Origin of the sequence: Hymenobacter sp. 102 (assembly GCF_049949205.1) — a bacterium.
GTDB lineage: Bacteria > Bacteroidota > Bacteroidia > Cytophagales > Hymenobacteraceae > Hymenobacter.
Genome location: NZ_CP188173.1, coordinates 1 through 57,671, shown reverse-complemented (window position 1 = coordinate 57,671; position 57,671 = coordinate 1). Strand labels below are relative to the sequence as shown.

Here is a 57,671-nt window from a genome sequence, read left to right as displayed (position 1 = left end):
CTGTTCCAAACACTGCCAGTGCTTATTGATGAAATACTCACCGCACACTTTGACGATGGCATCACGCAGCAAGTCAATTCGGAAGTAGAGCAACAAGTACGTTCATTTGACTTAGATACAGTAATTGGTAGTATTACTGGATGTATCTACACATCCCGACGGAAGAAGCCTGGTGACGATGATAGTTTTAGCGCTTCGGTAGGAGTAGGAGCAGCAAAGACAGAGGACGCTTACATCGACAATATTATGCCTCGTTATAGTGAAGTGTCTTACAGCGACCACGGTTTTTATTCGTGTTATTCGATGGAGGATGACTATAATCGGGATTATCGTGCTGCTGATGAAGCGCGCCTACCAACTCTGGTCGAGGAGGTGAAGCAGAAGTTTAGGTTAGCGTACAATCATGAGGATCACCACAAGTATCTAGTCGTTGCTAAGTTGGAAGCAATCAAACAGCAGGCTAGACGAGACTTATTCGTTCACGGTACTACCAAGCCAACCTTTTCATGAGATTAGTTCAAAGCTTTTTCCTTAACACCGTATACAGATAATTGATAACCTTCTACTTATAAAGCTCTTCTACAGTTCGTCGTACTTAGTAGCCCTTCCCTTGGCTTTATGGGATGGATACTTCTCTGCATTGCGGGCCAGCTTCTCGCGCATCAGCTCGGCGATGTCCCAACCGTATTTATCGGCCAGTTGAAAAGCGTAGAGCAGCACGTCGGCAAGCTCTTCCCGGACTTTGTCGGGGCTGGCCTGCTCGGCCGTCTTCCAGAGGAACTGTTCGTTGAGCTCGGCGGCCTCGATGCTCAGGGCCAGTGCCAGGTCCTTGGCGTTGTGAAACTGCGCCCAGTCCCGCTCATCACGAAACTCGCGCAATTGCTCCAGCAACTCGTCGATCGGGTTACTCATCCTTGCCCTTGTGCATGGCCCGGGCCATTTCGAGTTCCTTACCAAAGTCTAATCCCGTGTCCAGGCTCGGATCCAGCTGCTGGAAGCCAGTATACATGCCCGTGAGCAAGTGTAGAGCTGAATACTTTTTGCCAGGTACCGAGGCCAGGTTATACTTCTGGGTGGAGTCCTTGGGGTCCAGGCCGGAACGGCCCAGCATGGCAATCTCGAAGGTGATATCCTGCACCTGCTGGCGTGACTTACCGTCGAAGTGCTGGAGCCAGTCCAGGCAGTAGAACATGACGGCCATGCCGCCGGCGGGGCTGTCGGCGAAGGACATACGGCCCTGGTGGGCGTCAGCGGGCTCAGGCTCATCGAGCCCCAGCGGGTCGCGCTCGATGCGGGCCAGCAGGTCTTCGGGCGACGCCTGGCCGGCGGGCTCTTCGGTGGGCACCGAAACGGGAGCCGCCTCGGGGCGGGCGCTGGACTGGCCAGCGGCCTGCTGCTGACGCAGGGTTTGCTCGTCCTGCAGCTCGAAGTAGGCGCCCATACCGAGGTCTTCGCCCCAGTGCTGAAGCAGCTCATACTCCTCGCCGGGCTGGCGGTCGGTGCGGTACTCCAGATACTCGGCCCAGAGGCGCTCGGCCTCTTTTACCTGCAGCGCGGGGGCCTTAAAGTCGGGCACGGCGTTGTAGCCGAACAAGTCGCGAAACTGCAGGGCCATGACCAGGTTGAGGACGGTGCTGGCCTTGTGCACGGCCGGGGGCGAGTACTCGGCGGCCTGTTTGTTGCGGATGGCCTCGATCGATTCCTGCAGCAGCTTCAGCAGGGACAGGAACTGGAGGGGCCGGGCTTCGGGGTATTCTTGGTAGAGAAAATCCTCGATGAACAGGTCGATGGGCTGGTTGTAGATTTGGCGCATCATGCCCTCGAACAGCCCGTCGATGAAGCCGGTAATGTTCTGCTCCTTGAAGCCGGCCTTTTGCAGCTTCTTGAGCTGGGGCTCGGCAGCCCGGATGAACTTCTCTTTGCCCCGGCTTGAGGTCGTGAACAGTAGGTTGCCGCCGCTCTCGCGGGCCTGGAGCACGAAGTCGAGGTGGACGATTTCGTGCATGATCAGGTGCTCGACGGCTGGGTAGTTGGGCTTGAAGAGCACTTGGTGGTAGCGGCGGCCGTAGTTTTCGGCAATTTCGAGCTTGGCGGCCGTGGGAATGAGCGGGTCCTCGTCGACGCGGATCTCCAGTCCCGCCCGGTTCTGAACGACTTCCTGGTATTCGTTGGCGATGGCGAAGGTGTTGGTGCTGTGCAGGTACTTGGTGGCCGTCTCGGTGGCCAGGGCCAAGCTAGCCCGCAGGATGGGGTCGCCGGGGCGGGCGTTGCGCAGGGCGCGGGTGGCAAAGTCGAACGCTCCCTCGTAATCACGGCGCTGCTGGCGCACCATGGCCAGGGCGTAGAGCGTGTTGGGGTAGTCGGGCTCGATCTCGTGGGCAATTTCAAAGTAGCGCTCCGCTTCCTGGGCCCGGCCCATCTGCATGAGATTACCGCCAATATTGTTGATGGCAATGAAATCACGGGGGTTAAGAGCCAAAGCCTGGTCGTAGAAGGTCTTGGCCGACTTGAGGTCCTGCTTTTGGCGGGCGTAGATGTTGCCGGCCATGATCAGGGCGTAGCCGTTGCGCGGATCCCAGCGCAAGGCGTCAATCAACGCGTTCAGCGCCTCGTCGGGCTGGCCCAGCTCGGAGAGTACCTGGCCCAGCACGCGGTGGTACTCGGAGACGGTCGGGTTCTGACTGATGAGCTGCCGTAGGCGCGGCAATGCCTGACGGAACTGGCCAGCCTCGCAGAGGCGGAGAACCTTGTCGTATTCCGCTTTCTGGCTAGTAATGGCTTTGGTGTCAATCTTTACTTCCACCATGGCCCCCTTGATGGTAACGGTGGGGCGGTAGGGACCAAAGGTGTAGAAGTCGGTGAGGTGCTCAACGAGCAGCTCCGGGTTTTGGCCGAAAACCTGGGCGTCCGGAAAAAGGCTGTAAAGAAAGTCGTTGAGTGGATGTTGAATAATCATGTAAAGGGCCCCGGCTAATTGCGGCAGAAGACAAAGGTACTGTAATCAGCGAAGCAGAATTTACCACTTACCGTCTGGATCATGGATTGACAGGTCCAGGAAAGCTTCGTTCGCGTTGCTTAGATCGCCCTGCAGGGTGGTAACCCCATTGACTAGCTCCTGTATGGGCTGGCGGGCCTGGCTAAACACCTCTAGCCCCCCCAACAGGTCAATAACTAAGGGTTCGTAGAAGGCCAACACAATTCGGTAGAGGTGCATGCGCTGGGCTAGCGGCAGCGGGCTGTTGACTAGCAGGTACAAGAGCATACTCAGCGTGGCGCGGAGTACTTTGGTTTCGCTGTCAACTCGTTGGAAATAATCATAGACCAGCCGTTGAAACGCGTAGCCCTCGGTGGTTACGATATCCTCTAATGAGTACCGAGCTTGTATGAGCGTAGGCTCAGGTAAGTAATTGGGTTTTATAAACTCCGGTAAATCAAGATGCTGAGTCAGGTCCGCCGGCCCTTCACCCTGCAGCGGCAATCGATCTTTGATGCGTTGGGCTTCCGTTCTTAGGTCGTCGATAATCTTGAAAGCCGTACTAATCGTGTTTTCATTGGCGCTGCGCTGTTGCTCCTCCGCAAAATGCTGGATTTGAATCTGATTGGACAGAAACTGTTCCCGCAGGGAAAAATACACTACCAGCAGGCCGGTGAAGTTGAGCACGGGCCCAGTAATGCCACCGATGGTATCCCCGATTGGGCCGGTTTCAGCGAAGCTGATGCCGGAGTGGAAGTGGGTCAACGCCCAAGGAAGCACCAAGGATAGAAGAGCTCCCAGCACTATGGTCCACACGGCCCAGCGGGTAGTATTGGATAATGGAGTCTGCGCTAATGACATGTAGCGGAATGTAAAAGGATAGCACTGCACGGATTACAGCGGGCCAGAGGGCTTAGGTAGTCAGATGTTTTCCGCCGGAAGAGACTCGTTTACGGAGACGTACCTGGCCAGCGCCCCTTGATGCACTTCGATCATTTGCTTGCGAAGCGCAGCTGGGGCGAGCACCGTTACATCGCTGCCAAAACTGAGTAATAGCGAAACCAGCTCACGGTTGGGAATCAACTGCAGCCTAACTTCCACGGATCCGTCGGCTAAGGGAGTGGATCGCTGGCTGCCGTGCAAGGGCTTGGTGAGGACGTACGGCGCCCGAACCTTAGTAAAACAAAGTCGAATCTCTTCCACTGGCTTGTTGGCCGCCACGGAAGGGCCGATAACGTGCTGGAAGTAAGTAGGTGCATCCGGACAATGGTCAGGCCAGTAAGTGCCGGCGGTACCTTCAACCTGAGTAATTCGATCCAACGCATAGTTAGACAGGCACTGCTGATCCTGATTGTAGGCCAGCAAAAACCACCGATGGTTGAATTCCTTGAGCAGGTAGGGGTGGACTGTTACCGGGGAGGCGCCCGCGGCTCCGAACGGCTGGTAGGCTATTTGCAGGACGCGGCGCGTGCGAATGGCCTCGTAGAGGGGCCGCAGCTTGTCAGCGCCGGTGTAGTCCGCTACCTGTTCGAAGTGCAACGCAACGGGACCGGCCGGCCGGCCGTGCAGGTTGACTTGTTTTTCCACGCGGCTCACGAGCGCATCCAGCTCCTGACTCAGACCTAGGCCCTGGAACTGCTGCAGCACGGAAAGTGCCTGGCGCAATACGTCGGCGTCGTCTACCAGCAGCGGACTCTGGTGGATGGAGTATCCCGGTTCCGTGTAGCGATATACTCCCGCTTTGCGATCAAACTCAATGGGCGCATCCAGGCCGGAGGAGCCCCCCAGCTTCATGGCTTGCAGATCCATGTCCAGCTGCCGCTGGCTCAGGGGCTGGCCCGTGATCTCTAAAAACTTTTCCGTCACCTCCTCTAGCAGTCGGGCCCGGGTCCAACGCACCTTATCCCGGCACAGGCATTCGTCGATTAGGCGATAGCGCAGGGGGGCATTTTTGGAGACCGGCATAAAAAAGATAAAGTTTTTTGCTCACTGCAGATAGGCTGCAATAGGGGAGGGGAAGTTTGTCGCAACGATACGCAAAAAGGGCTTCTGCCGCACGCTATCGCGCCAAATAGCTGCCTGGTCGCCGTCCTGAAAAAATATTTTTCAGCGGCGCGGCCACCGCAAATAGGCTGCAATCAGCGCGCTCACCTTTGCCTCGCTCTTCCACTAGAAACTGTCTGCTATGCACCTGTACCACTCCACCGCGACCGCTCCCTCAACGCTGCATATCTGTTCCAGCCGCGACTTCAGTGCCAGCGTGCAGCAGCGCATCCACTGCGCGCTTACGCAGGGCATCAGCGCGCTAGAGCAAACCGTGGGCGAACTTCTCCAGCACCAGCGTGCAGGGCAAGGCGACTGCCAGACGCTGGGTAGCATCATCGCCGAGTTAAGCCGCCCGGATTCGCTGCGGCTGCTGCTCTCGCAGCTGTTGTGCGATGGTCCGGCCCTGACCCGGGTGCAGGAGCACTCTTACTACCACCACAATGGCTTTCGTAAGCTGGTGCTGTTGCAAAACGCGGCCTTCAAATTGCGCCTGCACTTGTGGGAGGCGCGCAGCGAGCGCCACCACGAGAACATTCACGATCACCGCTGGAACTTTGCTTCGGCCTTGCTGGCGGGCCGCTTTCAGACCGTGATCTGGGAGGAAGACGCCCAAGGACCAGAAGTGCGACTGGATTGCACCTACACGCCGGCCAGGGAAGGTAGCGTCTACGGCGTGCGCGAAAACGGCCGAGTGCGGCTGCGCCCGCAACGGACGCACACGCTGCAGGAGGGCGATATCTACTACATGCCGGCGAGCACCTTGCACCAGGTGACGGATCCGGGTGAAGGCGCCACCCGCACGCTCATGCTGACGGCTACGCCAGTACTGGAGGAATGCAAGCTCTACGCCGAGCATTCCATTCCGGAGGCCGACAAGATCAACATGCCCTTCAGCTTGTCGGCCATCCGGCAGGAGCTAATTGGATTGTTGGGGCAGACTTGCTACCAGCCCGCCCTTGCCGCCTAACAAGTACAGCCATGTATATCTGTTTAGAAGGGTTAAAGGGCAGCGGTAAATCCAGCCTGCTCACCGCAACGCAGCAGCTACTGACTACGCGCCAAATTGAGTTCGCGCTGGTGGAGCCCACGCGGCCCGTACCGGCGGAGAGCAGCTGGCCGGAGCGCTTAAGCGCGCAGCTACCGTGTCTACGCCGCCTAGATGCCTGGAACGAATGGCTGTACGCGCACCGGGCCCGTTACGCGGCGGCAACCGCTTGCTGGCAGCAGCCGCTGGTGCTGGGTGACCGCAGCGTGGTAACTAGCTACGCCACGCGGTGGCGCAAATGGGGCAGCCCGCACGAGTGCATTCGTCGGGTAGACCGGCTGGAGGCCCGGGTGCCGGCGCCGGACCACGTCGTGTTGCTGGACGTCGAACCGGAACTGGCCTGGGAAAGGGCCCGGGCACGGGGGCGTTGCTACGGACTGCATGACGAAACCTTGCCGCGCTTACGGGCGACACGGGCCGCATACGAGGAAATCGCGGCCTTTCCCGTGCCCCGCCTGCAGCATACCCAGTGGCACGTGCTGGATGGTAATCAGCCGCCGGCGGCCCTGCTGCAGCAATGGTGGGCCTTGATGCGCCGGCTGACTCCTGACGCTCTTTTCCATACCGAACTCAACCTGAATTCCACACCATGAAGTACTACATCACCGAGGCCGGCAAGCAGGCGCTCGAATCCAAAATCACGGCCCAAGGCCTGAAAATCCGCAATATCCAAGCTGAAAAGAACATCGCCTACAGCGCCAGCGGCGACGGCTGGCACGATAATCCGGGCTACAACCAGCTCATTCAGCTGGAGGAGCGGGCTATCACGGAGCTGAAAAACCTCGAGAAACTGCTGGCTACCTCAACCCTGTGGCTGCGAACGGACCGCAACACCGAACAGATTCAGATTGGCTCCATCGTGCGCTTAGCCATGCAAGGGGCTCGGGACCGGGTGCCGCGGGAAGTGATTTACGAGATTGGGGGCCACGGCGAATCTGATTTGGGGCGCAACCTGATCAGCTACACTTCCCCCATCGGAGCAGCGCTGTACGAGCTGCTGCCCGGCGCGGAAGTCGAGGTGCAGATTCCAGCGGGCAAAACTCGGCTGCGCATCCTGCAGCTGTACCAAAATTGGGAAAGCACCCGCTTGCTAGCTCTGTAGTGTTCTTAAAACCGATTCGATAACGGTCATCTTTTTTGCGATGTGTTTCCCTTTCCTGCATCAGCTAGTGCAATCAGGTCATTTATTGCCCGGCCCCACGAGGCACTCGCAAGAGCGGGAGCAAAGCAGCAAGGAGCGGCTCGAGCGCCTGCCGAACCGAACCTACCTGCAGAACTACGATTTATTGTTTCGCTATGTGAATCTATGGCTCGGGAAGCGGGGATATGAGCTGAGCAACAGGCAGCCACACCAAGTTCTGGCTCGGGTTTGTGCATTTTTGGACTCGACTGCTGCAGTACAGGAAATGATCCGGTGCCGGCATGCGATGAAATACACGGGTGAGCCCCCTACTTTGGAAGGTAGTGCCGCTTTAGCTTCCTTGCTAGCGCGATTGCAAAAAAGCGTAACTGATCCCGTACACCCGTCCGAACACAGCTTTTAAGTATAATCAGTTAGCTGCCAGTTTTTTTAATCTTTTCAACTCACTTTGCATCAAAACATGGTAAATCCCCCCGGTAACTGCCCCCGGTGTAATGGCAAAGGCACCATTTCCAAATACTCTTATGTGCAAAAAGGCGTGTGCTTTCGCTGCAAAGGCACGGGAACAGTCGAATTATCCTTACGCGAAGAGATGAAATTAGCTATCCGGCAAGCAAGGCAGGAGCAAAATGCCGCCTTCTTGCACGATGAGCTGCGGGCAGAGCTAATAGCCGAGGCCAGAGCTGCAAACAAGCTAGAGCTGATCCGGGAGCTTTATCCTGATCTGGAGAGCGAAAGGAATGAGGTAAGTAGAAATGAATTCTAATTGATTTTAACAGGGCATGTAAGATGACCTGTTAAACATGATAAGAAAACCGTTTCCGCTGCATTACTTGCGGTGATAAACTAGAGAATATATGTCGAGCTTCGGCATGTAGTAGCGTTTTGAAAGTGCCTGCGGAAAGACTTTTGACCTCGTGCGGCGTTGCGCCGTGCTCGTAGTTGACTGGTTCGGTAACGAGCCAGTTAAGCCAACGGCAGCGATGATCAACCTACTCACCCCCCATCTAACGGCGTCTAACTGGCTGCTTAGATCAAGGAAATGAGAAAATCATGGCTGTAAGTCTGCTCATCTGCTGAACACAGTGAGATCATGTCTTGACTTGAAACAGCAAGATATAAGACTGGAAAACATCCAGCAGGCACTTTCTTAACGCTTTATCTATTTACATAATGGCATCCACACCTGCTGATGATAGTTCTGTACCTGGCTCTAAGCGAGAAGTATCCGGGCTGCAGAAGAGTGAGACAAGCAAAGAAGCACTACCAAACAGTGAACCCGCTAATGCGGAGCAGTCAACAGATGAGAGGCCGCAGGCTGAAGCACTGGAAGATTATTTAGCGGCGTTTGATGAAGCCGACATTGCGTTAGAGCCGGATTATTCTATGATAGATGATCTCTTCCCCGAGCTAGATGATTTCTTCCTGCAGGATGTAAGCCAGCTGATCACTTCTCCGGATGAACTCCCGCAAGCTACCTGGCAGATAAACGCACTCGCTGATCTTGTCGAACCCTTCCGGCAAGTTCGGGACGCGAAGACGCTCGCGTGGGTTTTGAACGCCGCTATGCCCTGGCATAGCAAGCAACATCCCTCCGCGATCACGAAACCGATTAGTGCCAAAGCGCTTAATTATTACGCCTACAAGCAGGAAGGGAGGCGCTACCGCACCTTTCAGATTGCGAAGCGGGCAAAGGGGGAGAAGCGCGAAATCAAAGCCCCCAAAGACGGTTTGCTACGGGTGCAACGCCTGCTGCTGCTGTGCCTGACGACCGTTTTTGGCTGGGTAGATGACGCGGCCCATGGTTTCGTTGCGGGCCGCAGCGTCCTAACCAATGCCACGCCCCATACCGGCCGTCGCTTCGTATTAAACCTGGACTTGCAGGACTTCTTTGCCAGTACTCACTTCGGACGGGTAGTTGCCGTGTTGCAGCTGCCCCCTTTTGGACTGAGCAAGGATGGCGCTCATCTAGTAGCTAACTTATGTTGTGACCAAGGAGCTTTACCGCAGGGAGCGCCTACTTCCCCCCTCTTGACAAATGTTGTGTGTCAACGACTGGATCGCCGGCTGGGCCAACTGGCTAAGCAGTTTCGCTGTCACTATACCCGGTACGCGGATGATCTGACCTTCTCCAGCGATCGTCACGTCTTTAGTAAGAAGTTTCACACCACCCTGAACGCTATCCTGGCCAGGGAGGGGTACAAGCAAAACCAGAAAAAGCAGCGGCTGCAGACGCCAGCGATGCGGCAGGAAGTGACGGGGGTGATTGTGAATGACAAGCCAAATGCGCCGCGCGAGTACGTCCGTCAGCTCAGGGCCATGCTCCATAACTGGGCTACTTATGGCTACGAAGCAGCTACGACAAAGCTTCGCGAAGGCTACGGGGAAAGTAAAGCCTACGGCCGCCACCAGGGGCGCATACCCAAGTTAGAGCACGTGGTGGCCGGGAAAATCGCTTACTTGGGAATGGTGAGAGGAAAAGAGGACCCGATGTATCTTCAATTTGCTCACCGCATGGCATTATTAGTCAACGAAGAGTATAAGCAAACATCGGTGCTGCTGGAGCTTCTGCGCAGAACAGAAGAGTTTTTATGAGTGATGACGAGATCAAATCAATTCAAGACCACATCAATCAATTTAAGCTGCCCGTAGGAACATCGCAGCTGGTAACGGAGCTGCAAAATCGGCTGACGGCAATTAAAGTAAAACGCCAACCGATGGTTACCGCGCCCGATCAACAGAAAGAGATGCTGGCTGCAACAAGTGACCCATCCACCACGGATCTGCAGGCGCTAGGAACCCAAATTAAAGAGTATTTTGAGCAACTGAGCGGGCGGATGGGAGAGCAGCTAGCTCAGCTTGCGGGGGTGGAAGAACAGCCGGCATCCCTGCTGTACGAGAAAATAGAAGACCCGCGCGTTCGGCGCCAGCTGCTGGCCGATAACATGCGCATGGAGGGCGCCTTACGACGAGTAGAATTTCTGCCTGACTTCCACGAGGAGCAGGCTTTTCGGCGTTTTTGCACCTTTGCGGCCTTCCAAGTCGAGGAAATGCTAAACTACTATTACTTTCTCCGGTATGGCCATGATATACCAACGCTAATAGCCGATTTTAAGCAGCTAAGGGTGGACGTCAAAGGGTTTGGTGATGATGTAAAGAGTATTAAGTCGATCGATCAGATCCGCACGTACGTCAAAATAAAGGCCTATAATCAGGAGATATATGGGATGCACTATTCCATTTACAATACGCTGGCTAACATCAGAAATATGGAAGAGCATCGGTGTACGGTGCTATTAAACTCAACGGAGGCACTGCCCAGTCATGAGAACTTTGCAATGCAAATGATTCGTGAGCGCAACCATACCAGCGTGCGGGATTATCTGGCCCGTATGTATAATAACATAACTAGGTAGCAGCATTTGAAAACGTACCTGTTTGCCTGGAACCAGAAGCTATTTCCTTGGTCAACGTACCAAGAGGCGGCGACGCAGCTGGCCGAAGAAGGAAAAGCAACTATTAGGTGGAGTTGCGGCAACACTAAAGTCATTGCCCCTGGGGATCGGATGTTTCTGGTTAAGCTCGGTAGCTACCCCAAAGGGCTGGTCGCTTCGGGCTTCATTACGAAAGCGCCATTTTACGCGGCTCACTGGAAAGACCCCCAGCAGCAGACGTTGTTTGTTGAAGCGGAACTGGATTGCTTATTTGATCCGGCGACCGAAGCGATTCTGGGGCTGGATATTCTTTCCACGGGCAACTTAGCGGCGCAACGGTGGACACCGCAGTCGTCGGGAGTAGCCATCAAGCCGAACGTAGTTGATGAACTGGAAGCCGTCTGGTATGATTTCCTTTCTACAACCAAACGCAGTCCGGCGGGATTCTTTGCCCAAGGTCCTCAGCCGGCTAACTCCTTCATGGAGGGTTCCCCTAGCCAGATTACTTTGACCAGATACGAGCGTAACCCTTACGCGCGAAAAGTATGCTTACAGCAGTACGGCTATGCTTGCGCCGTGTGCCAATTCAATTTTGAAAAGGCGTATGGCTCGCTGGGAAAGGAGTTTATTCACGTTCACCACCTCAATCAATTAGCCCATATCGGGCAGGCGTATAGCATTGATCCCATCACAGACTTACGACCCGTCTGCCCAAACTGCCACGCTATGCTCCACCGCACGAAAGCCGGCCTGTCGATTGAAGAATTGCGCGCTCGATTGCGGGTTACCGTTACTTACAACAAGTTGTCGGAGCACGGTGGAGAATAAGGGCCAGTGACGGGCGGATCACCAGCTGGCCTGCACTGCATATCATAGGCGGACATTTTCACTTTTCTCGCCCTTGGTTAAATAGATTCCGACTGGTCGTTTAAGAGCGTAAGTAGCTCGGCTTCTACCGCGGGCCACGACTGGTTTAGATTGACGGTAACAACGTGGACGCGGCTTTGCGTACCGGGCTGACGGTAGCTGACACGTAAGCTTTGATCTACCACGGGATAAAGCAGCATGCTCTCAACGGGCTTGTCGACCTGCTCGTGTTGCAAATGATGCTGGTAGGCAAAGAGTTGATAAAGGTGGGCCGAGATCAGCCGTTGCTGGTTATGGTGCTGCACTAACGCCTCCTGGTAATACTTACAATCAATGAGAATGGTGCGGTTCGCACCCTCCAAAACAAGATCCGTAAGCATGGTAGGAAGTAGACGCTGTGCGTGGTCACTTTCGGCTTCTAGCTGCCACTTCAGCCGGCGTCCACTAACGGCGTAGTGCGGAAAGTGGTGACGATAAAAGCCGCGCACGAAGCCCTCAAACAACTGGCTCATTTGCCGCTCATTGCGGTGAAAGTCCTGAAATAGTCGCTCCCCGCTCTCCTGGGTGGCCAGCGCTTGCGCGTAGATGAAGTGACAAATACTGAGCAGAAACCCGTAGTAGGCGGTATGGCGATGCAGACGCACCTGTTCAAAGACCCGTTCATCGCGAATTGGCACCAAGGAGACCTCCGCAAAGCGCAGGTACAGACTGCGCAGGCCAGTGTGAATAGCGGAGGGAAGTTGATCCACGGTAAGCAGGCGATGCAGGGTGGCCTTAATCAGCTGATTGGGCAAAATATCCACGCTGAGCTCGTCGAAAGCACAAACGGCTTGTGCCTGCTGCAACGTCCGCTGGCGCACCGATTCACCAAGCAAGAGCTTGCCCCGTAATCGGGCCGTGACTTGTTCCTGAAACACGTAGTCGCGGGCCAAGCCGCGTTTGACCACGTGCGTAACTCCGCGCTGCAGTACGCGCGCAAGCAAGTGTAGCAGGGGCAAATCCGCCTCTTCGGCAGTCAGGCTGACGTGCTCGGCCTCCGCTAGGTGGTGCCAGGCGTAGGTAAGCAGATGGTAAATGTTCTTAACCGGTATGCTCATTCTTGCAGCAGGGCGTCGGCCTCATTTTCCGCTCGACGCTCGTCTTCAAACCAGTACTCCCGCAGGGTAGGGCGTAGCTCGTGCTCGACGATGTCGCGCCACCAATCGCCCGGAGAGCCCAAGGCTGGCGTGCAGAAGTAACTGTGACCAATGAGAAAGCCACTACCGAGATTTTTATCCGTCAGGATTGTTTGGTTAAGCCGTTGAACACGCTGCAGCACTCGCTGGCTAAACTCAGCCGGAATACGCAGCGATTCCAGATGGGCTACTAACTTATCATCCAGCACAGGCTTCAGCTCCAGGAAATTAAAACGCCGACGCAAGGCGTAGTCTACCATGGCCAGCGAACGATCCGCCGTGTTCATCGTGCCGATCACGTGCAGGTTACTGGGTAGAAAGAAAGGGTCCTCTCCTGCCCGCCGATACGTTAGCGGCACGGCATACTCGGGTCCGCGCTTATCGGGCTCCAGCAGCAGCAGCAGCTCTCCAAAGATTTTGCTGAGGTTACCGCGGTTTATCTCGTCAATGATAAAGAAGTAGTCGCGGGTAGGATCATGCTGGGCTCGCCGCACAAAGTCGACGAATACACCATTAGCCAGCTCAAAGCCGCCGTTGCCATCAGCCTGGGGGCGCCAACCCCGAATAAAATCTTCATAGCTGTAGCTCTGGTGAAACTGCACCATTTGTACCCGCTCATTATCCTGACTGCCCATTTGCAGCCAGGCTAAACGCCGGGCCACGAATGTTTTGCCCACGCCCGGGGGGCCCTGGATGATGATATTCTTTTTGCGCTTTAGGGCAGCCAGCAGCTGTTCCAGGGTAGGAGCGCTCATCAAAAGCTCCTGGAGGGCTTTGCCCATCTGGTAGCGCTTGACGTCCAAGTTATCCGTGTCTAATGCGGCCAGTTGCAGGGCCTGGTACTGCGACCTGGTCAGGGAGAGGAGCATTTCATGCCCTGACTGCCAGAGGTGATGCTCGGCTAGCTCCGGTACTTCTTGCAGCTCCGCAAACAGGACTTCCCGGGGAAAAAAGCGCACTACGCGTAGCGTGATAACTTCCATGCCCCCATCGTCCTCGTGAAGTTGCTGCGTGACTTGCAGCTCCGCTTTAAGTCGTTGACTGGGTAAGGCCTCACAGGCCAGCACCTGATCACCCGGTTGTAACTGTCGTAGCAGTTCGTAGTCACGGCGTTTTCTGCCAGCTGGGGTGTGCGTTGGAAGATGGTAGAGCTGACCGACGCTGAAATCAGCAAGGCGCCGCTGCGTCGCGTACATCGCCAGCCACCAGTACCAGATGTCGGTTCGCGGCCGCGGCGCTTCTTGAGGCTCAGGCGTGGGCGCCGGGGCCGGTACAATCACCGTAACCGGAGGTGAGGAAGCCGGTAATGCAGGGGCGGATGCGGGGGTACCTTGAGCCAGCTGCGGAAATTGCTGGAAGAAGGTATTGGCCGCCACCGCATGCAGTATTGGCGTAAGCTGGGGCACTTGCGCTTTGCTGCTTTGCTCAATCTCGTCCCAGCGAGTAGTCCGCACGAAGCTTTCCGTGTCCGTAAACGGCTGGGGCGCCAGCGTGAGGGATTCGGTTAAGGCCCAGAAAACAGCGTACGTGTGTTTGTGTTGCGCCGCGTTTGGCGTGTACGTGTACCGTCCAGTTACAATTCCAATGCCCAAGCTTACCTGCGCATTGGTGAAAGCAACCACGATATCCCCGGGTTTAACTTGGCGAAAGGCGTCCAGGGTATTGAGTACTTCATCCCGGTTACTTTCATCCAAGGCCTGATACAGTGCCGTTCGGGAAGAATAGGTGCGCAAATCACCCAGTGAGTCAGGCACTGGAATGGTGATGTATTGTTGGTCTCGAAAGGTATTCCAATCTTGCCGGGCAAGATCCACTTTTACGCTCCACCGATTGGTGATCAGTCGCTTGCGAGGAAGGGATCTCTTGGTTGCAGTTCCTAGTATGCGGTCATACAAGGCCTCGGAATTGACTTGGTATCTGGCAAAGGGAGCCTGCGGAAGACGGGGCGCCGGCTTGCTAGGAAATGATTGGCGCATCTGCGCAATTGCTGCGTCAATCAAGGGAATGCTCTCGTCAAGCAACTGCGTGATAGCGTGCAGTAAATCAACGGCGTTGTCTATATGCTCCGCTGGTTGATAAGACAAGTAAATCCCCCCTGATTCGGGATGAGCCCGGTGCCAGGGGTACAGGAGCTGTTTATTAATCTGGGTTGCTAGACCCGTTGCTGGGTTGGCTTTGGTGGAATCGGCAATGAGGCCAAAGATGCAGTTAAGCGACAGGCTATAAGAGCCATCGGAGCGCACTTTGACCCGATAGAAAATGCGCGTTCTGGGAGAATCCTGGTAATTAAAGTCCCAGAAAGTAAACTCCATCTGCCCCTCCGTTAAATGCGTCGGGCTGCTATCATCTTTTAGCAACTTGGTGCGGGACAGATGAAAGACATCGTTGGGGGAAACCTGAGTGCGATTCAGTAGGTGCCGGTAGACGGCATATTCGCTCTCATAATAGTAACTCATGAAAGAAACGCGAGATAAGGCAGCGAAAGCATCGCCGAAGAAACGGGTGGCTCCCGACCAGACCAGTCAGGAGCTAGAAAATAAGCTCTAAGTTAAGCGCTCCTTGCGCAGCACAGTAGCAATGGCACGCCTTTCCGTTAGGGGGCTTGGAAGTATATACCTGGAGTAGAGATAAGACCACCTGGTGCCAACTAACCCATCAGCGGGGTGAGCGTGGCCGACAAATCGCTTGGGGGCTGTAATGGGGGGCCTTTGAAGTTAGAAGTATCCTGACGCGTTGGCATCGCCAAAGTGGCTCTGGGAATTACGATTTGGTGGAGCGGCGGGCCTTTTCGTTTGGACGGGAAGAAGGTGGGGTGCCCTCCATCAGCAGCTGGTATTTGCGCACCTTACGTTCTTCTACTCCTAGCAGCAGAGCGGCGCGACTTTTAATGCCTCCGCAGTGCGTGAGCACCTTGCAGATATGTTGCCCGATAACGTCTTCCAGTAACAGGCTGCTGGAGTCGCCCTGGGCAGTTGTCGTGCGAATTCGGGTCGGTAAGTCCTCAAGCTCGACGGTAGCGCCGGGCTCACTGAAAACCAGCAGGTGTTCCACGACGCTTTCCAGTTCCCGCACATTCCCCGGAAAAGAGTAATCCAGGAGCTGGCGCCGCGCGCCGGCGGCCAGGCGCAGTGGCTCATGCTGCAATTGTCGGCTTTTGAAAGCTACTAGCCAGGCCAGCAGCTGCTCGCGATCAGGGCGCGGCCGGTCACGCAGCGCCGGTAGTTCCAATTCCGCCACGGCCAGGCGGTAGAATAAATCCCAGCGGAAGTGGCCGGCGCGGCAGCGCTCCTCCAGCGCCGCATTGGTAGCCGCAATGACTCTCACGTCAACGGTGCGCGGCGTGCCGCCCAAGGGCTGAATTTCGCCGGATTGCAGCACCCGCAGTAGAGTCAGCTGCAGGGCGGGGAGATGTCGCCAATCTCGTCCAGGAATAGGGTGCCGCCGTGCGCTTCTTCAAACAGGCCCTTGGTGTTTTTCTCCGCGCCGGTGAAAGCGCCTTTGCAATAGCCAAACAAACGCGACTCCAGCGTCGAGTCCGTCAGGGCGGAACAGTTGATGGGCAGAAAAGGCTTGCCCGCCCGCCCCGACTGCTGGTGCACATACCGGGCTAAGTGCTCCTTGCCAGTACCACTTTCGCCCCGGATGAGCACGGTGACCTTGTCGGTTTGAGCCACCTTCCGCGCCCGATTGTACACGGGCTGCAGGGCTTCCCCAATGAAGTAATCGGTGGCCTGGGTTTCTGGGACCGCGCTTGTGAGCTGAAGCTGCTGCTGGCGCAGAATCGCGGTCACAGGCGTGGCCGTGCGCTCTACCTCAATGGTCAGGATTTCGGGCTTGCCGTTGGCGCTGAACTTGCCGGCCCGGGTCTGCACTAGGTGGGTGCGCAACACCCCTTGCTGGTGTACCAGGTACCAGGCCAGCTGCATGGCCGAGGTGCCGGGCGAGAAGTAGAGCGTCAGTTCATGCTCAGCAAATTGCTGCAGCCAGGTCTCCACCCGGCTGCGGATGGCATTCACGTCGATAACGTCGGATAGCTCCAGCAGCGTCGGCGTCACTTTATGCCCGAAGCGGGCGACGATTTCGTCCGCTAATTGCAGTGCATCCTTTTTCTGATCCGCAGAGGAGTAGAGCAGCAAGTGAGCTGAGTAATGGCCGCGCGTAAAGAAGTGCTCGTGAAACTGTAGGGTGGGACCTTGGGGGTTGAGTTGCCGCTGGCCCTGCTGGTCGACAAAGTCATTGTTGCGCGCGAGCCAGGAAATGAAGTAATGCTTCATGGGGGATACAGCGAGGGGATCAAAAAGCAGAAAAACGACCTTATAAGAGCTAGCAGCTGAGTTAAGGAAGTCGAGTGACTGGATAACAGAAGTGCAAAAAGCGGGCGCGACATCTTGGCTGCATGCACTAGTCGCCTACTGCAAATAAAGCGAGTATTGCTGGTTTAAGGCTCAATGAGTACCGCATCTTTGGAGGTGTTACCGCATAAATTGCGGTAAAAATTTAAGAGCGTATTCTGGTTAAACACCCTAATAGTGAAATGATTTTGTTGGTAAAATATTGAAAATAAATGCGTTGCAATATTTTTAGTCGTTTGAAATAGGATGCAGGTATTGGATGGCGTGATTATCGAAAAGGGTAACGGTACCCAGCAGCTACTGCAGCGCTCCTGCTCATCAGCACTGGTTAGGCTTTTCACCAATTCCTTTTTCAATATGTTTAGTGCTACCCCCGCTCCCCGCTCCATTTACACTACCAAGGCGTTTGCCGCTGAACTGGCCCGCCTGAACGAAGCCCAGCGTACCGCCGTCGAACATCCGGATGGCCCCGTACTGGTCGTCGCTGGCCCCGGCACCGGCAAAACGCAGTTGCTCGCCGCCCGGGTGGGCTGGCTGTTGCAGCACCCTGACCTGCAGGTGCAGCCGCGGGAAATCTTGTGCCTGACCTATACTGAGGCGGCGGCCCACAACATGCGGGAGCGTCTGCTGCGCTTTATCGGCCCGGAGGCCAACCACGTAGCCATTCACACCTTTCACAGCTTCAGTCACCAGCTTATCCAGGACAACGCCGACTACTTCGGCTACCACGACCTGGCGCCGGTATCGGAGCTGGAAACTGATGAAATCCTGCGGGCACTGGTGGACGGTCTGCCGGCCGGCCACCGGCTGCGGCGGGTTGGGGCGGCGGCCTACTACGAGGTGCCGCGCCTGCGCCAGCTGTTCTCGGCCATGAAGCACGAGGGCTGGAGCCCGGCGGAGGTCCAGGCAGCTATCGCGGCCTACATCGAAGACATTCCCAATCGGCCGGCCTTTCAGTACCAGCAGGCCAATGCGACCCGGGGCATTGCCGCGGGCGACATGAAGCCAGAGCTGGTAGCGGAAGAAATTGACCGGATGGGAGTGCTCTCAAGTGCCGCGGAGCTGTTTGACCCCTTCTGCGCGGCCTTGAAGGCCCGCAGCCGGTACGACTACGACGACATGCTGGGCTGGACCCTGCAGGCGTTTGCTGAGCAGCCGGGCTTACTGCAGCGCTACCAGGAGCGCTACCAACACATTCTGGTGGACGAGTACCAGGATACGAACGGGGCGCAAAATCGTATCTTGCACCACCTGGCGGCGTACTGGCCAAATCCCAACCTCTTCGCCGTGGGCGACGACGACCAGAGCATCTTTCGCTTTCAGGGAGCGAGCGTGGCCAACGTGCTCGACTTTACGCGGCGCTACCCGGACGCGGCGGTAGTCGTACTGGAGGAAAACTACCGCTCCTCCGCGCCCATTCTGCAGCTGGCCTCCACTCTCATCGCTTACAACCAGGAGCGACTGGTAAGGCAGATTCCCGGCCTGACCAAGGAGTTGATGCCGCGCCATGCGCAGTTTGCCGCCAGTGATGTTCAGCCCCAGCTGCGGCGCTACACCACCCCCCTGCACGAAGCAGCGCACATCGCGGCGGAACTGCAGGCCCTGCAGCAAGCGGGTTTCCCCCTGCACCAGTGCGCGGTCATCAGCCGAGACCACGGCCAGGTGGATTGCCTGGCCCGCCTACTCGCCGCCCGGGGCGTGCCTTTTGCCCGCAAGCGCCGGGTGAATGTGCTCACGGAAGAGCCCGTGGCGCATGCCTTGCGGTTGATTCTGGCCTACGTCGCCGCCGAAACTGAGCGACCCCACGCGGGGGAGGGCCAACTGTTCTCGCTGCTGCACCTGGATTGCTTTAAGCTTGCGCCCATTGCGTGCGTGCGTCTGGCCGCCGGCCTGAGACAGCACAACCGCAACCTGGGCGGTGAGCTGGCCCTGAGCTGGCGCGAATGGCTGCTCCGGGTCGTGGACAGCCCCGAGCTGGCCGCGCAGCTCCAGCTGGGAGCGGAAACTCAATTGTACCTGACCCAGGCCGTGCAGCAGCTGGAGCGCTGGATTTCGGCGGCCGCTAGCCTGCCGGTGGCCGTGCTGGTTGAACGCATCTGCCTGGAGAAGCTGCAGCCTTATCAACTGGCCGTGCATGCCCAACCCCGCCACTTGCTTGACGTGATGCACACGCTATTGCAGTTCGTGCGGACCGAAGAGCGGCGTAATCCCCGCCAGCGGCTCGCCCAGTTTTTGCTCGTCTGGGATATGCTGGCCAGCATGCGCGAAGGCCTGGTGTTGGAACAGTTGAGTGGCTCGGCCAATGCCGGTGTGCAGCTGCTCACGGCCCACGGGGCTAAGGGATTGGAGTTCGAGCGGGTCTGGCTGATTGGCTGCCAGCAGCAAGTCTGGGTGAAAAATTTCACGGGGGCCACGTATAAAATACCCGACACGCTTTCCTTGCGCCTGGCCAGCGAAACCGCCGTAGAGGAGGCCCGGCGCCTGTTTTTTGTGGGCATCACCCGCGCCCAGGAGCACCTAGTGCTGTGCACCAGCGGTCAAGCCGAAGATGGCAAGCCCCTGGCGGAATGCCAGTTTCTGCACGAGCTGGTGCAGGCTGCCGGCTTAACGCGCACGGCCATTAAGCTCACGCCGGAAGAGCTGCAGGCAGCCCAGCAGCAGTTGTTGCCCCCGCCCGTCGGCGCGGCTACGCTCCCGGACGCAGCCTTGCTGGATGAGCTGCTGCGCGATTACGCTTTGAGCAGCACTCACCTGAACGCCTACTTACGCTGCCCGGTGAGCTTCTACTACGAGCACGTGCTGCGGGTCCCTTCGCCCCGCTCGGAGTACCTGTTCTTTGGCAACAGCATCCACTACGCGCTGGAGCACTGCTTTCGGCAGGCCCAGGCCGTCGGCAGCCCGGGCTTCCCTTCGGCTCAGGCAATGGCAGACTGTTTTGAAGACCACTTCCGTCGCGTGCGCCACGAGTTGCCGGAGGCCACCTACGAGCGCTCCCGTGAGCATGGCCTGGCGCTGGTGCAAGCCTACCACGCCCGCCACGCGGCGGCGTGGGCCACGAGTTCGGTGGTGGAGCATACGGTGCACCGGGCTACGCTACCCGGCAGCGGTATTCAGCTTACGGGCAAGCTCGATCGCATTGACGTTCGCCCCGATGGGCGCGGCCATGACGTGTTGGATTACAAAACCAGCAAGTGGAAGAAATATGAGCCCAAACGGCTGCCCGCGCGATTTGCGGCGGGCACGCTGGCGGACTGGCGGGCCGATGAAAAAGCTCGGGGTGGGGATTACTGGCGCCAGGCCGTCTTCTATTACCTGCTGCTCCAGCACGACACTGAACGGCGCTTCACGCCGGCCTCCGTGGCTTTTGAGTACGTGGAGCCGGTACCGGAGCTTGGCCAGCCGGCGGAGCACAAGCGCGAGTACGTGCGCGTGACGCCGGCGGACGAAGCCGCGGTGCTGGCGCAGATTGAAGCGGTGCACGGAGCCATTCGCAACCGGGAGTTCACGCAGGGGTGTGGGAAGCCGGAGTGCGCCTGGTGCCAGCTGAATTCTTGAGACCAAAGTACCGGCTGGGTATATTTACCGAGCCGGTACTTTGGCCTATCTCGAAATGTCAAACCATCCTGTAAACTGCACCTATAAGGCTTTTTTTAAGCTATATTAGGAGCCTTTTTCCTTACCTATGGCTATCCAGCAAGGGCAGATTGTTGCCAATCTTATTCACAGTGAATCGGTTATTATCAACAAGGTGTTGCCCATGGGTGGTATGGTCTCCTTGTCGTACACCGGTGTCAACAGCCAACTAGCGAATACGCGCGTAATTACCCAGGCTGAGTTTGAAGCGCTGGAAGTAATCGCGGACGAAGGCTCGTTTGATTTTGGTGGCGACCCCGTGCGGTTTGCACTCTTCGCGGAAGCCGAACGGATTCACTCCGCCCACCTTTTTGATCCGCTTTTCGCGGTGAACTGCAGCATTGTGGACCCCTTGCCTCACCAAGTGGAGGCGGTCTACAAGTTTCTGCTGCCCATGCCTAAGATTCGCTTCCTGCTGGCTGACGACACGGGGGCGGGCAAAACCATCATGACTGGCCTGCTGCTTAAGGAGTTGATGTCCCGCGGATTGGTTGAGCGTATTCTGATTATTACCCCCGGCGGGTTGACCAAGCAGTGGCAGGAGGACGAGATGGCGGTGAAGTTCAACATCCCCTTCACCCTGGTCAACCGCAGCCTGTTCACAGCCGACCCAAATATCTTCAGCACTGCCCAGCGCGTTGTGGCGTCCATTGACTTCATCTCCCGCGAGGACGTGCTTAATGTGGTGGGTAACACCCACTGGGACATGGTTGTCATTGACGAAGCCCACAAGCTCTCGGCTTACGAGTACGCTACCCGGGTGTACCGCTCCAAGCGCTACGAAGCGGCGGCCAAGCTTGCCGAGCAAACCGAGCACCTGCTGCTGCTCACGGCAACGCCCCACCGGGGCCGCAAGGATACGTTCAAAAAGCTGCTGCAGCTGCTGGACGAGGATATTTTTGCCACCGAAGAGACGGCATCTTCTCGGGTTAAGGAGTATGAGAAAGGCGGGCTGAATAAGTTCTTCATTCGTCGCCTCAAGGAGGACATGAAGGACTGGAATGGGCATGCCTTGTTCAAGGATCGCTTCACTCGGACTGTTGCGTATGACCTCACGCCGGAAGAGAAGCACCTCTACGATGAAGTAACAGCTTACTTGACCCGCCACAAGGAAGACGCGGCCCAAGCCCGCAACATCCATGTGTCATTGGCCTTAACCGTGATGCAGCGCCGTCTGGTCAGCTCGATTTACGCCATCCGGCGGACGCTGTCGCACCGCATGAACGCCCTACAAGGCGTCGTGGACGATATAGCCAAGAATCCTACGCTCTGGCAGCAGCGCCACAAGCTGGAAGGCATCGACGTGGACGACATCACGGACTACGACGAGCTGGAGGACGACGAGCGGGAAGCGTTGGAAACCATTCTGGCTGATCCGCGCAAATTCAAGCTATTCACTACGGCCAAGAGCCTGCAGGAACTGCAGGACGAGGCCAAGGAAGTGAAGCGACTCTACAACTTGGCCAATGATCTCTACGAAAGCAACCAGGAGGAGCGCAAGTTCCAGAAGCTGAAAGAACTACTTAAGAGCCAGAATGTAATCGGTGGCGAGAAGCTCGTCATCTTCACTGAACACAAGGATACGCTCAACTACCTAGAGGGGCGACTGAAAAACAACGGCTACCAGGTGGCCACCATCCACGGGGGCAAATCCGTCGACGAGCGGCGCCAGGCCCAGTGGGACTTCGCCAAGCCGGAGACCCAGATTCTGATGTGTACCGATGCCGCCGGCGAAGGCATCAACCTGCAGTTCTGCCGTTTGCTCATCAACTGGGACATTCCGTGGAATCCGAACCGGCTGGAGCAGCGCATGGGCCGCATCCACCGCTACGGCCAGAAGCAGGACGTGCTGGTCTTTAACATGGTGGCCGGCAACACCCGCGAGGGTCAGGTGCTGGAGCGTTTGCTCACCAAGCTCGACACGATTCGTGAGAGCATGGGCGATGACCGGGTGTACGACGTGATTCAGGACGTGCTGGAGAACGTGAACCTTGACGCCATCATTGACTCGGTGCTGCACGGCAAGCATACGGCACTGGATGATCTGCTGGCCCAGGACACGGATACACTCAAAACGCGCTTTAAGGAGAAGATTCAGGAGCAGCGCGACCGGCTCGCGCACAGCACCGTCAACTACACCCGGGCCCGCCAGCTAAAGGAGGAGTCCGACGAGAAGCGCCTGCAGCCCATCTACGTGCGCTTGTTCTTCGAGCGGGCCCTGCAGCAACTGGGAGGCAGTTATCAGGAGATTCGGCCGCATATTTTCCGGGTGGTCACCATTCCGGAGTCGCTGGCGCTGTGCCTGAAGCAGGAGTATAATCTGGTAGTAAGCACGGTGCAGCAGCTGCAGTTTTGCTTCGACAAGCAGGTGTTTTTGGATTACCAGAACCTGGGCGACGTGGGCAAAATCCTGGGCAAGATTCACTATATCAACCCCGGTAACCCCATTTTTGACAGCCTGGTCAGTGTGGTGCGTAACGAATACCGCGGCGACATGCTGAAGGGCACGGTGCTCATATCCCCCGAGGACAGTGAAGAGTACCTCGCCTTTTTTGTCAAGTCGCAGCTGACCGATAACCGGCCGCACCGGCGGGGCGACAGTATTGCCGACGAGCGGCTGCTACTCGTGCACCAGAAGCCTGGCGGCGATTTTCAGATTACCTCCCCGGCTAAGTTCCTGGACCTGCACCCCCCGACGCAGTTTGCTAAAACCATCGCGCCGCCGGCCTCCATCAGCGAGGACTCGGTCGTGCAATGGAGCTTTGAGCAAATTACAATGCCCCAGCTGCAGGAAACGCAGGAGCGCGTCCAGGCCGATGCCGATAAGCGCCGGGAATACCTCGAAACGGCATTTACCCAGGTAATCCTCGACTTGACGGGGCAAATTCAGGAGCTGCAGCAGAAGATGCTCTTCGGCGACACGCGGGGACAGGACAAGCTCGATGCCAAGCAACAGCGCATCCGAGAGCTGTCCGAGCGCAAGCAGAAGCGCCTCCGAGAGCTGCACCAGATGCAGCAGTTGGCTCCGAAGCCACCAAAGGTACTGGGCTGCGCCTGGGTTGTTCCGTTGTCGCAAGTGGAATACACCGGCCACTACGGCATGAGCCGAGACGACGAAGCCGAAGCCATTGCAATGGCGACGGTGATGGCCTACGAGGAAAGCCAGGGCTGGACGCCCCACGATGTTTCGGCCAACAACGAAGGCTATGACATCCGCAGCGTAGGTCCCCACGGGCTTAAGCGCTACCTGGAAGTTAAAGGCCGCAGCGGTCCGGATGGCAGCGTGATGCTCACCGAAAATGAGCGGAACCGGCTGGCCCAGCTGGGTGATTCGGCCTGGTTGTACATCGTGGTGAACTGCAAAAGCTCGCCGGAGCTGTTCCGCATTCAAAATCCCGCCAATACCCTGAACTTTGAGCAGAAGTTCAAGGGCATCCAGTACTTCTTGCCCATGAAAGTCTGGCAGACGCATCTGCAGGCAATGCCAGCTTCAACGCCGGTCTAACGGGCTCTCCACTTTCGCTTAATCTACACTTTCAGCTCCTAAAACCTTGTTTGCCTAAAACGGCTGCTGGCTTCTCGAAAGAAGTCTCCGAGGTACGAATAATATGACCAACACCGCTTCAGCCTATAAAAAGCTCATTGAGGTAGCTATGCCCATTAAGGAGGTGTCCGCCGAAAGTGTGCGCGACAACTACATCAGGCATGGACACATTTCTAATTTGCATTTGTGGTGGGCCAGAAGACCACTCCCTGTTTGTCGCGCATCAGTATTTGCGTCGCTTGTTCCTGATCCAGATGATCCTAACTGCCCTGCTGCTTTTCGGGAAGCAGTGGAGTTATTGCTGAGCCCAGCTTCGGGTATCTCAATCGATCCATACAAGCCTTACGATGATATTCCTTATACCTCGGCGGCTGATTCACTGCCGGATACTGCTCGCAACAGGTTGCTTATGTTTATAGGCAAGTTCTCTGATGATTTTATTCAGAATCAGGAAAAAGGCCGCAGTACAGTTCCTAAAAAACTTTTAAATCCGAACAGTCTCATACGTTGGGAGAGTAAAAATGATGACGCAATTATTACACGTGCCCGCAAATTGATATGGGTTGCTAATAACGCATCCAATGAACTTAATGCAAAAGAGCTTTTAAAGGAATTTGATGCTGCTAATCAGGCTATTGTAGATGCTGAAAAGTCCCTGTATAGTACAGTTGACAGGCACTTGGAAGCCGAAGATGTGACGCGTAAAGAAGCGGTGTTGAACAAGGCAATCGAGGATTTCCTTGATAGAATGCCTCGCGTATTTGATCCATTCGCTGGGGGAGGTGCTATACCTTTGGAAGCAGCCCGTTTAGGGTGCCGGTCCTTTGGTAATGATATCAATCCGGTGGCCCATGTTATTCAGCGCGGTAGCCTAGAGTTTCCCCAGCGTTTTGGCAAACCTATTTCATTTAGCCGTGAAGAGTTTGTTGAAAAATACGGAATTGAAGAGTTGCGCAGGTATGAAGCTGATAATAACTTCCTTGGTCAACATAAGGAGATAGTTGCGTTGCCTAACCGACTTGCTTTTGATGTTAGCTTCTATGCGAGAAAACTAATAAAGCTCACAGAAAACAAGTGTGGGCTATATTACCCTGTCAATGATAAGGGCCAAAAGCCAGTTGTGTATTATTGGGCGCGGACAGCTGATTGCGTTAACCCATCTTGTCGTGCTGAGATACCGCTTCTGAGAAGCTTTTACTTATGTAATATCGTAGGCAAGAATAACAGCAAACAAATCTATCTAAACCCTATTGTCGACGGTACTGATATTTCATTTGAAATAAAGCAAGGTCAATGCAATGTGGAAGCTTGGGTTCTAAATAGAAAGAACCTGAAATGTCCTTGCTGTGGCAATACAACTTCAAATAAGGAGTTAAAAAACCAGTTCTTGAACGGAAGTATCAAGGAACGATTGCTTGCTGTTATCGAAAGTAATGGAGATGGTAAGTCTTACCGTCTACCTACTAAAGCAGATATTACGGCTGCAAGTAGTGTTCCGACCTCGTCATTGGTAATTACTGAAAAGCTAGCCAAAGGCAATACAAAGCAATTCGACATATGCCCTTGGGGCTACTTAGAGTACGGCCAAGTATTCTCTAAGCGGCAGTTGTTCATGCTGGAGAACCTTCTGAAATCGTTAAATGAAATTAAATCAGAAGTTAAAGCAGGTGAGGATGATTATGGCAAGGCTTTGGCAACATACCTTGCGATTCTTATTGATAGAATTGCAATCGTTAATACAGCGTTTGGCATTTGGCATACAGGGGGCGAGAAGTTAGAAAGGCCAATGGGTAGACAGGCCTTCGCTATGGTTTTTGATTACCCTGAGTCTAACCCTTTTTGTGACAGTACAGGAAGCGCCCTCAACCAACTGGATTGGATAACTCGGTACATTGAGAGTGAAAGCAAATCGCCATTCCCAACCATTTGCAATAACGCTTCAAGCGGTGACGCTTCCCAGTTCCCTGCTAAGTACTTAACAGCTGTAGTTACAGACCCTCCCTACTACGATGTTATTGCTTATGCTGACTTATCAGACTTTTTCTACGTCTGGCTCAAACGAACTTTAGGGGATATCTTTCCCTTAAATTTTGCTTTCCCTCAGACTCCTAAAGTCGATGAATGTACTGCTTTGAAATACCATCATGGTAATAGCGCAAAGGCAGCTGATTTGCATTTTGCGGAAAAGCTAAAGCAGATTTTTGACGCTATAGAAAAGCAAACGTCTGATGTGGTCAGTATAATGTTTGCCCATCAGAGTACTGAGGCATGGACTACCCTTTGTAATTCCATCCTAGGGGCTAACATGAACATTACTGGCAGTTGGGCGAATGATACGGAGATGACAAGTGCCTTAAAGACAGATAAGGCTTTCTTGTCCTCCTCAGTGACTGTTTCCTGTCGCCCAGTTGTTCGGTCGGGCTATGGTAATTTCAAAGAGGTGAAGCGCGAAATTGAAACCACTGTGCAGCATGAAGTAGAAGAGCTGTACCGAATGGGTTTCAGAGGAGCTGATTTGTTGACAGCATGTTTCGGTCAAGCTGTTAGTGTTTTTGGCAAGTATGAACGCGTGGAGAAAGCCGACGGAAGTGAAGTATCGGTTGCAGAACTGCTGCAATTAGCACGTGAGAGTGCCTTTCTTGCTTTGCTCAAAGGCTTTAATGGTGATGATTTTACCAAATTCTACATAGCCTGGCTACAGCTCTACGGCTTTGGCGAAGCTGATTTTGACGACGCAGCCAAGTTCAGCCGCGTGGGCCTCACCATAAACGTGTCTGAGCTTGAAGCCAAACATCTGTTCCTCATGAAGGGCAAGAAGCTCACCCTTGCTGGCTTCGCTGAGCGAATGGCTATTGCACGCAATCTGGGTGAAACCAAAAACAGCATTCTCATTGATGAAGTCCATCGAGCCTTAGCGCTTTATAAGGCAGGTAACCGTCAGCAGCTACTCCAATACGTGTTACGCGTGGCCTCCACTGCCGAGCAGCCTTTCTGGCGTGTGCTCACGGCACTAGTCGAGGTATTGCCTGCTGGCTCAGACGACCAGACTCAAGCTCTCGGCCTACTCGCCGACAAGGAAAGCGTGCTGCGCGAAGCTATCCTACTCCAGCAGCAGCGCCCCGTCACTGTCCAAGGTCAACTCGCACTCTAATTTAGGTTATGCCCATCTCCCAATTTCAGCAGGACAACCTGTATAAAAGCCTTGGTCTGTTCATCGACGGTTTCCGCCCTTATGCCGTATCGGTGCTCCAGCGGCACTACGGCGAGACGTGGCCAGGTGACTTTGTTCGAGGTTTATCCGAAGGGCAGCGCAAATCCTGGAATGACGGACAGCGCGCAGGTACCTTACCTGAGAACCTGCTTGATTTTCAGTACCTGCCGTCGTTTTCCCTTCAACTAAAGGAAATACTTCGTAACGATTTTCAGCGCACTGTCAATAAACTGCCCACTTGGCTCGGCGAAATCACCGATGTTCGCCACAAGATTGCCCATTTCCAGCCTATTGACGAAGACGATGCATCCAAGGCTTGGATTCATATGAAGGCTATTGCCAAGCAGCTAGGCATGAGCGAGCTGGAGGTAGAATTGCAGAAGCTCCAAACCCTAACACCAGCTACTGCTGCCGTAGCTACTCCCGTTGTCGCCGCTCCTAGTGGACCTCGGGCTTGGTTTCACGTCGTCACGCCCCATCTTGATATCCGAGAAGGCCGTCTGGACGAGAGTGTCTTCGCGGCCAACCTCACTGAAGTAGCACTAGGTACCGGCCGGGCCATGTATACTAACTCGGGCCTGTTCTTCTCCAAAACCTACTTCACTCAGGGGCTCAAATCTGTCGCCCGACGTGTAATACAAGGCCTTAATGGTGCCGCTGATGCCGAGAACCGCGTCATGTCTCTTCAAACCGGCTTTGGAGGCGGTAAAACGCATACCCTGATTTCCCTGCTACACCTTTGCCGCCTAGGCAGTAGAGCTGCTACCTCCGCCGATACTGCCGAACTGGTGGCCGCAACTGGAACTCCTAACTTCCAACAGGCTAGTATTGCAGTTTTTACTAACGCTACCAACGACCCTGCCAGAGGCCGCAACCCTGAAGACGGCATCCATCTTCAAACCATCTGGGGGGAACTTGCTTATCAGCTGGCTGGTCGTGATGGCTATGAGCTTGTTCGACCCAATGACGAACAGCTTATTGCTCCGGCAGGCCTATTCACGCAAGTGCTAGCGTTGGCTTACCGGAGCAAAGGGCCCTCGCTAATTCTAATTGATGAGTTGGCTGATTATTGCGTTAAGGCTTCAGCCCGTATAGTGGGGGGGAGTACTCTCTCCGACCAAACTATCAGCTTCGTACAGGAATTAACCGAAGCAGTTGCTGGTACTAACCACTGCGTTGCTGTCATCACCCTGCCCGTTAGCCCCCAAGAAGTTGGCAATACGCCTCAAGCTCAGCAGATATTAGAGTCTCTGCAGAAGCGGGTCAGCCGCGTTGGCTCCGATACCCAACCCGTTGCCGACGAAGAAATTTTTGAGGTTATCCGTAGACGCCTGTTTGATGAACTAGGTAGCACCTCCCTACACCAAGCTGCCCTTGATCAATACGAGTCGCTCTACCAGCAGTCCGCCGCTGACTTACCCCGCCACGCTAACTCATCGGAGTACCGTGCACTCATGCACAAGGCCTACCCGTTCCACCCCGAACTAATTGATGTATTCCGCCTACGTTGGGCCAGTCACCACAACTTCCAGCGCACCCGCGGTGCTTTGCGCCTACTGGCCGCCATTCTCAGCGACTTGTGGAAGCGCCACCAGTCACTGCCTGGCCAAAACTTAATCATCCACACCTCCGACGCACGGCTACAAAACCTTGATCCGATTACTGGTAAAATTAAGGAACTCTACGGCAGCGGTTACGACGCAGTCATTACCGCCGACGTAGCTGGCTCCTCGTCAAATGCCTTTAAAATTGACCAGGCTCGCCCCGAATACCGCCAGTGGGAACTCACCCAAGGCATTGCCGCCACAGTGCTGCTAAACTCCTTTGGTCGTGACAATTCGAATAAGGGGTTGAGCATTCCTGAAATTAAGCTCAATGTCTTAAAACCAGCTGCCTATAATCCAAACACGGTTAACAGTGCTCTTGATGAGCTCGAAGAACATGCCCATTACCTTTACTACACCCAAAGTGGTAGTTCTAGGCGCTACTGGTTCCATACCAAGCCCAACATTAACATCCTGATCAATCAGGCTAAGAATGAGATCAAAGACCCGGCCGTCAATGCTGATATTCTGCGTCGCATAGAGGAGAAGAGGAGGTTGGTTCAGGTTTTCAACCTACTACCTAATCCCCTTGACGATGTGCCTGAACAGCAGCGTCCTACTTTGATAGTGCTCCACCCAGACTATTCAGTTGCTACTGGAGGTAGTCCTGATAAGGATACCGTGAAGCACATTCAAGCCATGGCTACCAAGCGAGGCAACAGTGAGCGAATATTCCGCAATACTCTACTGTTCTTGCTTTGCAATACCATGGGTGCCACCAAACTCCGCGCTGATGTGCGGGATTACTTGGCATGTCAAAATACTATTTCAGAATATAGTAGCCAACTCGAAAAAGAGCAGAAAGAAGAGCTTAAACGTCGCTCTGATGACTGTGCTCGTGAGATTGAATCCTCGCTAGTCAAAGCATACTCCGTCGTTGTTAAATATTCAATCAAAGGCGGAGCGGAGCATTTGTCCTTTAAAGAATTCAGTTCTGCTCTAGATAACCAGCTCAACCAGAATTTGCCAGCTCTGTTAAAGGAGGAAGAGTGGCTTCTCGACAGCGTAGGCTATCAGACACTCGGCCGCCACAACTTGCTTCCGACTCCCGAACAGCCCTTAAGAACCCGAGAGGTCTACGAAGCCTTTTTGCGCTTTGATGACAAGCCTATGATTACTAAGGTAGCTGCAGTGCAGGACAGTCTACTGCGTTACTGTCAGCAGGGACAGCTTGCCATTGCCGCTGGGGATGGCATCACATTTTCGAAGATCTACTTAGGGGAGTTAGTTCCAATGTTTGACGTGACCGATCAAACTTATTGGCTCGTCGATAAATCGTTAAAGCCGGCGGATACGCCCACTCTTCAGTCAGGACCAACCCCTGATCCGGGATATCAGCCAGGCGGAGTTCCTCCCACACCAGGACAGCAGCCTGACCCTAATCCGTCGCCGAATGGTAGTTCGGTCTATCGGTCGGTAACTGTTTCCGGGAAAGTGCCTTTGGAGAACTACAATCAGCTTTTTACCAGCTTTATTCTTCCGTTGGCCAAGAACAACGTGGAGATAGAGATTATAATCAAAGGCCGCTCCACCGCATCAAATCCATTGACCGAAAACAGCCCTGAGTACAAGGTGATAAAGGAGTCTGCCCGTCAGCTTGGACTAAGTCTTGACGTTGAATAAATTTTTAAATGATTCTATTGTCGTTATATTTACTGATGCATGTACAACTCATAACTCTCTCTCGAGAAAGTTATGAGTTGTCTGCTTAGTTAATATTCAAGGTTTCAAGCACAGATTCTTATATAGTAATTTGTTTTGTGAACATCATTGCGTTATTTGTAATTTAATTTATGATAATATGAATATTGGTTTTTGGAATATAGAATCTAAGCCTAAAAAAAAGAATAATAAGATCTTTTTAAAAGATCTTAGTGACTATATGGTTATGCTTACCATAGAACGTCAATTAGATATTATTTGTCTTGCTGAAACTAGAGATGATATCAATCTTTCATTTATAACTAAGCTAAATACGATAGTAAGGGATAGTTATTCAATAATTAAGTGCTCTAAAGATAAACTAACCGTTATTTCTAGATATTCAAATACTTCATTTGAAGATAAAAGTCATTTATATAAATCAACTCGATGGACCGCGCATAAGCTAACTATAGATTCTCTTATCGAGTTAAACTTATTTGCTGTTCATTTTCATTCAAAAACCTCTTGGTCTGAAGCTAGTTTGGCCCTTGAATGTGTAAATTTCGCTAGAGACATACTTGTTGTTGAGGAACAAACTAAATGTAAAAATACTATTTTAATAGGCGATTTTAATATGAATCCATTTGAAAATGGATTAGTTGCTGCAAATGGTTTGAATGCTTTATCGGATTTGGAGTATGCTATTAAAACTCCGAAAGGGAGAGATATAGATGGGACTTTCTATGAATTTTTCTATAACCCAATGTGGAGCTTCTTTGGTGATATCAATAGACAATATGGCACATACTACTATCGGACTCCTGGACATATTTCACATGAATGGAATATATACGATCAAATAATAATGCGACCTAGATTAAAATCGTATCTTGATGATCCATTTTTGAAGATCATAAAAAATATAGGTGGAGAGGATATCACAAAAGTTTTTAATCGACCAGATAGAGAGGTTTACTCTGATCATCTGCCTGTGATTTTAAAATTAAAATTCTAATGAACATGAATCAGGAAAACATTTGGAAAAACTTTGACTTCTCTAAGTCAGCAGATGAGTCTGCATACAATCTACTAATATCGCAATCAGATCAGTTGCTAAAAGCAACTGGTGGGGAATTAAAAATGGATGTAGATGCTATTGACTCATATAAAGAGGGTGATCCGGTAAAAATTGTGGCTATATATACTCTCTATGTTGTTGCTCCTAAATTGGGAAATTTTAGAAGAAAGATTCTAAATGTAGTTGAAGGTGAATCAGAAGGTCGATTTCCAGTTGATATTTATTGCGTTATAGATGGTCGCGAAGCCAAGGGGGTGAATAAAATTGACTTTTTGGAAACAGTAGCAATCATGCTAAAAAGTCCACGAGTTAAGTCCTCGATTGAAAACCTATTCCAACAAAGTAAGCAAAATAATAAAGAAAATTAGTTTTATAGTGGTTTGTATAGCTATGCTAATGATTGTTTTATTCATAATTATCTATCTATAAATTGTGAGCTCACGAATAGTTTATAAACCAAGCTTCTGCGCAGCATTGTGCTGCCTAACATCATCTATACGAGTGTAGCGACGAATCATCGCACTCGTCTTGTGCTTGGTTTGATTCATGATCTCCGAATCATCGGCGCCCGCTAGCTTAGCGACTGTAACGAAAGACGCGCGCAAAGAGTGGGCAGAATACTTGTCACCCAGGTAGCGCTGCACCACCGCGTTAATGGTTTTGTCCGAGAGCCGGTCTTGCGTCAAGCGCTGGCCCATCCGTAGCCGAACGAAAAGCGGGCCGGTTTCACGCTCAAGCACTCGCAGCCAGGCTTGCAGTGAGCGGATGGGGCAAACCTTGGCTTCGGGGGAGTAGAAGACTGCCTTTTCCTCGTGCTGGCCTAGCTGGTTGGTTTTGCTGCGCTCGAGTCGAATAACGAGCCCTTCCTCAGAGAACTCAAGATTTTCAATATTCAGTGCCGTCAGCTCCGAGCGGCGGAAGGCCCCGGTAAAGCCCAGTAGCAGGATGGCGCGGTCGCGCAGGCCGCTAGCGGTCGTAACGTCAATTTCGCGCACTAGGCGCTTAAGCTGCACCAGTGAAAAGGCCGGCGCTTGCTTTTGCCGCACGCCGTGCACGCGGCTAATGCCATCGAGCAGTATTTTAAATTGCTTTTCCCCGGTAGGCGCATCCAGGTTCCGGAGCACGTGCGCTTTCTTGATGGCGGCCAGATGACGCTGGATCGTGGCCATCTTTTTTCCGGCGTCGGCCAGATACGTCACGTAGCCGGCCAGCGTGCTAACGGTTGCGGGCAGCGGCTCCACTTGGTTGGCGTTGCACCAGTGGGCGAAATGGCGCAGATCGGAGGCGTAGGCCCGGGCCGTATTGGGGGCGCCCTGCAACCCAGCTTCGACGTAACGGGCCGTCTGCTCGGAGAGTGCCGACAAGGGAGCGGACGGAACGGTGAGCGCAACGGATTTCATAGGCGTCTACTTGGAGCTACGGCAGGCAAGTGGCCGGACTTTGTGGGAAGATGAACGAAGATACTGTTTAGTTCCGATAAGTAAACCTTATCAGAAGTAAAGTAAAAAGTAAATCACGGTCACGGTTTGCCGGATTGGCCTTGGTAGCCTTTCGCCGCACGACTGTTCGGCTATTCGGCGGCCGGCTTCCACAGCCTTAGCCGGCGGCGCTGCCAGAGTCGCACGGCTAGCAGGAAAGTCAGCAGCCCCGGAATCAGGAGCAGTAGAATCCAGGTATTGGCCTCGGGGTAGCTCGTGCCGGTAAGACCCGCCAGGTTCACCATGAAGTCGACGCAGTACCAGTAGGCCAGCCGGCCCAGACGCAGCAGCAGGGAAAAGATGGAACCGATCATGAGCGCGTAGTTTGCTGCTGGCGGCGGATGGCGCGGGCGTCGCGCAGTACGGCGTAGGTCAGGTGCAGCAACAGCAGCGGGATGCCCACCAGGAACACGAGCAGGTTGGCCAGCACGTACATCGGGCCGCCCCCGCCGGCTGACAGCACCCGGATAGTAAGCCCGTAGAGTGGGCGCAGCCGGAAGTAGGCCGGGCTGTTGGCTGGCAAGGCGTGCGGGCAAGCGTGGTCGTGGCAGTAGCGAGTGCAGCGGCCGGCTACCCGGGCCGCCGTGGGCGGGTGCGGGGCGGCAGAGTTAACGGCAAAGCCCAGCAGCAGCGGCAACAAGGCCAGCAGGAAAGTGAGCAAGAGGGGGCGGAAGGTGGGCAGCATCAGGCAGCAGGATGAATACCGGGGAAGAGCCAGTTTCAGGCTTCGGGCAAATATGGCTTCCCATCGATCAGGCACTCGAAGCCGCTCAGATCGTCGAGCCGGTGAGCCCAAGCCTCCCGGTGGGCCTGACTTCGGGATGCGGCCACTACGTGCACGGCCCGGGGTGGGAATTTCACGTCAGTGCGCCGCAGATACGCCGGCTCATCGAGGACTGTGGCCGGGCAAAAGCATGTCGCCCGCCACTCTACTTTATACAGCGCGTATCCGGAAGGCGGCTTGGCCAGCCCAACCTTGGAGAGCATATCGAGCGCACCGCAGTGCGTGCAGGTCATACAACCCACGCTGAGCCAGCTACCGCGCGTGTCCACGTCATGCACCTTGAACGGACGAAAATCACCGCAGTCGCCACACAGCCACTCGATCGCGATTTGCCCGGAAGGCTGCCGAATCCACTGTCTAACATAGGAACTCATAACGATACGGGAATAGAAAGTCTATCAAGGTCAAATATCGGCAATGGCAGGCATAACGCCAGCAATAACCTTTGTATCAGCAACTCACGCGGAGAACAGGTAAGACCAGGTCGGGCGAAGGGTAACAATAACGGCCTGGTGACCTTACCTTAGCATAGAGCACATCCTGGGTAACAAATCCGGGGTCTCGGGCTTACCTTAGTAGACCATGAACGGGTAACAATTCCTGAGCCCGGTAATATATTGGTATATGCCCGTTGCTAGGTGGTAACAAAACCCTCCGGCCCCGGCTATATTAGGACAGCACCACAGCACCGCGGAACCTGGCCAGGCGCGCTGCTTTTGCTCTACCTTCTTCTCCACTCCTTTTTCCTTTCTCCGATGATTTCAGCTCAGTTCACTGTGTTTTCCCAACACGGCCGGTTCGGCCTGCTCTGCAACGGCCAGGAGTTGCTGGCTCCCGAGTACGACGCTGTCTGGCCCTTAGGCCACGGATTCTACGGGTTTCGCCAGGAGCGTCGCTACGGCATCCTGGCTCCCGACGGCCGTATAGTGCTGCCGGTGTGCGTACCAGCCTGCTTTGCCGGCTACCGAATGCTGGATATGGGTCAGCAGCTGGCTTACGCCTCCCAGGGCTCGCAGCGGGGCCCGCGCGACCTGCAGCGCGACTTTCCGGGCTTGCGGCTGCACCAGGACATTCCCTACCACCCCACCGACTGGTGGGCTGAGCAGGCACTGGCGGACCTATGGGAACTCAACAGTCCGGGCCGGGAATCCCTGTTGCTGCCCGTCCGCTCCCGCCAGTTGGCGCTGCACTCCAACGGCACCTGGAGCTGGGAAGACCCTGAGGCGGACGCTGACCAGCTGGTGCTGTGCGGTACCGGTGAGGCTGGCGGTTTCAGCTGGCGCAACCAGCAGTCGGAGCTGCTGCCCCCCGATACGGAGCAGCTGCTCCGGTGGCAGGCCCGCTGCCAGCAGGTGCTGGCAAGCCTACAGAAAGAGAGCGACAGCCCCGTCCAACCGGTTCAGCCGGCTGCTCCGGACGCATGGCAGGAGGCTGACTACCACGAGCGGGCGCTGGATGCGGTGCTGAAACAGGCCGGCATCCGGGGACTGTTTATGGTTGACGACCTGGACTTCGCTGACTACGTGCCCTACGACGAGGATGAGCTCTCCCGGCGGTGCGCGCTGCTTGCTACGAGCACCTGGGTCAGTACGTTGTGCTGGATGAGGCCGGCCGGGAGGCCGCCGCCGAGCTGCTGCAGCTGGCCTGGCTCTGTGCCAACGGCTGCGTGGAGGTGGACTACGCCACAGGCTGGGCCCTGGTGGATGAGCGTTACGACTGTTGCGGCGACTTCGACCCCGTGCTGCTGGAGGAAACCACGCCGCTGGCCCTGTATACCTACTACTGCCTGCACGAGCTAGAGCCGCTGCTGCGCCGCTGAGCAGCTCCGGCAGCAGCCTTCACTACTCAAACCAGCTTTCCGGCCGGAGCGGGCTGAGCACGAGGCCTGCCGGCGCGCGGCCGGAGATCCGCTGATGGTAAGGCGAAATGAACACTTCCGCTACCAACTGATTATTGGCGTCCGTGACCCGGTAGCAGTCCACGGGATTATCGATGCCTGCCGCAGTGCGGGAGCCGGTGCGCCGCCACTCTACCGGGCGGCCATCGGGCAGGCGCAGACGGCGCAGGTACAACGCTGACGATACGATGCCGGCCACGGGTACGGGGTTGGTCGGCACTATGCCGAAGGGGCCACTGCCGCCGGGCACCTGGTCGGCATCATAGCCAACCACTCCTCCCGATTCCTTGACCAGCAGTGCAGTGAGTTGCTGCTCATCCTCAACCGAAACGGGCACGCGGGCGAACAGCAAGCTCAGCAGAGCCGTGGTCAGTTGGGCTGGGGTGAGGACGTAGCCGAATTCCTCACTCAGCACCGTGGCCCGGGAGTTGAGCTCCGCTGCCGAGCGGCAGCCGGGCTGAATCACGGACACCGCCCGTCGTATCAACTCCTCCATCTCATGATCCGGTAGTGTGTCGGGGAAGAGAACCAGCAGCTGCTGCAGGGCCGCCCGCTTCTCGGCAGGTGTATCGGGCAGCTGAATTTGGTCGGGGCTAATGGGGTCGCTCATGGGTAGAAGAGGGAAGTGACTCACTAGGCAGCAGCCTGTTTGCGCGGAGAAAATTGGGGAGAGTACGGCCGCAGGACAATTTCAGTCCACTGCCCGTACTGCTACGTGGAGCCGAGCAATGTTTGCCTTCTGTGCCACCGTGCGGAAACGGCCGCGCAGATTATTTGTCAGGTTTGAGGAGGGCGTTAGGTCACGTGCATTCCAGGGCAGTTCGATACTGGCTGTCCCGTCATGAAAGTGGCGGGTGATGGTAGCATATTTAGTCACCAAAACTTGCTGCAGAAACGCCTGTTCATCAACTTCCGGCCCGTCACCGATAGAATATGTGATGGGGTATGGTTTCATTCTCACCGTCCGCCGGGTCTTTGCACTTTCAGAGTTTTCTGGCTTAATCACCCCTGTTTTCTTGCCTTTCACCGGCCGCCGCACCACCAGCTCCAGCGGGGTTTCGGGAGCTGTCCATTCGCCCTGCAACTCCGTTGCCAACAGCAATGGCTCCAGTTCCAGCAGCACATCCCCGTATATTTCCTGAAAACGCTGTTGCACGTAGGTCAGCAGCAGAAGGTTTTCCCCAACATCCTGCCCACCCGATGCCTGCCACTTTTTGGCCGGGCTCAGGAAGTAGTTTGCCGGATGCGGCGCGCAGGAAATGTGCCACCATCTTTTGGCGGTGGTCAGAACTCACAGCCTGGGTTAGCCGATAAACCTTGTCCGGGTTACCCCACCAGTTGTACTCTCCCCGGGGAAACAATTCATCCACTGTACGGCGATAGTCAAACGAGTAGTGCGCATTGACGTGATGCAGATGGGACAACTTCCAGCCCCGTTCCCCAAAAGGAGGCGCTGTAGTCCATCCGAACGCCGATTGAGCCCTTTCCGGTTTTGCTAGACGGACAGAAACCGGAAACCGCCTATTTGCAACCGCTTCTTGCAACTCAGCCAATGTTGGCTTGTTGCCGGCTAGTACCTGTGCGAATATTAGTTGCGGTAAGTAATTGTCGCAGTAGGCATAGCCAAAACCGGTCGGATCAAGCGTGAGAAACCCACGGCGCAACCGATGATACTCCGTCTTGTCGGCGGAAGCGTAGCGACGCACAAACAAGATGGCGTCAGGTTGGGTCACGTAATTTAGCAGCAAACGATGCCAGTGCCGCACTACGTCGGCGGATGGCAACTGCGGTTTGATGAACGTATCGTACAACTCCCCTACGGTGTTGACAGTGACTTGCGGTATGTAAGGGAGTTGGCTCTCGGTTAGTTTGTTGGGAATCCAAGTCACGTGGTATAGGGTTATCAGATTGAACAGGGAAAGACACTCGTTTTGCTACTCCGCCGCCAATGCAGCCAGGCCGGCGTCGTAGGCATCCAAAGCGGCTTGGATGGCGGCGGGGTAGCATCCTGTTGGTTCTGGGCAGCGCGTAGCTCTGCCCGCAGCAGGGCACGACGCAACAGCCCGAACTCCGCCGCGTAGGCCGGGCACTGTGCCAACCCGGCCCGGCATAGCTCCCGGGCAGCCTCAAACACCGCAGTTTCCTGGGGCTGGATAAAATGGTAGCCGGCCGGTAGCAGCAGTTCCAGACAGGCTTCGCAAGCCTCCCCCAGGGCCGGGCCAGCCAGCTGCCAGGCCGCCTGGCTTAGCCACTGCGCGGCGGCCCGCTGCGTGCCCAGGCCGGCCGGCTCCTGCTGCAACTGTTGCGTGAACTGCCAGCGCAGATACTCCGGATCCGGCAGCGGCGGCAGAAGATTGGCCACGTCACCCAGCGGATATGGCCGCTCGTCTACCGTGACCTCCACCATTCGGAAAGGCACCCAAGCGCTCTGCTCCTGCTCCTGCAGGTCGTCGGACGAGTACAGCCGAAAGAAGGCATCCCGCTTCACCTGATAGGGCTGCTCGGTGAAGAAGAACCCGCAGGCTTCCCCGAAGTGCGTTTGTGCCGCCTCGGGCCGGCGCAGCCGGTAGGCCGCCCAGGCCGCGTGATGCCGCCAGCGGGTCTGGTTCCATTTGAACTGTGCCAGGTACAGCTCCTTTTCAACCGGACCGTCTCGTTTGGTCGATACCCGGGGTAGCGAACGGGCAGCCAGCCGTTCGTACTCAGCCAGCAGGGCGTTAAAATCTAGCTTCCCCTGTGCCAGCAGGCACCGCACGAGCAGCTCCCGGTAAGGGGCATGCAGGGATTGTCGGGCTACTATTACCAAAGCATCCGCCAGGGCCTTTTCCGGCAGGCCGTGAGCCAGATAATAGTCTGCCCGTTCAGCTAAGTACTCCGCAGTGTCCGGCTCCCTGAGGCCAGACCGCTCGAACAACGCTAGCGCGGAAATCCAGCGCTCGGCTGGTGGCTCCAGATCCGGGTTGGGAAATAGAATATATTGCTCTACCCGCGTAGCCCGCCAGTTACCCCGCAACGATGTACCGGCCTTTAGATCCTGCAGAGCTCCCCGAAAATCGTGCGCCAGGAAACGGATAACGGCGCGGCTTCCTGCCGCCCACAGCAGCGCCGGGTCGAGTGCCAGGGCAGCGTCTAGATCGGCCAGGGCCTTGTCGAGTCGGTCGTGGGCCAAGTGAAATTCACCCCGGCCAGCTAGGTACCGCGCGTTGGCCGGTTCCAGCACCAAGGCCTGGTCGTAGGCCTGCAGCCGCTGGGCCTGCCCCTCGCGGGAAACAGCGTAGTCGTTGTAGCCGTAATAGGCGGCCGGAAAAGCTAGGGCCTCGGCGTAGCGATACCAGGCGTCAGCCCGGCTGGGGTCGAGCGCCAGGGAGGCGGCCAGGTCGTGCCGGGCGTCGCCGTCGCCGTCGCTCAGCATGGCCCCGATTCCACGCCAGTACAGCTCGTCGGCCGTGGTGGCTGGGCTGCGGGTTGCCTGGCTGCCGGCCGAGAGGTCGATGTGCCCGTCCGTGTTGCTGACTCCTTTCCTGTTCAGCAGCAGGCCGTAGCGGGCCCACAGCTCGGCGGAGTCGGTCACCAGCACCACGGCCTGCTCGTAGCAGGCCGCCGCCGCGCCCCAGTTCTGCATCTGCTCGTGCTGCAGTGCGGTTTCGTACAGGGTTTGAACAGGCTCCGGAAATTTCGGCATGACAGATAGAAAGGCTGATTAATCAAACAGCGTATCGACGGGATGTAGCACGTGGACGTTGGCCTGCTGCTCGTAGTCGGCCAGCTGGTCTGGCTCCAGAAACGTAAGCTGGAGGTAGCTGAGCAACATACTTCTCGCTTCCGGACTGGGGCCAGCACTGATCAGGGGCGTAGTCAACCGCCGCCAATACGGGTTATTGATGGCATCGAGGCGGGCGAGTACGCCTTCCGCAAACTGCAGGATCGCTCCCTCCTGCAATAGTAGGTGGCTGCCATTGGCACGTTGCATCCCAATGGCGTGGCAGACGGGTTCGGCCGCAGGAAATGAGTAGCGGTGCTCTCCACCGGATTGTACATAACTGGTACAGCGGGTAATAATCGTAACATTTTCCGGTTCCGCGACCAAGCGCAAGCGGGTGATATGCGGCGTGATGAACGCCCGAGTAAGTGGGTCAGCCGGGAAGCTGTACCACTGAGCCAGCGCTACGGGAGGCTTGGATTTTGACATCAGAAAAAGAAATTAACGGGTAGATAATAGGGGCGCACGCCGCCTCAAGGTAACAGCGTAGCCCGGATGCAGGATACGGGTATCGAGCACGCCTGTCCAGGGTTCTTACATAACCTTTACCTGCTCTTGGCTTACAGCCAAATTGCTAGTTATGATTAGATGTCATGGCAAGGTAGAGCGCGTGGCGAGCAGACCGATCATTTCCTGCTGGTGCGCTTCAATAGCTGTAAGATCCCACGTGTTGCACTGCTGCATCATGAGTTGTTGCTTCAGGCTTTCTATTGCGGAAGACTTGTTATAATGCTCCGCCTTGGCTTTTGGCGAATAGTTGCTTAGCTCCGAGTTTTTGCTGGCGCTGATCAAACACAGGTTGCCGAATGAATTGAGGATTTTCTGATCTAGCGGATTGCTGATCTCGCCTTTGGGATTCTGCGGGTAAAAATGCTCTACTGAGCTACGGAACGTGAACTCAAACTCCTCGATGCGAGGAATCTGGTAATCCTTGCGCAACTCAACCCGTGATGTTTTCCAGATCAGGTAGTCCAGCCGGTTAAAGATGAAGTTCGGGACGTGCGTACCCTGGTGCAGCACATCTTCGTTCACGGTGTGGTTGACCGGTACCGCTTCGTTTGTAAAGATGATGGTGTGATAACTAAGGGGAGTCGTCGCGAACCGGTCGTAATAAAAGGCATCGGAGAGTTGCTCCAAATACCGGATATAGTCTTTGGCGACCAACCCGGGCCCCGTGGCGTGCAAAAAGCGCAGTACTCCGGCCAGCCAGTGCTTGTACGTTGCTTGGGGGAAGGAAACGTGAAACATGGCCAACAACATCACTGCTTGCCGGGTGTCGGCCTCGCTCTCAAAGGTGTTGCCAAAACGCTCGCTGTCGGAGGATGATTCTGGCTTAAGGCTCCGTAAGCGCCACTTATACTGATCGTGAGTATACTCACGCTTGATGACGTATCGATCCAGCAGCAGTCGGCATTTCAACAGGCAATGCAGAAACCCCTTCACGAAAGCAGCTTTGTCAGGAGTGTTCTGGAGTACTTTTCCAAATGAATCAATCAACTGGTTGTCATCCAGTGCAAGGTCACGGGCAGTATAGACCTTGAGCGTGAGCAGCAGAAAGTTCGGAAAGCTCACTACCGAGCCCAGGCGCGGCTCGCTTGTTTCTGCCTCACTGTTCGAGGCGCCTACCTGTTCCGGGCTGTCGAGCAGGTCGAGCAACTTGGCCCCCGATGTCTGCGGCGTGTTATCCGCCACCGAGCCCACTACTACCTCCCTGATGTGGTCAAAAGAGTCCGGCACGCGATCCAGAGCCCCGGAACTGCTGGTAAACAGTTGTGTCCGTAGCTGCGAATCAAAGGCTTTAACCATGTGCTGGTCCATGATGGAGCAGGCATCCCAGATCCGGGCACCAGCCTGCAGGCTCGCGGACTCCCCTTGCAGGTGACCAAGTAGCTGGGCCTTAAGCACCTCGTGTTTTTCGAGCTGCTCACCCCGGCTGTTCATAATTTCAAAGTAATGATTGAGGTCGGTATCGGCGGGCACCTGTACCTGCAGAATCTTCACCCGCTTAAGCAAGCAGGTATGGAATTGATCCGGACTGTGGTTGGCGTCGCTTCCCGCATGTCTCTGCTGGAGCTGTTTCAGCTCCCGGGTCATATCCAGATACGCCTGCTGCATGCGTCGGTCCTTTGCCGTGCTTCGCACGCTAGGGTCGCGATCCGCCAGCCGGTGAAGCGTGGCTGATGAATTAGGCCGGCTGTCGAAGCGCAGTCGGGAGGCGTGCGCTTCGGGTACGGAAAGTCCGAACTCATTCTGCAACACACTTAATAGGATGTTGAGCGTGGTGAGTCGCTGCTGGCCATCAATAACGGCCAGTTCATCTTGTCCGGCAGCAGGCCGGTGGTGCACAATCAGGTTGCCGATATAGTACGTGGTTGTTGCGCCGGTCACTTCCCAAATGTCCCGGACCAGTTGTGTTACCTGCGCCTCGTCCCAGGCATAGCTACGTTGATAGAGTGGCACGGTGTAGTTGTAGCGGCTGAACAGCTGCTCGATGGATAGTTCTTCTAGTAGTTCCATGGTCACGGTTACTCGATTGCTTTCAGGTCGCGGAATAGCTGCATAATCCCGTCTAGGTGAGCGACCGTACCTTCACTTCCTTTGTGGTTTACCGGGGTCAGCGACTTGGCAAAGAACTCCCGCGGGTCCGTGGCCTCCCGGATCAGGCGGATCAGCCCATCCTGGGCTTTAGCGTAGTTGTCGACAGTAACTGCCCGAACTGCTTTGTTTTCGAGCCGTAGAGCATATGCCCAGAGAAAAATTCGGACGACGGCCTCTTCTTCCTTATGGTCACCAAATTTATCCCAGTAGTAGAGTAGGCAGCAATCAAACAGATTACGCACGTACTGGTCACCTTGCCGGCCGCGGCCCCAGTAGTGCGCCAGCTCGTGCAAGATCCGCTTGGCCATTCCCCCACCCTGCCACGCCGGCACGCTGCTCCTGGGATCTCCCACCCTGGCTTCCAGCTCACGAATGCGAGCTGCGTACTGCCCAACGTACTCAAAAAAGCGCGCGCCGTTGAGTATTACCTGATCCAATTGGCAGGGATAGGGCATACGCTGCCGGTCAAGCACCCGGGCGTGATCCTGGTTGTAGCCCTGAACGGTTAAGTGGCACATGCGGGCCGCCTCGGCAAAAGGCAAGACTGGTGCAGAACCAATCGTGAGACCCTTGAATGTATCGATGCGTTCCTTAGTGAAGTGTAGCCCGGATCGGCCCTTGGACCAAGCCCGAATCTTAAACAGGTAGCTACTGAAGTACCGGGGCAAGTCCTCCGTTAGCTGCTCCCACTGCCCGGCACTGGCAATGCGCTCGGCCTCCGTGTTACTCTCCATCTCACGAAGATGGTAGGCTTTGAGTAGGTCGTGGGGCGCTAGATCTTTGCCACGCGTGTTCTGGGAATCAAAGAACTGAAAGGCCTCGGCAATGTGCTCCAATTCGAGATAAACCAGCTCACAGCGTTGAAAGAAGAAGTCAGCATCCTCGCGCTGAAATTCCTCCACGCGTTGTTGGATCAGCTGCGCGTTGCGGCGCAGATTGGCCTGGCTGATTGGATTACTGATGCAGGATTGGGCCAGGCAGAGATCAGCGGCTTGCTTACCTGCTGGAGTAGCTGCCGGGTGCCTGCGTAGTAATGCTGCCGCCAATAGGCTGAGGGTATACAGTCGCTGTTGGCCATCTACGACGTCGCGCGCTTGGTTAGAGTGCCCTCGGTCGTAGTGCACCACCACAGTTCCTAGGCGGTATGCACTCTTGTCGCGCTCGCGGTGGTAAAGGATATCATCGATAAGCTGATTTACTTGTCTGGTCGACCATTTATACGGGCGTTGATAGGGAGGAATTCTTAACCGCTCCTGGGAAAAAAGGAGTGTCTGCAGATTACTGATCTTTTTATGCATCAATGGTGGTTCACAAGCGTAATAAGGTTGCAGTAATGGCGTCGCGAAGCTTCGGGTCCACGTTTACTTCTTCGGCGAAGGTGGGCCACTGGTTAACGGTCTCGCTGATTTGCGTAATGATACTTTGGGCTTTATCGCCTGCGCTTCTCGACCGAATGGAGCGTCCGATAGTGAGCAAGTCATCGCGGGAAATACCCTGCCGCTTGCCGTTTACACTCAACGCGTGCTGGCTTACCCAGGGGCTACCGGGGCGGTAGGCGTGGCACACGTCGTAGGCAGGGGCTAATTCCCACGCGTGGCCTTGTCTCAGCCGAAAGGCGAAGTTCTTCGTGTGATCGTCACAGTTGCGCGCCATCACATTAAAGACCATCCGCCGGAACATCTGCTCCGCTTCGGGATAGGTAAGCGTAAGCTCCCGCATCGTTTGAAACAACTGCTCGTAGCTAAAGCTAGTCACGGCATTGTAGTCGAAGTGCTTGGTGGCGCACAGGGTCTGCACGTGGTGCTTGGTGCTGCCGCCTTCCCGGTCGAAGCGCTTGGTCATAAAATGCGCCCGGCCATTCTCTTCCAGCAGGCGGGAGGGCATCATCTCAATGCCACAGGCGCGGGCCATGTTGTAGTAGGCCATCTCCACCCGCCCGTAGCCGTGGGTAGCTCCCAGCTGCACATCACTCACGCCGTCGAGTTTGAGCAGCCAGTGTTCAAAACCCTGGGGCGCTTTGGTTTGCCCGGACTTTACCTCGCCCGTTTTTTCGTTGTAGGCAATCACCGCTTTGGGCCGAGCGCCCCGGCGGAAGTACCGATTTTCAGGATTTCCATCAAGGCCTTTTCCTCGCCCTGATTCATGTGGGCCAGAAACTCCTGTTTAGCGGCAAGCATCTTTTGCGCCACCGTTACCAAGCTGTCGATTTCGACGGAAAACGTATTCTTGTTTTCCTTTAGCGAGGTAGGCTCAAATTCCAGTGCCCCCATGCCCCGTTGGCCGATAAAGCAGAGCATCTCCACCGGATTCATGCTATCCGTTGGGCGGCCCTGCTGTGCTAGCCACAGATTGATGAGCTCATGGCCGTAGCGGTCGGGCAGCACATCAGCGAGCAGCCCGGGTAAGCCCTTAAAGGCATCAAGTCCGCTATCAGGTTTCTGGCGTAGTTCAGGGAAGGAGAAAATGGTCTGCGACGAGGTAATGGGCATCTTGAGCGGCGCCAGATCCACCCCTCGTCTTTTAAAGGTTGGATCGTACTCAAAGGTGGCGAGACCGGTCGCTTCGTCCCAGATAACGGCCCCCACGAACTCTCCCCAAATATGGATTCTAGCTGCTTGCATCGTTACCAATCGGTGTTGCGTTTCTTGCCCTGCGGCGCTTTACTGCCTGTGTCGCTTGGCCTTGCTCTAATGCGCTTGGTTTGTTCTAGCTTGGCAATGGCTAGCGGGCTGATTAGTGTGGGGACCGTGAACGCCTCCATGGTATAGAGCAAATCGAGCACCCGCAGTACCTGAATCAGAGTGGCAACGGTGACCGTTTGTCCCCGCTCCAATAAACTCAGGGTTGATCGACTGATACCGGCAGCGTGAGCAATGGCCTCTTGCGATTTGTTGCGGGCCAGTCGGTGGTGCTTCACAAAGGCCCCAATGTGTGCTGCCAAAGCATCATCACTCATGGCTGACCATTTATTGTAGGATATATCAGTCATAAGAGCCGGAAAGGGGTAGTTTTTGGATGGCTTATCATGCAAGATATATTTATTAGTGATGTATTGTAATAATGATTGATAAATCATGCAACAAAGATTAAATATAGACTTAATGCATGAAATGTCGGTCGAAAACACATACGATTGTACAGGAGTCAGATTAGAAGAGGAAGTACCTGTCTTCTGACAAGGGAATGGTTGGGAAGCCATGTCAAGGAGTGCAGGTAGCGAAGCTGTGGCCAGAACACTGGAACTAGAGAGATTTCGGGCGTATCCCAGTCAACTCTGCTGGGTACCCCTCCGCAAATGGGCTCGCAATAGGCTCATAAAGAACTCTCGGAGCTGGTTTGCTGTGAGTAGGAAGAAGCTGTAAAAACAAACGGGAGCTCTCCAGTACTTGCCTATTCTACAACTTAGTGATGACACTCTGCTGCGCCAAGAGAGTCGTCGGTAGTAGGCTGGGCCCCTAAGGCTAAAAAGTAGTACCGATTTATGGGCTCACCCCCTACCGGCACGTGGTCGTAATCCTTGAATTCAAGCCAGATTCGTTATTTTTTGAGCAACTGAATTGGCTCATTATTGGCTCATGCGGTAGCGTTTCATCTACCTAAGGTTTGATACGACCAAGTAGCAGAGTTCAACAATAGACTTACTTACGAGCGTGAACAGCCCTACAAGTACCAGTAGGGCCGGGGTTTGATCACCGGAAGGATTGTTGGCTCAATGCAAGAGTGCTACCGGTATTGCTCTTATTGGCTAGCTTTGCCGCCCTAAGCAGTTATCGCCGTAGCGCATGCAGGCCTTAAAACTTACCGATTTGCATCGTCGCCTCCGGTTAGCACCCAGCCCTACCAACCGGCTGGGCGGGGTGCACCGGCAGCCGCTGCCCATTCAGCAGCGCCCCGCGCTCTTTGTAGGCTCCCTCGCCTAACGTCCCCATTTGTTAGTTATCGGAACCTGTGGCCAGGACTGACAAGTAAGTATGAGCAGTCCTTATTGGTCTCGATAGGGTGACGATAGAAGCAGCTATCGAATAGGAATGTTGATTATCAATTTGCAAATTGCAAACCAAAAATCAGCTGACCGTAATGCGACAACATAATGGCATGCGCCCGCAGGATGTAGTCGTTCTGCTGAAGGTGCTGTTGCTGGAGGATACCATCTGGCAAGGCAAGGACTTGGCCACTGCCTTGTTCTTAAGCCCCACCGAAATATCGTTTAGCCTGAAGCGGTGCCAATACGCCCGGCTGCTGGAGGGCGCTGACCGGCGCGTGGCTCGGCGAACCTTTCTGGAGTTTCTACTCTACGGTTTACCGGTGGTGTTTCCCACGCAGCCGGGCGCCCAGGTACGGGGCCTCCCCACTGCCCACAGCGCCGCCCCGTTGCGGGAGCAGCTGGTAGCCGAGCAGCTGTACGTGTGGCCCGACGCAGAAAGCGACTGCTGGGGTAGCGCCATCGAGCCCTTGTACCCGCGCGTGCCGCAAGCGGCCAAAGCCGATACGCGCCTCTATGAGCTGCTGGCGTTGGTTGACGCGGTGCGGGTGGGCCGCCCCCGGGAGCGAAAACTGGCTGGGAATTTATTGAAAGCCTTTCTGTTGCCGGCTCATGTCTAATACGGCCAACCTGGCCGCGCTGCAGGCCGTGGCCCGGGCGCTGGGCCTTGCGGGAACGGGTCGTTTTCGTCGGCGGCAGCACCGCCGGTCTGTACAGCACTGCCGCCCGCGCCGCCGAGTCCCGCCCGACCATGGATGTGGATTGTATTATTGAGGTCATGCCCCGCATGGCCTACTACGTGCTGGAGGAAGAGCTACGGGCCCTCGGGTTTCGGCATGACCAGGAGTCAAATGTCATTTGCCGCTGGCGGGTCGCGGGGCTGGTGGTCGATGTAATGCCGGTCGGGGAAGACAATATCCTGGGGTTCTCGAATCCGTGGTATCCCGAAGGCTTTGCCCACGCTATTCCTTACGTGCTGCCCGACGAAACCACGATCCAGATTATGCCAGCGGTGTATTTTATCGCCACGAAGCTGGCGGCACTGCGCAGCCGCGGCATGAGCGACATCCGCCTGAGCAGTGATCTGGAGGACATCGTGTACGTGCTGGATAATCGCCCGGCACTGGGTGCAGAGGTAGCAGCCGCATCGCCTGCCGTACGCGCCTACATCGCTGCGGAAGTCAGCCGACTGCTGCTGCATCCGGAATTGCGCGAAGCTATCGATTGTCAACTACCGTACGGGTCTGGTGACGAACGAAAGTTTATTATCGAGCGGCGGCTTCAGACCCTGACCTCCGTTGGGCAGTAGTGAACAAGTAAATGAACCTGAGGGAATGTTCCTCGGCATATAGTTAGTCCTGCTCGTGGGTGTGCAGAGTCATTGGATGTGCCATTGCGCGCGGTTAGGTAAGGCCTGCTCGGATAAACCAAGCTTATAAGTGGATAAGGGATTCAGGCTGGCTTTCAGCTTGGTAGCCAGCGTGACTTCACCCATCCCTTCCAGCAGAGCTCCCAGCAGAGCGCGTGTGGCCGGGTTGTAGTCCTGTGCCAGGCGAACCAAGGCGGCCTGCTCAAGTGATGGCAGTTGCTTTATCTGCTCGCGCAGGCGGAGCAGGGCCGCGGCCGGCGAGGTATCGGGCAGGCGCTTAATCTGCCGCAGGGCGTCGAGCAATTGGCAGAGCGGAACCTCCTCTGGCTGCACATCGGCCCGGCTGCGCACGAAGCGCACGCGCACGTTGCCGACTTTCTTCGGCCGCCCCGGCCGGGAGGTGGCAATCAGAATTTCCTGGGGCACCTGCGTGGTCAGCCTCAGACGGTTGAAGGCCGCTACGCCGGTGGGGTAGCCCCGCAGCTTTTTGCTGGAGGTTTGCAGCAGCACCTGCAACACCTGCTGCTCGGAAACCGGTACCGGGCCGAACCGGCTCTGCAGGGGGAGGCGGTACGTGCCTTTGGTGACCTGCTGCACCACGCCTTCCTGGCGCAGCCGGCTCAGGTTCACGGCCACCGTGCCCGGCGCGATGTCCAGGCTGGCAAAGTCCTGGTAGCGCACGAGGGCACCCGGCTCCAGCTGTTGCAAGCGGTTGATGATTTTCTGGCGGGCGGTCGTGGATTTGGTCACTTTTTCCATCTGCATGGGGCTGATAAAGATATACTAATTGTAAAGTTTTTTTACTGCAAAACATTACAAAGCACACGTTGTATTCCGGTGAGTAGCAGACTCAGGTAGTACTACGCAAAAAACCGAAACACCCGCCTGCTACCTTGTTAAAGACAACGGGAGGGTGTTTGCGAAGTGCCACACGGCGTGGAGATGCTAATGGTTGTGAGGGGCGTAGCGGTCCTGTTAAGGCTACCGGAAGCCGCGGGCGCGGAGCAGGTCGCGGTTGGACAGCTTGAGCTTAACATTACGTCCGCCCCCCTTTTCGTACACCTCGATAACCAGGTTTTTCTGGTCAGGAATGGTGAACTTCCTGAACACGAATACCTGCTGGAGCTTGCCGGCGGCTTCAATCTTTTTCAGGTTACCGTTATAGACGTAGGTGGGCGTCAGTTCAATGGCCTGCTCGGCCGTGCGCTTGGCCACCTTCTTATCCTGGATGTAGAACTTGACGAAATCCACGTCATACGTCACATTGGAGCGATTGCGCAGGTGCAGCGGGAAAAACAGGGTTTCCTGCTGGTAGCCCACGCTGCCCGCGCGCACGCTGAGCTGGTCTTTCGTGTCGCTGGCCGCCGAGCCGCCGCGTGCCAGCGCCTGCTTGGAATAGGCATCCAGGTTGCCCTGCGGAATGGGCGTGTTCGACAGGATGGCCTCGCTGCCACTGCTGGCCCGGGCAGTGGCGCTGGTCATCGTGCTCAGGTCCAGGCTCAGCACCTTGGGGTCGTGCTGGTAGTTGACAACGAACATGTACAGCTTGCCACCGGAGGTCAGCACGGTCATGTTGGTTTCGGTCAGGCGGTTGCTGGCCGCTTTCACGCGCACGATGTTGTCGGCACCCGTGGCCTTGGCGGCCAGAATGCCCGAGTTACCCAGATCGACGTAGGTGACCGGGTAGGGAAACACGAGGTGCGTGGTTTTCTGGTCCGAGACGTAGAGGGGAGTACGGGCAGCCTGGCCGGGCCGCGCTGGGCGCGCCCAGGTCCAGCCCCAACTGACGCGGGTTGCGCTGGTAGCCCACCACGAAGGAGTAAAGCTTGCCGCTGGCCGTGAGCACGGTCATGTTGGTTTCGCTGAAGCCGCTGCCAGCCGCCTTAACCCGCACGATGTTTTCCGAGCCCGTGGCCTTGGCCGCAATCAATCCGGAACTGCCCAAATCAACATACGTGACCGGGGACGGGAAAACCAGGTGGGTGGTTTTTTGCTCCGACACGAACAGCGGATACGTCGCGAGCTTCGCCGGCGCCGGCGCTACGGGCCGGGTGCTGGCCAGCGTCGTGGATTGAGCGAGGGTGGGCGCCACGGCCAGGCTGAGGGGCAGGGTGCAGAGGGCAAGGGCGATTCTCATAGTAGCTTATTTATCAATCTTCAACATGACCTGGTAGCCGGCTTTCAGGCGCACTTTGACCAGGCGGATTTTCTTCTGGCCGAGGCCCTTGACGGCAGTAACCGCGACGCCGGCCGCGGCCAGGGTGGGATCGGCGCTCATGGTCATGGCGTCGGCGGCGTTCAGGCCATCGGCGCCGGCCTGCTTGGCCGCGTCCCGGGTGATGGCGCCCGGAATGTGCAGGCCTTCCAGCCCGTCCACGTCGTAGACTTCGAGGGCCACCGGAAAGACCCGGTTACCGGTTTTCAGCGTTTCGATGCTGATGTTCAGCCGCTCCCCGGCCAGGCTGCACTTGCCGTAGATGAAGGTGTTGGCCGATAGGGTGCGACCATTGACCACGGCCGATTCCGTCAGGCGCATTTTCACCAGTGAGCCGCTGACCACTTCCTGCGATTCGTGAATGACGGCCGGCAGGGTGTTGGCATCTTCGGTAGCCGCATGGCCGTCATCCAAACCGGTAAACGAGGCCGTGCGCCGTCTGCCCGCGCCGCCCCCACCCAACCGGGAAACGACGGCATCCTCATCGACCACGTTAGCCCGGGTGCGGGCTTTTTTCCTGGCTTTGGCCACCACCGGCGCGGCCGGGCGGGCTACCCCTCCCCCACCGCTGTTGCTTTGCGCCAGCAGCTGGGCCATCTGCAGCTGAGCATCCTTCTCGGCCAGCTCCCGCTCGTGCTGGCTGCGCATCAGCTCCAGCTGCTCCTGGGGCGTGAGGGCGCCGGGCGCTGCCGTCGGGGCTGCTGCAGTGCCGGGCGCAGTCCCACCGTTCAACTGGGCCTGCTGGGCGGCAATGAGCTGCTGCTGGGCTGCCACCACGGACTTGTCCACCGACCCGTTGGGCCCGGGCTTGCCGTCGGCACCGATGGAGTAGGACAGGCCCGAGCCGGCCGCCGTATCGAGGCGGGCGTCGACCAGGCCCCGGTTGCGCAGGGTATCCACCGGGCTGGCGTAGGCTTCGAGCTTGCTGGCGGTGATGGAGCCTTTTTCGGCCGTGGGCAGGGTGGTGTTAAAGCCGGACGGTACGTTCTGGGCCTCGGCGGGCGCGCCCTGCCCGCCGCCGCCCAGGTAGAACATAACGGCCAGGAAGGGGACGCCCACCACCGGCAGGAAGGTGGCCATCTTGCGGGTGCGCAGAAAGTGCGCGTCATGCGGTTTGGTTTCCATCGGGTAGGGCTTAGCGGGGCTGGGTGCTGAGGTCTTCGTTGCGCAAAACCCGCCAGTTCTCCATCAGGAAGCCGTGCGGGTTGTTCTCCGAGCGCGTCACGTCGCGCAGGGAGCATTCCGAGAGGAAGTTGCGGGTGGTCACCGAAGTGGCCCGGATGACCCGCTGGTGCCCGTAGCACCGCGCCACCAGGGGGCGCGCGTTGGTTATCACCACGCTGTCCACGCTCATTTCCAGGCTGATGTTGGCGGCAATCAGGTCGTTGTAGAAGCCCTTCTCCTTGAAGTTCTCGTACTGCCGCTTCGCGGAGTTATCGGCCAGGTACAGCGCCTTGTTCACGTTGCTGTCAATGGCCTTCTGGTCGGGGTCCAGGGTGAAAAACAGCTCGTGGAAGCGCGTGACGTGGGCGCGGGCCTCCACCGGCCGGTTGGCCCGCGCATCCCGGGCGCCGGCCGTGAGCAGCTGCCCGCCTTCCAGCACGTAGATGCGATTGGCGGCCGCGGTGGTGGTCTGAAACGCGAAGTAGGCAATGGTGCCGGCCAGCACCAGCACCGCCACAATGAAGAGCAAGGCCAGAGTCTTGACCTGCTGGAAGGCGGAATCAATAGTTTTCAGGGATGCGAACATGACTAGGGAGGGCTAGTGAGAGGATAGGGAGCGGGTCACTCAGCTTTTGCGGCTGAATCGTTCGCGCAAGGCCATGCCGGCCCGGTGGCCGAGCTCCTCACTGCGCGACATGTTTTGGGTGGTGGCCCAGCCGGCTGCGCCCTGAGCCACGCCCGCGCTGGTCCGAAGGCCGGCCCCGCTGGCTGCGCCCGCTATGGCGGCGGTGGTGGCCGTGGTGGTAGTGATAAACGAAGTGGCCGCTCCACCCACACCCGAGCCGTCAATCAGCATATCCGCCGCCTTGGGGACGCAGATGTACCCGACGATGGCCAGCACGAGCATACACAGGTAGGCAATGTCAGCCGACTCCACACTTCCGCCGGCGCTGAGCTGGCGGATGTTCTCATTGAGCATTGTTACTTGGACGTGGGCCAGTACCGCCGCATAAATGTTGGCTACCGGCACCCAGAGCGAAATCGTGAGGAAATAGCCGAACCACTTCAGGAGTCCCCCGCCAAAGCCCGGAATGATAGCAATGCCAAAGGCTAGCGGACCGGCGACGCTGAGCAACACCAACAGGAAAGTGGAAATGAGGCTAATGGCTAGCTTGGCGGCCAGTGCCCCCAACTCAAGAATAGATTTAGTCCACTCCCGGAAATTCTGGCCCACGCTGTACTGGACCTGATTGAACGCCAGACTGGCCTTGCGGCCCACGTCCAGCGCCCCAAGCTTGCCCAGCTCCTTTTCGTAGTCTTCGTTGATTTGCATGTCGGCTTTGGCTTTCGCATCGGCGGCCAGACGGTCGCGCTCTGCCGTGAGCCGGTTTACTTCCGCCAATTGCCCCATCCGGATAGCATCGGTGCCATGGGCTACGGACATGGTGATGCCGCGCAATGCACCGCACAGGGGCACGAACAGCAGGATGGCCAGACCGATAGCAAACGGCCGCAGCAGCGGAAACAGGTCGATAGGCTCGGCCCGGGCAATGTTGCCCCACACCTTGCTGCTGATGTATAACAGGGCTCCGATGCCCCCGATGGCCCGTCCCAGGTTGATGAACAGGGAGGTGAACGAGAGCATTTCGGTGTAAATGGCGTCGAGCTTCTGCTCGTACACGGCCATGTTCAAATCAATTGCGGTCGGGTCCATGCGGGCAGTGTTAGAAGCGGAGCGAGAGATTTACTTAGCTACTTGGGCATATTCCCCTTCCCCGGAAATCAGGAGGTGGTTTTTCTCACCCAGGTAGATGATGTCCATAGCTCCGAATCCGGTGTTGACGGTGAGCTTGTGATTGTCCTTGTCATAGGTGAGCGGGTATTCTTTTTTACCTTCCAGCAGCGTCAGATTATCTCCGCGCTCCTGGATAGTCATATGCGGCCGCTCGGGGCTATCTAATGATTGCCATTCACCCAGAAACTGGGCTGTTTCGCTGTTGGAGGAACACGAGGTGAGCAGCACCATTGTCAGGGCGGCAACTGCTGTGAGCAATTGATTTAGCTTGCTTTTCATCGGATCGAAAGTGGAAGTGAAAGGAAAGTGTACCCCCTAGCGGGCAGTCATAAAAGCATTTACCGCTTCCCGGTCCCGCACCTGCTGCGCCTGGTGCTGCGCGATGGCCCGACACTTGTTGCTGAAGTAATTCATCAAATCGTGCTGCTTGCTGATGCGGTCGGCGATGTTGTCGATAAACTCAATGCGCTCCGGGTCGGTCATCTTCGCCTTGTTCGCGCTGAGCACCCCGGCCAGCTCCCCAAGCAGGGCCACGTTTTCCTGCAGGATGGTTTGGTAGACTGTAGAGGCTTCGCTGAGCTGCGCGGGCGTGAGCCGCTGGGCCCGCAGCTCCGGAATGGCACCGGCGAACTGGTTAATCATTTCGCCCTGGTGCGTATAAATCTCCCGTACCCGGCGATAGTTGCGGACCCCAGCGCTGATTTGGAGCAGGCTGCTGTACCATTGGTCGTGCAGCTGCTGGGTCTTGTCGACGATGCCTTTAATCTGGCCGCTCACAGCTTTCATGTCGCCGGCCAGCTTCTTGCCCTGCCCCATCAGGGTAGTAGACACGCCCTGGTGGAAAATCTGCTTGCGTGAGCTTTGCTCGGCTACTGGAGCCGATATAACGGCCTGCGCGCAGGCTGGGCCCGCCAGCAGGGTCAGGACCAGGGTGAGCATTTTGGAAATTGCTTTCATAGAGGAGCAAGTCAGGGGTGAGTCGGCGGTTAGCGGGCGCTCATCAGCGCGTTGAGGGCCTGCGTATCCTGAGCCTTCTGCTCGGCTAAGTGCATCTGCACGTAGTTGCGCTGCGTGTAGTAGTTGATGAGGCTCAACTGGTCGGAAATCTTCGCGTCCAGCTTGTCGATGAAGCGCATCCGTTCGGCATCCGTCATCTTGAGCATGGCCGGGCTGACGATGGTTTGCAGGTCCGAAACGGTGTTGGCGCCCTCCGTCAGCATTTTCGAGTACACGCTGGTCATAGTGGAAAGCTGCTCCGGCTGCACAAAGGGTGACTGCCGCAGGGTTTCAATGGCCGTAGCATAGGTCTGGATGATTTGGCCCTGCTTCTCAAACACGGACTGCACGCGCCGATACGTGCGCACAGTCGTGCTGACCTGCTGCAGGCCGTCGTACCAGGTCTTGGCCAGCTGCAGGTTTTCTCCGAGAATACCTTGGTTAGCTCCTGCTCCTTCACGCCGGCCTTTACCAGTACGTTAGCGGCTTTGGACAGTCCCTTCATGGTATTTTGCAGGCCGGTCTGGACGCCGGACTGTACTTCCAGCACCGGGGCCGTTACCACGAGTTGAGCAGAGGCCTTTGTGGCACCGAAAGAGAGGATGGCTAGGCCCAGGATGGTGACTTTCGCTTTCATCGTTTTTTCCCTTTTGTTGATGGTGAAGCCCCCTACCCTTCGCGCAGCTCGGCCGCGAAGAGCTTGATGGCCGTGGGCATGTCGCCGGTCTGGCGCAGCTTCTCGAACAGCCGCACTTTCTCGGTTTCCTCGGTGGTGTAGGTCACGTATTCTTCCTTCGACACCTCGATGGCGTACACCTTCGACACGACCCCGCCCAGCGAGATGAACACCTCGGTGTAGCGGCCGCGCGCGGGCTGGTTGTCGCGGTTGATGCTCAGCACCAGGTCTTTTTCCTTGGGCGTGAGCGAGAGCAGCCTGAATCTCCTCGAAGCGGTTGATGAACTTGCGCTGGTCGAGCAGAATCTTGCAGTCCGAGTTGTTGATGATGGCGTCCTTGACAATCTCGTTGCCGATGATGTCGTCGATTTCCTGCGTGACCACGATGGCCTCGCCGAAGAACTTGCGCACCGTCTTAAAGAGGTACTTGATGTAGGCGGCCATGCCGGGCGTGGTTAGCGCCTTCCAGGCCTCCTCAATCAGAATCATCTTCCGTACCCCCTTGAGCTTGCGCATCTTGGAGATGAAGGTTTCCATGATAATGAGCGTGACCACCGGAAACAGGATGGGGTGGTCCTTGATGTTATCGAGCTCGAAGACGATGAACGGGGCCTGCACCAGGTCCAGCTCCTTATCGGAGTTGAGCAGGTAATCGTACTCGCCGCCCCGGTAGTAGGGCCCGAGCACGTAGAGGAAGTTGTCGATGTCGAAGTCCTTCTCGCGCACCTTCTCCTCCTCCAGCACCCTGCGGTAGGTGCCCTTCACAAACTCGTAGAACGTGTTGAAGCTGGGCTGAATAGCCGGGTTGGCTTCAAGCATCACGTAATACAGGCTCACGGCCGTGGAGAGCGACACGTACTCGGACTGACTGACCGCTTCGTCGTCTTTCTTCCAGAGCGCCTGCAGCAGCGTTTTGATGCTTTCCTTCTTCTCCACGTCGAGCTTGCCCGAAATCAGGAAGGGGTTGAAGGCAATGGGGGCATCCTCCTCGTAGGTGAAGTACACCCCGCCCAGCTCGCAGAGGCCTTTGTAGGAGTTGCCGGTATCCACCAGCAGCACGTGGGCGCCCTGCTCGTAGTACTGGCGCACCATGTGGTTGGTGAAAAACGACTTGCCCGAGCCCGAGGGACCCAGCACAAACTTGTTGCGGTTGAAGATGACCTGCCGCTTCATCGGCTCGTCGGAGATGTCCACCAGCGGGCTTGCCGGTGAGGCGGTCGGAGAGCTTGATGCCCTTGGTGGCGCCGGTGGAGCGGTAGTTGGTTTCCGAAGCCCAGAAGCAGACGGCTTGCTCAATGAAAGTGTAGAAGGTTTCCTCCGCGGGAAAGTCGCCGGCATTGCCCGGAATGCCGCCCCAGTAGAGCGCGGCAATGTCCACGGTGTTCTGCCGGGGCTTGCAGTTCATCTGGTTGAAGGCAGCATTGACCAGCTTGCGCACCTCCGTCAGTTCCTCCTCGCTCCTACCCCAGGTCAGCACGTTGCAATGCACCCGCACCGGGCGGCGCTTGTGGGTTAGTAGCTCGTTGAGAAAGGCGTGGTAGTACTCCACGTTGATGGCGTTCTGCCGGGAGTAGAGCGAGAGGGAGGTGAGCCGGTCCTTCTTCTGCTCGAAGGTTTTCACCGTTTTCTGGGTGTTATCCAGAAACACGTACTGGTTCAGGATGTGACTGGTACCCAGCAGCAGCCCCAGCGGTGCGGCAAACGAGATGGGAAAATCCGAGTACTCGGTGCTGTAGGCCTCGTAGCGGATGTCGGTTTCCACCGCGGTGGGCAGGTCATCGAGGTTGGCCACCGAGAACATCTGGCAGAACTCCTGCCCTACCTTCAGCCCATTGGTCAAATCCAGGTCCACCTGCAGGGCCTGGTCGGAGAGGTCCAGCGAGAGGTACTTTTCCAGCAGCCCGGCCTTTTCCTGGGTGCCGGCCAGCTCATCGGAGGTAAGCCGGTGCGAGCGGATAAAGGGGGCGTTGGTAGGCCCCACCTTCCAGCGTGCGCACGAACTGGCCCACGCTGTCCAGGAAGCTTTCCAGCACCTTCGTGTCGAGCATGTCCTTGGGCACGATGTGGCGGCGGGCCAGCAGCCCCGAGGTGCTGCCCCAGTTGGGCCGCTCCGACGAGGTTTTGGTGATGTAGAGGTAGCAGAAGTGGTTCAGGAACGGACGCTCGTTGAAGTGCCGCTCGTAGGCAGCGGAAAGCAGCGTGCGCTCGGCCTCGAAGCCCGGGGCGTACTTGTCTTCCACGTACCAGTCCTGCTTGTGCACCACGCAGTGGTCGGGCAGCAGGCGCACAGCCTTCACAAAAGCCGCCTGCAGCTGGGCGTAGTCCTCGCGCGAGAGGGTGAAGATTTCCGGCAGCTCCAGGCGGAACGCCACCGTCACGTCCGCGTTTTTCGAGACGAGGCAGTCCTTTTCCACCTTGTAGATGGGCTGCTTGGATTCCAGGAAACGGAGGGCAGAACCTTATTGCTCATGGGCAGGGGAAAAGCACTCGCACCGGCCGCTACGCGCGGCCGGGCGGGTCCTGGTTGAGGCGTTGGAAAAGGCGGCTGTGCCGGTTGGTGATGTAGCGGGGCGCGGCGCGGCGGGCGGCAGCTTTCATCAGCCCATGCTCGCCGAAGCGGCGGTTTAGGGCGAAAACCCCGGCCCACATGCCGCCCCCGGCCAAAAAGGTGAGCAGCACGGTGGGTACCAGCGGCACGCCCGCCAGGTAGCAGGTCACGAACAGGGCAAACACCAGCCCGGTGCCGGCCACCAAAAGTAGATGTTGCTGCCCACCAGCCCCTTGAATTCGACGGGTTTGTTGATGCCCCGGTTCAGGTCGTAGACGGGCATGTCCTAGGGGCTTACAGGAAGAAGGAGCGCACCACCGTGGCCACGATGACCAAGAAAATCATCGAGCCAAACCACGACACGGCCGTTTTCTGGGTGTCCTGGTCGCCGGAGTTCCATTTGCTGTACACCTTGATGGCGCCGACCAGGCCCAGCACCGCCCCAATGGCGTACATGAGCTTGGTGAGCGGGTCGAAGTAACTGGTGACCTGGGTAGTAGCATCCTGGATACCGGCCGTGCCGTTGCCGCCCCCGGTCTGGGCATAGAGCAGGTGCGAGCTAAGGAGCAGGGCCAGGATGGCCAGCGAGGTACTAAAACGCTTCTGGTTCATACGAAGGGGAAAGAATGAGACGTAAGGGATGGGCGGGCCGGGCACTACA

45 protein-coding genes and 3 pseudogenes are annotated in these 57,671 nt (G+C 56.3%); 17 read left to right on the top strand and 31 right to left on the bottom strand.

Going from position 1 to position 57,671, the window contains the following annotated elements:
* Window positions 1-579: 579 nt before the first annotated feature.
* The 4 genes from ACN19L_RS22965 to ACN19L_RS22950 are packed head-to-tail and all read right to left on the bottom strand — an operon-like array spanning window position 580 to window position 4,939.
* A complete protein-coding gene (locus tag ACN19L_RS22965; protein ID WP_426491264.1) occupies window positions 580-912 on the bottom strand; it encodes a nucleotide pyrophosphohydrolase in 333 nt (110 codons plus the stop codon).
* Window positions 905-2,956 carry a tetratricopeptide repeat protein gene (locus ACN19L_RS22960; RefSeq protein ID WP_426491263.1) on the bottom strand — a complete coding sequence of 684 codons (2,052 nt, stop codon included), beginning with the start codon at window positions 2,954-2,956 and terminating at the stop codon, window positions 905-907. The genes ACN19L_RS22965 and ACN19L_RS22960 overlap by 8 nt, the downstream gene beginning before the upstream one ends.
* 60 nt (window positions 2,957-3,016) lie before the next feature.
* Window positions 3,017-3,835 carry a hypothetical protein gene (locus tag ACN19L_RS22955; RefSeq protein WP_426491262.1) on the bottom strand — a complete coding sequence of 273 codons (819 nt, stop codon included), beginning with the start codon at window positions 3,833-3,835 and terminating at the stop codon, window positions 3,017-3,019.
* A 60-nt stretch (window positions 3,836-3,895) separates the two neighbouring features.
* Window positions 3,896-4,939, bottom strand: coding sequence for a helix-turn-helix transcriptional regulator (locus ACN19L_RS22950; RefSeq protein WP_426491261.1), 1,044 nt, complete (start codon window positions 4,937-4,939; stop codon window positions 3,896-3,898).
* A 220-nt stretch (window positions 4,940-5,159) separates the two neighbouring features.
* On the opposite strand from ACN19L_RS22950, the gene ACN19L_RS22945 reads away from it, so the two are divergent.
* The 7 genes from ACN19L_RS22945 (at window position 5,160) to ACN19L_RS22915 (ending at window position 11,468) form a co-directional block, all read left to right on the top strand.
* Window positions 5,160-5,987: a cupin domain-containing protein gene (locus tag ACN19L_RS22945; protein ID WP_426491260.1), complete on the top strand. Its 828-nt coding sequence runs from the start codon at window positions 5,160-5,162 to the stop codon at window positions 5,985-5,987.
* Window positions 5,988-5,998: 11 nt separating this feature from the next.
* Entirely contained in the window at window positions 5,999-6,658 is a 660-nt protein-coding gene (locus ACN19L_RS22940; RefSeq protein WP_426491259.1) for a hypothetical protein, read from the top strand.
* Complete coding sequence (locus tag ACN19L_RS22935) at window positions 6,655-7,167, top strand: GreA/GreB family elongation factor (RefSeq protein ID WP_426491258.1); 513 nt, start codon at window positions 6,655-6,657, stop codon at window positions 7,165-7,167. Before ACN19L_RS22940 ends, ACN19L_RS22935 begins: the two co-directional genes overlap by 4 nt.
* A gap of 499 nt (window positions 7,168-7,666) precedes the next feature.
* Entirely contained in the window at window positions 7,667-7,972 is a 306-nt protein-coding gene (locus tag ACN19L_RS22930) for a hypothetical protein (RefSeq protein WP_426491257.1), read from the top strand.
* A 407-nt stretch (window positions 7,973-8,379) separates the two neighbouring features.
* Window positions 8,380-9,801, top strand: a complete 1,422-nt coding sequence (locus tag ACN19L_RS22925) for a reverse transcriptase domain-containing protein (protein WP_426491256.1) — start codon at window positions 8,380-8,382, stop codon at window positions 9,799-9,801.
* Window positions 9,798-10,622 (top strand): hypothetical protein, encoded by an 825-nt coding sequence (locus ACN19L_RS22920; protein WP_426491255.1) that lies wholly within the window; start codon window positions 9,798-9,800, stop codon window positions 10,620-10,622. Before ACN19L_RS22925 ends, ACN19L_RS22920 begins: the two co-directional genes overlap by 4 nt.
* 6 nt (window positions 10,623-10,628) lie before the next feature.
* Window positions 10,629-11,468: an HNH endonuclease gene (locus ACN19L_RS22915; RefSeq protein WP_426491254.1), complete on the top strand. Its 840-nt coding sequence runs from the start codon at window positions 10,629-10,631 to the stop codon at window positions 11,466-11,468.
* Window positions 11,469-11,545: 77 nt separating this feature from the next.
* On the opposite strand, the gene ACN19L_RS22910 is transcribed toward ACN19L_RS22915, so the two are convergent.
* From ACN19L_RS22910 to ACN19L_RS22900, 3 genes and pseudogenes are all read right to left on the bottom strand, one after another.
* Window positions 11,546-12,604 carry a 5-methylcytosine restriction system specificity protein McrC gene (locus ACN19L_RS22910; protein ID WP_426491253.1) on the bottom strand — a complete coding sequence of 353 codons (1,059 nt, stop codon included), beginning with the start codon at window positions 12,602-12,604 and terminating at the stop codon, window positions 11,546-11,548.
* Window positions 12,601-15,138 carry an AAA family ATPase gene (locus ACN19L_RS22905; protein WP_426491252.1) on the bottom strand — a complete coding sequence of 846 codons (2,538 nt, stop codon included), beginning with the start codon at window positions 15,136-15,138 and terminating at the stop codon, window positions 12,601-12,603. Before ACN19L_RS22905 ends, ACN19L_RS22910 begins: the two co-directional genes overlap by 4 nt.
* Before the next feature lie 304 nt (window positions 15,139-15,442).
* Window positions 15,443-16,608 (bottom strand): annotated as a pseudogene (locus tag ACN19L_RS22900) (sigma 54-interacting transcriptional regulator).
* Between the two features lie 783 nt (window positions 16,609-17,391).
* On the opposite strand from ACN19L_RS22900, the gene ACN19L_RS22895 reads away from it, so the two are divergent.
* From ACN19L_RS22895 to ACN19L_RS22870, 6 genes are all read left to right on the top strand, one after another.
* Window positions 17,392-20,589, top strand: coding sequence for an ATP-dependent helicase (locus ACN19L_RS22895; protein ID WP_426491251.1), 3,198 nt, complete (start codon window positions 17,392-17,394; stop codon window positions 20,587-20,589).
* 127 nt (window positions 20,590-20,716) lie between these two features.
* Window positions 20,717-24,172, top strand: coding sequence for a helicase-related protein (locus tag ACN19L_RS22890; protein ID WP_426491250.1), 3,456 nt, complete (start codon window positions 20,717-20,719; stop codon window positions 24,170-24,172).
* 103 nt (window positions 24,173-24,275) lie between these two features.
* Window positions 24,276-27,362: a DUF1156 domain-containing protein gene (locus tag ACN19L_RS22885; protein WP_426491249.1), complete on the top strand. Its 3,087-nt coding sequence runs from the start codon at window positions 24,276-24,278 to the stop codon at window positions 27,360-27,362.
* Between the two features lie 8 nt (window positions 27,363-27,370).
* Window positions 27,371-30,649, top strand: a complete 3,279-nt coding sequence (locus ACN19L_RS22880; RefSeq protein WP_426491248.1) for a DUF499 domain-containing protein — start codon at window positions 27,371-27,373, stop codon at window positions 30,647-30,649.
* A 178-nt stretch (window positions 30,650-30,827) separates the two neighbouring features.
* Window positions 30,828-31,685, top strand: coding sequence for an endonuclease/exonuclease/phosphatase family protein (locus ACN19L_RS22875; RefSeq protein WP_426491247.1), 858 nt, complete (start codon window positions 30,828-30,830; stop codon window positions 31,683-31,685).
* A gap of 5 nt (window positions 31,686-31,690) precedes the next feature.
* Window positions 31,691-32,116, top strand: coding sequence for a hypothetical protein (locus tag ACN19L_RS22870; RefSeq protein ID WP_426491246.1), 426 nt, complete (start codon window positions 31,691-31,693; stop codon window positions 32,114-32,116).
* 81 nt (window positions 32,117-32,197) lie between these two features.
* Here the strand turns inward: ACN19L_RS22870 and ACN19L_RS22865 are convergent, their stop codons facing one another.
* The 4 genes from ACN19L_RS22865 to ACN19L_RS22850 form a co-directional block, all read right to left on the bottom strand.
* Window positions 32,198-33,112 (bottom strand): site-specific integrase, encoded by a 915-nt coding sequence (locus ACN19L_RS22865; protein ID WP_426491245.1) that lies wholly within the window; start codon window positions 33,110-33,112, stop codon window positions 32,198-32,200.
* 206 nt (window positions 33,113-33,318) lie between these two features.
* A complete protein-coding gene (locus ACN19L_RS22860; RefSeq protein WP_426491244.1) occupies window positions 33,319-33,540 on the bottom strand; it encodes a hypothetical protein in 222 nt (73 codons plus the stop codon).
* Window positions 33,537-33,911 carry a hypothetical protein gene (locus ACN19L_RS22855; protein ID WP_426491243.1) on the bottom strand — a complete coding sequence of 125 codons (375 nt, stop codon included), beginning with the start codon at window positions 33,909-33,911 and terminating at the stop codon, window positions 33,537-33,539. The genes ACN19L_RS22860 and ACN19L_RS22855 overlap by 4 nt, the downstream gene beginning before the upstream one ends.
* 35 nt (window positions 33,912-33,946) lie before the next feature.
* A complete protein-coding gene (locus ACN19L_RS22850) occupies window positions 33,947-34,213 on the bottom strand; it encodes a hypothetical protein (RefSeq protein ID WP_426491242.1) in 267 nt (88 codons plus the stop codon).
* A gap of 552 nt (window positions 34,214-34,765) precedes the next feature.
* Between ACN19L_RS22850 and ACN19L_RS22845 the strand changes: the two genes are divergently transcribed.
* Window positions 34,766-35,809 (top strand): hypothetical protein, encoded by a 1,044-nt coding sequence (locus ACN19L_RS22845; protein WP_426491241.1) that lies wholly within the window; start codon window positions 34,766-34,768, stop codon window positions 35,807-35,809.
* Window positions 35,810-35,851: 42 nt separating this feature from the next.
* Here the strand turns inward: ACN19L_RS22845 and ACN19L_RS22840 are convergent, their stop codons facing one another.
* The 8 genes and pseudogenes from ACN19L_RS22840 to ACN19L_RS22805 all read right to left on the bottom strand — a co-directional run bounded on the left by ACN19L_RS22840 (window position 35,852) and on the right by ACN19L_RS22805 (window position 45,341).
* The gene (locus tag ACN19L_RS22840; RefSeq protein WP_426491240.1) at window positions 35,852-36,517 is read right to left on the bottom strand and encodes a hypothetical protein; all 666 of its coding nucleotides are present in this window, start codon (window positions 36,515-36,517) and stop codon (window positions 35,852-35,854) included.
* Window positions 36,518-36,598: 81 nt separating this feature from the next.
* The gene (locus ACN19L_RS22835; RefSeq protein ID WP_426491239.1) at window positions 36,599-37,063 is read right to left on the bottom strand and encodes a hypothetical protein; all 465 of its coding nucleotides are present in this window, start codon (window positions 37,061-37,063) and stop codon (window positions 36,599-36,601) included.
* A gap of 747 nt (window positions 37,064-37,810) precedes the next feature.
* Window positions 37,811-39,589 (bottom strand): hypothetical protein, encoded by a 1,779-nt coding sequence (locus ACN19L_RS22830; protein WP_426491238.1) that lies wholly within the window; start codon window positions 39,587-39,589, stop codon window positions 37,811-37,813.
* Between the two features lie 18 nt (window positions 39,590-39,607).
* Window positions 39,608-39,877: a hypothetical protein gene (locus ACN19L_RS22825; RefSeq protein WP_426491237.1), complete on the bottom strand. Its 270-nt coding sequence runs from the start codon at window positions 39,875-39,877 to the stop codon at window positions 39,608-39,610.
* Window positions 39,878-40,258: 381 nt separating this feature from the next.
* Entirely contained in the window at window positions 40,259-42,184 is a 1,926-nt protein-coding gene (locus tag ACN19L_RS22820; protein WP_426491236.1) for a DUF262 domain-containing protein, read from the bottom strand.
* Between the two features lie 8 nt (window positions 42,185-42,192).
* Window positions 42,193-43,563 carry a DUF262 domain-containing protein gene (locus tag ACN19L_RS22815; protein ID WP_426491235.1) on the bottom strand — a complete coding sequence of 457 codons (1,371 nt, stop codon included), beginning with the start codon at window positions 43,561-43,563 and terminating at the stop codon, window positions 42,193-42,195.
* A gap of 10 nt (window positions 43,564-43,573) precedes the next feature.
* A pseudogene (locus tag ACN19L_RS22810) lies at window positions 43,574-44,886 on the bottom strand (type II toxin-antitoxin system HipA family toxin).
* A 2-nt stretch (window positions 44,887-44,888) separates the two neighbouring features.
* Entirely contained in the window at window positions 44,889-45,341 is a 453-nt protein-coding gene (locus ACN19L_RS22805) for a helix-turn-helix domain-containing protein (RefSeq protein WP_426491232.1), read from the bottom strand.
* Between the two features lie 706 nt (window positions 45,342-46,047).
* Between ACN19L_RS22805 and ACN19L_RS22800 the strand changes: the two genes are divergently transcribed.
* The 3 genes from ACN19L_RS22800 (at window position 46,048) to ACN19L_RS22790 (ending at window position 47,556) form a co-directional block, all read left to right on the top strand.
* Window positions 46,048-46,185, top strand: a complete 138-nt coding sequence (locus ACN19L_RS22800) for a hypothetical protein (RefSeq protein ID WP_426491231.1) — start codon at window positions 46,048-46,050, stop codon at window positions 46,183-46,185.
* 157 nt (window positions 46,186-46,342) lie between these two features.
* Window positions 46,343-46,867: a hypothetical protein gene (locus tag ACN19L_RS22795; RefSeq protein ID WP_426491230.1), complete on the top strand. Its 525-nt coding sequence runs from the start codon at window positions 46,343-46,345 to the stop codon at window positions 46,865-46,867.
* A gap of 167 nt (window positions 46,868-47,034) precedes the next feature.
* Complete coding sequence (locus ACN19L_RS22790) at window positions 47,035-47,556, top strand: hypothetical protein (RefSeq protein ID WP_426491229.1); 522 nt, start codon at window positions 47,035-47,037, stop codon at window positions 47,554-47,556.
* Between the two features lie 69 nt (window positions 47,557-47,625).
* Here ACN19L_RS22790 and ACN19L_RS22785 read toward each other — a convergent pair whose 3' ends face one another.
* The 12 genes and pseudogenes from ACN19L_RS22785 to ACN19L_RS22730 form a co-directional block, all read right to left on the bottom strand.
* On the bottom strand, window positions 47,626-48,375 hold the full coding sequence (locus ACN19L_RS22785; protein WP_426491228.1) for a type IV toxin-antitoxin system AbiEi family antitoxin domain-containing protein: 750 nt from the start codon (window positions 48,373-48,375) through the stop codon (window positions 47,626-47,628).
* A 222-nt stretch (window positions 48,376-48,597) separates the two neighbouring features.
* Window positions 48,598-49,311 carry a conjugative transposon protein TraN gene (gene traN / locus ACN19L_RS22780; RefSeq protein WP_426491227.1) on the bottom strand — a complete coding sequence of 238 codons (714 nt, stop codon included), beginning with the start codon at window positions 49,309-49,311 and terminating at the stop codon, window positions 48,598-48,600.
* Complete coding sequence (locus ACN19L_RS22775; protein WP_426491226.1) at window positions 49,274-49,753, bottom strand: DUF4138 domain-containing protein; 480 nt, start codon at window positions 49,751-49,753, stop codon at window positions 49,274-49,276. The genes traN and ACN19L_RS22775 overlap by 38 nt, the downstream gene beginning before the upstream one ends.
* A 6-nt stretch (window positions 49,754-49,759) precedes the next feature.
* Complete coding sequence (gene traM, locus ACN19L_RS22770; protein WP_426491225.1) at window positions 49,760-50,956, bottom strand: conjugative transposon protein TraM; 1,197 nt, start codon at window positions 50,954-50,956, stop codon at window positions 49,760-49,762.
* Window positions 50,957-50,966: 10 nt separating this feature from the next.
* Entirely contained in the window at window positions 50,967-51,581 is a 615-nt protein-coding gene (gene traK / locus ACN19L_RS22765; RefSeq protein ID WP_354580995.1) for a conjugative transposon protein TraK, read from the bottom strand.
* A 39-nt stretch (window positions 51,582-51,620) separates the two neighbouring features.
* On the bottom strand, window positions 51,621-52,709 hold the full coding sequence (locus tag ACN19L_RS22760) for a hypothetical protein (protein WP_426491224.1): 1,089 nt from the start codon (window positions 52,707-52,709) through the stop codon (window positions 51,621-51,623).
* 30 nt (window positions 52,710-52,739) lie between these two features.
* Entirely contained in the window at window positions 52,740-53,069 is a 330-nt protein-coding gene (locus ACN19L_RS22755; RefSeq protein WP_426491223.1) for a hypothetical protein, read from the bottom strand.
* 36 nt (window positions 53,070-53,105) lie between these two features.
* Window positions 53,106-53,747 carry a hypothetical protein gene (locus ACN19L_RS22750; protein WP_426491222.1) on the bottom strand — a complete coding sequence of 214 codons (642 nt, stop codon included), beginning with the start codon at window positions 53,745-53,747 and terminating at the stop codon, window positions 53,106-53,108.
* A gap of 29 nt (window positions 53,748-53,776) precedes the next feature.
* Window positions 53,777-54,154, bottom strand: coding sequence for a hypothetical protein (locus tag ACN19L_RS22745; RefSeq protein WP_426491221.1), 378 nt, complete (start codon window positions 54,152-54,154; stop codon window positions 53,777-53,779).
* 301 nt (window positions 54,155-54,455) lie between these two features.
* Window positions 54,456-56,903 (bottom strand): annotated as a pseudogene (locus ACN19L_RS22740) (TraG family conjugative transposon ATPase).
* Between the two features lie 58 nt (window positions 56,904-56,961).
* A complete protein-coding gene (locus ACN19L_RS22735) occupies window positions 56,962-57,216 on the bottom strand; it encodes a DUF4133 domain-containing protein (protein ID WP_426491220.1) in 255 nt (84 codons plus the stop codon).
* An 88-nt stretch (window positions 57,217-57,304) separates the two neighbouring features.
* Window positions 57,305-57,622, bottom strand: coding sequence for a DUF4134 domain-containing protein (locus ACN19L_RS22730; RefSeq protein WP_073285643.1), 318 nt, complete (start codon window positions 57,620-57,622; stop codon window positions 57,305-57,307).
* Window positions 57,623-57,671 lie beyond the last annotated feature (49 nt).

Excerpts from the sequence above, each read along its gene's own strand:
- ACN19L_RS22875 (WP_426491247.1), top strand. The coding sequence starts at position 30,828 with ATGAATATTGGTTTTTGGAATATAGAATCTAAGCCTAAAAAAAAGAAT.
- ACN19L_RS22925 (WP_426491256.1), top strand. The coding sequence starts at position 8,380 with ATGGCATCCACACCTGCTGATGATAGTTCTGTACCTGGCTCTAAGCGA.
- ACN19L_RS22940 (WP_426491259.1), top strand. The coding sequence starts at position 5,999 with ATGTATATCTGTTTAGAAGGGTTAAAGGGCAGCGGTAAATCCAGCCTG.
- ACN19L_RS22790 (WP_426491229.1), top strand. The coding sequence starts at position 47,035 with ATGGCCTACTACGTGCTGGAGGAAGAGCTACGGGCCCTCGGGTTTCGG.
- ACN19L_RS22830 (WP_426491238.1), bottom strand. The coding sequence starts at position 39,589 with ATGCCGAAATTTCCGGAGCCTGTTCAAACCCTGTACGAAACCGCACTG.
- ACN19L_RS22880 (WP_426491248.1), top strand. The coding sequence starts at position 27,371 with ATGCCCATCTCCCAATTTCAGCAGGACAACCTGTATAAAAGCCTTGGT.
- traK (WP_354580995.1), bottom strand. The coding sequence starts at position 51,581 with ATGTTCGCATCCCTGAAAACTATTGATTCCGCCTTCCAGCAGGTCAAG.
- ACN19L_RS22935 (WP_426491258.1), top strand. The coding sequence starts at position 6,655 with ATGAAGTACTACATCACCGAGGCCGGCAAGCAGGCGCTCGAATCCAAA.
- ACN19L_RS22795 (WP_426491230.1), top strand. The coding sequence starts at position 46,343 with ATGCGACAACATAATGGCATGCGCCCGCAGGATGTAGTCGTTCTGCTG.
- ACN19L_RS22755 (WP_426491223.1), bottom strand. The coding sequence starts at position 53,069 with ATGAAAAGCAAGCTAAATCAATTGCTCACAGCAGTTGCCGCCCTGACA.
- ACN19L_RS22805 (WP_426491232.1), bottom strand. The coding sequence starts at position 45,341 with ATGATTTATCAATCATTATTACAATACATCACTAATAAATATATCTTG.
- ACN19L_RS22910 (WP_426491253.1), bottom strand. The coding sequence starts at position 12,604 with ATGAGCATACCGGTTAAGAACATTTACCATCTGCTTACCTACGCCTGG.
- ACN19L_RS22950 (WP_426491261.1), bottom strand. The coding sequence starts at position 4,939 with ATGCCGGTCTCCAAAAATGCCCCCCTGCGCTATCGCCTAATCGACGAA.
- ACN19L_RS22965 (WP_426491264.1), bottom strand. The coding sequence starts at position 912 with ATGAGTAACCCGATCGACGAGTTGCTGGAGCAATTGCGCGAGTTTCGT.
- ACN19L_RS22825 (WP_426491237.1), bottom strand. The coding sequence starts at position 39,877 with ATGCAACGTGCCAATGGCAGCCACCTACTATTGCAGGAGGGAGCGATC.
- ACN19L_RS22800 (WP_426491231.1), top strand. The coding sequence starts at position 46,048 with ATGCAGGCCTTAAAACTTACCGATTTGCATCGTCGCCTCCGGTTAGCA.
- ACN19L_RS22885 (WP_426491249.1), top strand. The coding sequence starts at position 24,276 with ATGACCAACACCGCTTCAGCCTATAAAAAGCTCATTGAGGTAGCTATG.
- ACN19L_RS22850 (WP_426491242.1), bottom strand. The coding sequence starts at position 34,213 with ATGCTCTCCAAGGTTGGGCTGGCCAAGCCGCCTTCCGGATACGCGCTG.
- ACN19L_RS22895 (WP_426491251.1), top strand. The coding sequence starts at position 17,392 with ATGTTTAGTGCTACCCCCGCTCCCCGCTCCATTTACACTACCAAGGCG.
- ACN19L_RS22760 (WP_426491224.1), bottom strand. The coding sequence starts at position 52,709 with ATGGACCCGACCGCAATTGATTTGAACATGGCCGTGTACGAGCAGAAG.
- ACN19L_RS22775 (WP_426491226.1), bottom strand. The coding sequence starts at position 49,753 with ATGAGAATCGCCCTTGCCCTCTGCACCCTGCCCCTCAGCCTGGCCGTG.
- ACN19L_RS22955 (WP_426491262.1), bottom strand. The coding sequence starts at position 3,835 with ATGTCATTAGCGCAGACTCCATTATCCAATACTACCCGCTGGGCCGTG.
- ACN19L_RS22860 (WP_426491244.1), bottom strand. The coding sequence starts at position 33,540 with ATGATCGGTTCCATCTTTTCCCTGCTGCTGCGTCTGGGCCGGCTGGCC.
- ACN19L_RS22820 (WP_426491236.1), bottom strand. The coding sequence starts at position 42,184 with ATGGAACTACTAGAAGAACTATCCATCGAGCAGCTGTTCAGCCGCTAC.
- ACN19L_RS22905 (WP_426491252.1), bottom strand. The coding sequence starts at position 15,138 with ATGAGTTACTATTATGAGAGCGAATATGCCGTCTACCGGCACCTACTG.
- traM (WP_426491225.1), bottom strand. The coding sequence starts at position 50,956 with ATGGAAACCAAACCGCATGACGCGCACTTTCTGCGCACCCGCAAGATG.
- ACN19L_RS22840 (WP_426491240.1), bottom strand. The coding sequence starts at position 36,517 with ATGAGCGACCCCATTAGCCCCGACCAAATTCAGCTGCCCGATACACCT.
- ACN19L_RS22960 (WP_426491263.1), bottom strand. The coding sequence starts at position 2,956 with ATGATTATTCAACATCCACTCAACGACTTTCTTTACAGCCTTTTTCCG.
- ACN19L_RS22785 (WP_426491228.1), bottom strand. The coding sequence starts at position 48,375 with ATGGAAAAAGTGACCAAATCCACGACCGCCCGCCAGAAAATCATCAAC.
- ACN19L_RS22855 (WP_426491243.1), bottom strand. The coding sequence starts at position 33,911 with ATGCTGCCCACCTTCCGCCCCCTCTTGCTCACTTTCCTGCTGGCCTTG.
- ACN19L_RS22945 (WP_426491260.1), top strand. The coding sequence starts at position 5,160 with ATGCACCTGTACCACTCCACCGCGACCGCTCCCTCAACGCTGCATATC.
- ACN19L_RS22730 (WP_073285643.1), bottom strand. The coding sequence starts at position 57,622 with ATGAACCAGAAGCGTTTTAGTACCTCGCTGGCCATCCTGGCCCTGCTC.
- ACN19L_RS22930 (WP_426491257.1), top strand. The coding sequence starts at position 7,667 with ATGGTAAATCCCCCCGGTAACTGCCCCCGGTGTAATGGCAAAGGCACC.
- ACN19L_RS22750 (WP_426491222.1), bottom strand. The coding sequence starts at position 53,747 with ATGAAAGCAATTTCCAAAATGCTCACCCTGGTCCTGACCCTGCTGGCG.
- ACN19L_RS22845 (WP_426491241.1), top strand. The coding sequence starts at position 34,766 with ATGATTTCAGCTCAGTTCACTGTGTTTTCCCAACACGGCCGGTTCGGC.
- ACN19L_RS22815 (WP_426491235.1), bottom strand. The coding sequence starts at position 43,563 with ATGCATAAAAAGATCAGTAATCTGCAGACACTCCTTTTTTCCCAGGAG.
- ACN19L_RS22890 (WP_426491250.1), top strand. The coding sequence starts at position 20,717 with ATGGCTATCCAGCAAGGGCAGATTGTTGCCAATCTTATTCACAGTGAA.
- ACN19L_RS22920 (WP_426491255.1), top strand. The coding sequence starts at position 9,798 with ATGAGTGATGACGAGATCAAATCAATTCAAGACCACATCAATCAATTT.
- ACN19L_RS22870 (WP_426491246.1), top strand. The coding sequence starts at position 31,691 with ATGAATCAGGAAAACATTTGGAAAAACTTTGACTTCTCTAAGTCAGCA.